Here is a 56,480-nt window from a genome sequence, read left to right on the forward strand (position 1 = left end):
ATACCGAGCCATTTGGTTCTCCGCTCCCTTTGGAATCCAACTCAATTGATTGCTGCCCCGGCGGTCTGTACAGATGACTTCAGGCCGTCAAGCACCTGTCAGCGCCCCATGCACCAGTATGTGAGGGTCGATACCGCCTTCACCTCAACGCCCCCTTCTTCCCAATCCTCAGTGTGGCCCACAGCTGTGCAACAAAGGTCGTGGCCGTGTTCCCCTCAAGGTGCTCGGCGTTCCAGGTCTGGTTGACGCCGATGTTCCCCTGCACCCGCAGGTGGCCCTGCTGCCCGCGGACGCCCACGGCGACCCGTGCCGTCTTGGCTACCACGCCGCTCAGGAAACCGTCCAGTCCGTTCAGGCTCGGCGGAAAGGAGTCGGTGATCTGCGCCGCTCCCTGCCGCAGGAACGTCAACTCAGGCGTCACCACCCAATTCTCCCGCACCGGCCACGCCGTGGTCAAGGTCAATTGATCACCATCCACAAACTGGCGTCCAAGCCCGACGCCGATGTTGATATAGTCCTGTTCCGACTCGAACGTGCGGAATGCATAGGTGCTGACCTGGGTGTACAGGGCGCGCCAGCTGGCGCGCGAGCCTAGCGGGCCCATCGCACTCATGGTGAAGGCGTACCGGCTGGGGTAGGAGGCGGTGTCGCCCTGGTCGAACCACTTGAAGTCATCGATGGCCACCTGCCCTTCCAGCGCCACGCCACTGTTGAAGACGATCTTTCCGTCGCCCCCGATCATCACGTTCGATTCGTCGCCGGCCGAGAAGGTATTGCCGAGCAGGAATATCCCCACCGGCGTGATCCACTTGGCGTTCAGGTTCTCGTCCACCCCGGCGATGATGGCCGTCTGCCAGAGCGCCAGGTTGATCTTCGGCGTGACCTGGAAGCCAAGCCGCTGCGCCACCTGGTACCGGTGGATAACCTGGCCCGCCGTGTCGGACACGTCCTCCAGCTGGGCCACGATTCCCTGGAGCCGCAGGTCCCGGGTGCCGACGTTGAAGGCGCCGTGCGCAACGGGATAGCCCCAGCTGCTGGTCGGGATGCCCGGCACCCCCCGCGGCCCCCACTCCCGCGACAACGTGCCCAGAAAGAGCTCCGCCGGCTTCCACTGCGCCCCGATGTACGCCACCGGATAGCGATAGACCAGCTTGGTGGGCAGGGTGGCCCCCGTGATGTTGGCCGGCCAGTAGGGGTCGTCCCTGAGGCGGTTCTCCCCGTACAGCTCCGCGTGCGCCACCACCGGCCCGAACACCCCGAGAAATTCCAGGCTGCCGAATGGCCAGGCGCCGCCGTCACCCGCCGGGTGGACCGGATCCCGTGCGGCGTGGGTATAGGCCTGCGCGCCGAGTGCAAAGTCGACCCGCCCCCAGTACATGGTATCGGGGGGCGTCCAGAGCTTGAGCAGGCTGGCGGCCTGCGCGGAGTCTGACGCGCTCGCCTTCGGCGAAAGTGCCCGGAGCGCCGCGACCGCCTGCGCCTCGGTGAAGGGCCGCACCAGCGGCGTGGGGTCAGGAATGACTCCCCGGTCCACCAGCAGCTCGAACCGTGCGAGCCGCGGATCGTCGAGCTGGATGTACGGACTCCCCTGGGCCGCGGCGTTCGACGGCCTCCCGGCGAATGCACCCAGCGTGGCCGCCAGCACCACGAGGGTGTGATTGGGTCGCTTGCCGATCATGCGCAAGAATATCAGCGCCACCCCGGCCCCGGCGACCCCAGCGACAAAATCGGTCCACTGGGCGCTGCGGTACGGCAGGGCCCACTGCACCAGCTCGGTGCCTCCCGCCACCAGGACAGCCACCACCAGCACCCGCGCCGCCGCCGGGCCGCGATCGCGCTGGTACAGCAGGGCAAAGACCAGGAAGATCAGGAAATGGGCGACCGTGTCGTACTGCCGCGCCACCGACTCCACGCCTCGTGGCACCGGCAGGAGGAAGAGCAACGGCATCGCGAGAAGGTAGAGCACGAACAGCGCGTGCAGGCGGACGTCCCGCCGAGGGCTCGAGGGTGCCGACGGAGGCGGCGGGCTCTGTGTCGGGAGGCTCATCGATGTTCAAGATACTCGGAACCCGGATGCATGGCCTAGCGACCTGGGCCCCGGGATTCCACGAGCTCGTCTCTCCTTGACGCCCCCTCGGCGGCCCCTAAGTTCCCTCCATGCCTAAGTCACCGTCCCGGAACTGGTTGGCCCTCCTTGCCCTCCTGATCCTTGCCGCACCCCTCGCCGCCCAGCAGCCCACTCCGGAACAGGCCAAGGCCCTCATGGCCCAGCCCGGGGGCGCCGACTCGATCCGGGCACTGATCAAGAACTCCGGCCTCTCGCCCGACCAGATTCGCATCCGGCTGCAGGCCGCCGGCTACGACCCCGCACTGATCGACCCCTTCCTGAGTGACAAGCCGGGCTCCGACACCGTTTCCGTCACGGCCACGCAGCAGGCCGCCCTGACCGCGCTCGGGATCCGGCCCGACTCGGTGGTCAGTCAACCGGTGGACACCGGCCTCCGCGTCGTCGACTCGGTACCGCCGATCGGCGTGTTCGGCGTGGATGTGTTCCGCCGGTCCACCACGCAGTTCCTGCCGCTGCTTTCGGGACCGGTGCCGCCGGACTACCGGCTGGGGCCCGGCGACATGCTGGTCCTGATCCTGACCGGCGACGTGGAACTGACCTACCAGCTCGGCATCACCCGCGAGGGGTTCGTGGTCATCCCACAGGTGGGCCAGGTGTACCTCGCCAACCTGACCCTGGAGCAGGCCCGGAACACCCTCTATGACCGCCTGGGACGCGTCTACTCCGGGGTGAAGCGGGGCGCCAGTGCCACGACTCAGTTCGACCTCTCAGTGGCCAATGTGCGCGCCGCCCAGGTCTATGTGGTCGGCGAGGTGACCCAACCCGGCGCCTACCAGATCAGCGCCCTCGGCACCGTGCTGACCGCCCTCTACACCGCGGGTGGGGTGACGGAGCGGGCCAATCCGCGTGCGGTGGAGGTGCGCCGCGGCGGCAAGACCGTCGCCACCTTCGACCTCTACGACTACCTCCTCAAGGGCGACACCCGCGAGGACATCCGGATCGAGAACGGCGATGTGGTCTTCGTCGGGGTCCGGTCCCGGCGGGTGACGGTGACCGGCAACGTGCAGCGCCCCGCCATGTACGACCTGGCACCGACGGAAACACTGGCCCAGCTGATTGCCGCCGCCGGGGGCCTGGATGCGGAGGCCTCCCGCACCCGCATTTCGATCGACCGCATCGTGCCGCCAGCCGAGCGACGCTCGGGTGGACCGCACCGCGTGACCCTCGACGTGCCCCTCCCCGCCGGGTCCACCGAGATTCCGCCGGTGCCGATGGCGGACGGCGACAGCGTGACGGTATTCGGCGTGGCCCCCGCACAGCGGAACTTCGTGTCCATCACCGGCAACGTGTACAACCCCGGCCGCTTCGGAATGGAGCAGGGACTGACGCTCTCCCGGCTGGTCACACTGGCCGGCGGCTTCCAGCCGGCCACCTATTCGGGCCGTGCCCTGATTTCCCGGCTCAACGAAGAAGATCAGACCCGGCGGCTCTTCCCGGTTTCACTTCCAAAGGACAGCCTGACTCCCTGGACCGACGACCCGATGCTGCAGGACAGGGACTCGGTGGTAATCTTCGGTCTCCTCGAGACCCGGCCGGTGCGCACGACCACCATTGCCGGAGCGGTGAACACGCCCGGCCGGAAGCCCTGGGAAGCGGGAATGACCCTCCGCGACCTGATCCTGCAGTCCGGTGGATTGGCGCCGGGCGCCTCGCTGGCATACGCGGAAATCGCCCGCCTGCCGGAGCATCGCGGCAATGGGCAGCTCGCGACCACAATCAGAGTACCGCTCGACTCGACCTACCTCTTCGACCGGGATAGCGCGGGGCAGTACATCGGACCTCCTGGCCGTGCGTTCCCGGCCTCCGGCGCCCCCGAGGTGCCGCTGGAGCCGTGGGACAACGTGCTGATTTTCCGGCAGCCCGACTTCGAGTTCCAGCAGACGGTCAGCATCGGCGGCGAGGTGGTGTACCCCGGCACATATGCCCTCGAGAGCCGGAGCGAGCGGCTCTCCGATCTCGTCAAGCGGGCGGGCGGGCTCACCGCCCTGGCCTACCCCGATGGCGTCTGGTTTGTGCGGGACACCGGCGGTGTCGGCCGGCTGAACGTGAATCTGCCGATGGCGATGGCCAAGCCGGGCTCGAAGGAGGACCTGCTCCTCCGCGGCGGGGACCAGATCTGGGTCACCCAGTACCAGCCGAGCGTCCGGATCGAGGGCGCGGTGGTGTCTCCGGGGAGCGTGCTCTGGGAAAAGGGCAAGAGCCTCAACTACTACATCGACGCCGCAGGTGGCGCCCTGCCGGAAGGCAACGCGGGCCGCGCCGCGGTCCGGCAATCGAATGGGCAGACGCTCGCCAAGCGCGGCGGGTTCCTCTTCTTCGGCGGGACCAACCCCAAGCCGAATCCCGGCGCGACGGTCTTTGTACCGCTCAAGGAAGTGAAGCCCCCGCACGACAACACCGGGATGTGGCTGGCCATCGCCTCCATCATTGCGAGCACCGCCACCATCATCATTGCGCTGCAGCCGTAGGGATGCGCGTGCGGCGAGGCAGGCGTCCCCGTCGCTTCAGCGACACCAGCCGAGCCGCGGATTTACCCGCGAGCTCGCGCGGTGGCCATCACCTGCTGAATCAGACATATTTGACCATTCTCTCTCCAGGTGGACCGCCTGACTGATTTCCAGCGCCAGGTGCAGGACGCAATCGGCCCCAGCTACCGGATCCTGAGCGAGCTCGGCGGGGGCGGGATGAGTCGCGTCTTCCTCGCCGAGGAGGTACAGGTTGAGCGCAAGGTGGTGGTCAAGGTCCTCCCGCCCGAGACCTCGGCCGCCGTCAGCATCGAGCGCTTCGAGCGCGAGGTGCGCCTGGCCGCCCGGCTGCAGCACCCGCACATCGTCCCCTTCCTGACCACCGGCGGCAAGGGCGACCTCCTCTTCTACATCATGCCCTTCATCGAGGGGGAATCGCTCCGCGCCAAGCTGGCGCGCGAGGGCGAGCTCCCCGTGCCCGAGGCGGTGCGCATCATCCGCGATGTGGCCGACGCCCTGGCCATGGCGCACAAGCAGGGGATCGTCCACCGCGACATCAAGCCCGATAACATCCTCCTCTCGGGCCGCCATGCCCTCGTGACCGACTTCGGAGTCGCCAAGGCCGTCGAGAAGAGCTCCGGCTCCGGCAAGCTGACCTCCATGGGCGTCGCCCTCGGCACGCCGGCCTACATGTCGCCGGAACAAGCGACAGCAGATCCACATACTGACCACCGAGCCGATATATATGCCCTGGGCATCGTGGCCTACGAGATGCTCTGCGGCCGCCAGCCCTTCGAGGCCTCCTCGGCGCAGGGGATCATCGCCGCGCATGTGACGCAGCAGCCCCAGCCGATGGAGCGCTTCCGCGCCAACGTGCCCCCGGCGCTGGCGATGCTCATCATGCGGTGCCTCGAGAAGAAACCGGCCGACCGGCCGCAGACCGCCGAGGAGCTGGTCCAGATTGTCGAGGCGATGAGCACGCCATCCCTCAGCACCCCGGGCGGCATGACCCCAACGGCCACGGCGCCCTACACCGCGGCGATGCCGTCAGCGGCGCCGTCCGGCGAGCAGGGCCACCCGGTGCGGGTGGCGGTGCTCTTCGGCCTGGCCTCGGCGGTGGTGCTGGCAATCGCCTGGTTCATGACGGTCAAGGTCGGCTTGCCGACGTGGGTCGTCCCTGGCGTGGCGTTACTCCTGGCTCTGGGCTTCCCCATCATGGTGGCCACCGGCATGGCGGAGCGGCGCCGGGCCAAGGCACGCGTCAACATGACGCACACGCCGAAGCCGGAAGGTGGCGTTCGGCAGTTGCTGACCTGGCGGAAGGCGCTGATGGGGGGCGGGCTGGCGTTCGGTGCCCTGGCCGTGCTGGCCGGCGGCTACATGGCGATGCGTGTCCTCGGCATCGGCTCGGTGGGCACCCTCATGGCCACCGGGGCGCTGGAGTCGAAGAGCCCCCTGGTGCTGGCCGATTTTGCCAACCGCACCGGCGACGCCTCGCTCGGGCCCTCCGTGACCGACGCCTTCCGGGTGGATCTGTCGCAGTCGCCGGTCATTCGCCTCCTCGACGCCTCCGCCGTCCGCGCGGCCCTGACCCGCATGGGGAGGTCGCCGGACACGCCGCTGGACGACGCCACCGCGCAGGAACTGGCCCAGCGGGAGAACGCCAAGGCCTTCATTACCGGCGAAATTGGCTCGGTAGGGAGCGGCTACGTCCTCTCGACGCGCATCGTGGCCACCGCCGACGGCCACGAACTGGTGGCGCTCCGCGAGACGGCCGCGGACGAGACCGAGGTCATTCCCGCCATCGACCGACTCAGCAAGCGGCTGCGTGAACGGGTGGGCGAGTCGCTCAAGTCGCTCAACAACACCGAGAAGCTGGAGCTGGTCAGCACGTCCTCCCTGGACGCGCTGAAGAAATACAGCCAGGCGGTTCGCCTCGACGACAGCGGGGGGGACCCGGCGCTTGCCGCGCAATTGCTGCAGGAGGCGGTGGCCGCCGACTCGAACTTCGCGATGGCATGGCGAAAGCTCTCAGTGGTGGCCGGACGCGCCGGGATGCCGTTCAGCGTCACGTTCAACGCGGGCCAGAAGGCGTACGACCTCCGCGACCGTCTCACGCCACTGGAACGGCAATTGGCCATCAGCACATACTTCAGCTTCGTGGAACCAGACATCGACAAGGAGATCGCGGCCCACAAGGCGGCGCTCGAGATCGATCCCTACGACCGGACGTCGCTCAACAACCTGGCGCTGGCCTATCGGGACCTTGGCCGCTGGGAGGACGCCGAAGCGATGGCCCGCCGAGCCGCCGAGGTGGACAAGAGCTGGTTTTCGTACGGACACCTGGCCTTCGCGCTGGCCGCACAGGGTCGGTTTGCGGAGGCAGATTCCGCACTCCAGGAGCTGGACCGCATCACGCCGGGACAACCCCGCGGCCTGATGATGCAGGCCGAGCAGCACTCCAGCGAGGGAGATTATGCCGGGGCGGACAGCATCTACCGCACCGTGCTCAAGGCCCGCAGCGAGCTGGCCTACCGGAGCCAGGCCATCGTCGGCCGGGCGCAGCTGGATGTGACCCAGGGACAGATGGCGGCCGCCTCGGCGCTCGCCTCGGACCTCTTCGAGGATGCGAAGCGGCAGGGTGACGTCCGCCTGATGTACGGGGTTGCCATCGGCCAGGCGACCAGCAACCTCGTCGCGCGCCCGCGGCCGCGGCTGGATCTGTCCCAGGTGGATGCGCTGCTCGCTCAATATCCGCTCGACAGCATGCCGCCGGATGATCGCCCCTACGTCGGGCTCGCACGGCTCTACGCCGCGGCGGGGCAGACCCAGCAGGCCCGGAAGTACCTGACCCTGAGCCAGAAGCTGCAGGGCCGGTGGTGGAACCCGCCCAACGGGATCGCCCGGTACTCTGAGGGGGTGGTCCTGGAGGCGGAAGGAAAGCTGGACGAGGCGCTCGCGGCATACCAGGACTGGGTGCGGCTCCCGACGGTCGGACAGGACTGCCGGCAGTGCGGAGATTTCTACGTGGGCCGGGTGTTCGATCAGATGAACCAGCCCGATTCGGCGCTCGCCGCCTATGACCGGGCGATGAGCACCACGGTGCCGGTCCGGAACGCCGGGGAGGCGCGCGTCCTCGGCCCGACGCTCCGGCGAATGGGCGAGCTCTACGAGGCCCGCGGCGACCGGGAGCAGGCCAAGGAGTACTACAGCAGGTTCGTGGCGCTCTGGCGCGACGCCGACAGCGACTTCCAGCCGGCGGTGCAGGAGATCAAGGCCCGGCTCGCCAAGCTGGCGGCCGAGCCCAAGTCATGAGCCGTTGCTAGCTGGCCGCGTGCCTCTTGCAGGTGCTGATGCCGAGGATGGTGTAGAGCGGACAGGTCCCGGCCAGCCCGGTCACCAGGGGGATGATGCCGAGGTAGCCCCACGGCGTCTTGGGACCCACGAACACCAGCGCCAGGAGCCCGATGCCGACGAGCACCCGGAGGACACGCTCGACACTGTGCTCGTTCTGGGGAAATAGCTTGCTGGCCATGGAAGTGCTCCGACGTTAAGGAAATGCTCAGACTTTCGCCGCACTCGACTCCATATCAAGATACACGCTGACTCGCGCGCCGGTTCCCTTCCCTTCCACGCACCCGCCGGCGCGCCCCCTCACCTCCCCGAGTCGTTCCATGCCGTTCGACACGATCATCGAGCCGTTCCGGATCCACTCCACCCAGCGAATTCGGCACACCACGCCCGCAGAACGCGAGGCGGCACTCGCGCGCGCCGGGTACAATCTCTTCGGGCTCCGCGGCGAGGAGGTCCTGATCGATCTCCTCACCGACTCCGGTACCGGGGCGATGTCCTCCCGGCAGTGGGCCGCGATGATGGACGGTGACGAATCGTATGCCGGCAGCAGTTCATTCGAGCGATTTCGGGACACCGTCATGCGTCTGACCGGTCTGGCCGAGATCATTCCGACCCACCAGGGCCGCGCCGCCGAGCATATCCTCTTCTCGGTCACGGCCCGGAAGGGTCAGGTCGTCCCCAACAACACCCATTTCGACACCACCCGCGCCAACGTGGAGTTCGTCGGCGCCGAGGCGCGCGACCTGGTCATTCCGGAGGGGCGGGTGCCGTCGTCGGAGCATCCCTTCAAGGGGAACATGGACCTGGAGGCGCTCGAGGCCACGATCCGCGAGGTCGGCGTCGAACGGATTCCCTTGGTGATGATGACGGTCACCAACAACTCCGGCGGCGGGCAGCCCGTCTCGCTCCAAAACCTTCGTGACGTCCGGAAGATTTGCGACAAGTACAACCTGCCGTTCTTCCTCGACGCCTGCCGCTTTGCGGAGAACGCCTGGTTCATCAAGCTGCGGGAGCCGGGGCAGGCCGACCGTACGCCGCGCGAGATTGCACAGGAGATGTTCTCGCTGGTGGACGGCTGCACCATGTCGGCCAAGAAGGACGGGATGGCCAACATCGGCGGCTTCCTGGCCGTCAACGACCAGGAAATCGCCCGGAAGGCGCGCAACCTCCTGATCCTGACGGAAGGCTTCACCACCTACGGGGGGCTGGCCGGCTACGACATGGATGCGATTGCTGTGGGGCTCGAAGAGGTATTGGACGAGGACTACCTGCGGTACCGGATCCGCTCGACGGCCTACCTGGCCGAAAAGGCGGAGGCGGCCGGGGTACCCACGGTGCGGCCTCCCGGCGGCCACGCGGTGTACCTCGACGCCAAGGCGCTCCTGACCCACATCCCCGCCTCGCAGTATCCGGCGCAGGCGTTGGCGGTCGAGCTCTATCGGGTGGGGGGCGTGCGAGGGGTGGAAATCGGGTCAGTCATGTTCGGCACCCGGCACGACGACGGCACCGAGACGCCGTCGGCGATGGAACTGGTGCGGCTGGCCATTCCCCGCCGCACCTACACCCAGAGCCACGTGGACTACGTCGGCGAAGTCATCCGGGAAGTCGCGGGACAGCGGGAGCAGATCCGCGGGCTCCGCATTGTGGAACAGGCGCCGTGGCTGCGGCACTTCACGGCGAGGTTCGCCGCAGCGTAGAGCCCCTCACCCCCCGACCCCCTCTCCCTCCGGAAGAGGGGCAATTACGCGTCGGCCCGGTGGGCAAGCTGCTTTCGCACCACCTTGAGCGCCACCTCACGCTCCTCCGGCGGCAGCTGCAGCCGCGGCGCACGAACTCGCTCATTGCCCATGCCGACCTCCGCCTGCACCAGCTTGATGAGCTGGACGAACTTGGGCACGGTGTCGAACCGGAGGAGCGGCAGGAACCAGGCGTAGAGCTTGAGCGCCTCCTCGATCCGGCCCGCCTTCGCCAGGTTCACCAGCGTCACCGATTCTGACGGCAGCGCATTGACCAGCCCGGCCACCCACCCGTCGGCGCCCACCGCCAGCGCCTCCACGATCATGTCATCCAGCCCCGCGAAGAGCGCCAGCTTCGATCCCAGGAGTGACCGGACTGCGGTAATCCGCCGCACATCTCCGCTCGATTCCTTGACGGCGTGCACGTTGCGGTGCTTGTGCGCGAGTTCGCCGATCTGTTCCGCGGAGAGATCGGTGCCGTACGCGATGGGGTTGTTGTAGAGCATGCAGGACAGTGGCGTGGCATCGAGCACGGAGGAGTAATGCGCCTCGGTCTCGCGCCAGTCGCCCAGGTAGACGTAGGGCGGCAGCACCATGAGGCCGTCGCAGCCGACGCGCGCCGCCTCCTTTGCCAGCGACACGCATTCCGCCGTCGAGAGCCCGCTGATGGAGGCGACGAGCGGCACCCGACCCTTGGTCACCGTCCCGCAGACCTCGAGGATGCGGACCTTTTCAGCTGCGGTCAGCGTGGCCCCCTCGCCGAGCGACCCGAGCGCCACCACACCCGTGCAGCCGGCGTCCAGCAGCCAGGCCACGTGCTTGGTGAGGAACGCCTCGTCCACTGCCCCATCGGCGGTGAACGGAGTGGTGATGGCGGGGAAGACGCCGGACCAGTCGGCCTTCTGCATCAGGGTGCTCCTTGCGATTCATCCACGGGAGAAGAAAGGTCGGCGAGAACGCCGACGGCGGTCGGGGCGACCGGCATCCGCACGGTGTCCCGCCCGGTTCCAATGAGGTACTCGAGCGCCGGGCCACAGACCCGCCCCTGGCAGCTCCCCATCCCCGCACGGGTAACGAGCTTCGCCTGCCGGGCGCTCCAGCCGGCGTCGAGGGCCGACATCGGCACATCCTCGCAGCGGCAGACGATGGTACCGGGTTCCACGCGATCGCGCAATTCCGGCCGGAGACGAAACGCCGCAGCGGCGCGTGCCGCGAAGCGGCGATGCTTCGCGCGTTCGGCTCGCAACTGCCCTACCGCCCCCCTGCCCCCCCGCCCCGCCGCCGCGAGCCCCGCGAGCGCGCCCTCCACCACCGCCGCCTCCATCCCTGTGTTGCCGGTCGGTTCGCCTGCGGCGTACACCGCTGGCACGGACGTCTGCTGCTCGTCATCCACCACGACGCAGCCATCCCGCACGGCACAGCCGAGGAGCCGCGCGAGCTCCGTCGATGGAACGAGTCCCGCCGCCGTGCAGAGAATATCGACCGGCTCGGCCCAGGTGCTTCGCCCGTTGGTGTAGGTCACGTGGAGTTCGCCATTCACATTGACGACCCGCCTGACCCAGGTCCCCCACCGATAGCGCACCGTGAGGAATGCGGCGCGGTACGCCGCCGCCTGCATCAGGCGCCGGGGGGTCCGCCACAGTGACCAGGCGAAGGCACGCACCTGCTCCGGCGGGGCCTGCTCTGCCACCATCCGGAGATCGGCGCCAGCCTTCGCCAGCGCCGCCGCCACCGGCAGGAGCAGCGGTCCGGTCCCCGCAATGGCCACCCGCTTGCCCCGCACATCCCAGCCGGCCTTGAGGAGCGCCTGCGCCCCGCCCACGCCGACCACTCCCACGTGGGTCCAGCCCGGGAAGGGGAGGAAGAGCTCCTGCGCGCCAGTCGCGAGAATCACCGCCCTCGAGTGGAGAGACAGAGCGCGCCCCTCACGCGGGACACCCCGGCGACCCGGGGTCGCGTCCACGACCTGGGCACCGGTGAGCACCTTCACACCCGAGCGGTCGAGCCGGTCGAGCCACATCCGGGCCACCGGCGTCAGTTCGCTCCGCTCGCGGTGCCGCCAGATCTGCCCGCCCACTCGCGGCGAGGAATCCAGGAGCACCACCGAGCAGCCTGCGCCCGCGGCCTCGACCGCGGCGGCGATTCCGGCGGGGCCGCCACCCACCACCGCCACATCGGCGCGAATCACTTCACCGACATGGTCAGGCATCGAGGACCACCTGCATGCCTTCGCGCACCGGTTCGAGACAGGCGCGCTGCCCGACCACCCCGTCGAGGGTGACGCGACACTCGAAGCAGATCCCCATCCCGCAGATGGGCGCGCGCGCTTCGCCACCGACCGACGTCCGGAAGCTGGAATACCCGGCGTTGAGCAGCGCCGCCGCGAGGCTGACGCCCTCGGGCACCTCGAGCGGGGCGCCGTTGACCGAGATGCGGACGGTGGCCGCCACGCTAGTGCGCCTCCGCCATCACGCGGTCCGGTGCGAACGGCGTGGGATCGATGGCGGGGGTCTTCTGCAGCACCAGGTCGGCCAGCATCGAACCGGTGCCGAGGGCGGTGGTGATGCCAAGCCCCTCGTGGCCGGCCGCGATCCAGAGCCCGTCGACCGCAGGCCACGCGCCAATAAGTGGAAGCTTGTCTGGGGTGGCGGGCCGAAATCCGGTCCAGCTGCGCACCACGGGCACCTGCGAGAGCCCCGGCATGAAGTCCACGGCCCGGTGAAGCATTCTGCTGAGCACTTCGCGGTTGATCGCGGCGTCCCATCCAACCAGCTCGCGCGAGGAGCCGATGAGCAGCTGACCCGTGGCCCGTGGCTGCACATTGAACGCGACGGAAGCGGCATTCATCGTGTGGGCGCTCTGGAGGTACCCGAGCTCAATTACCTGGTGGTGACAGGCGCCGGGCACCCGCTCCGTGATGGCGAGGTGCCCCTTTCTCGGCACGATCGGCAGGCCGGGCGTGAGGCGCGCCGCGGCCGCGCCGGCGGCGTTGACGATGACATCCGCCTCGAGCCTCCCACCCGCGGTGGTCACCCCCCGTGCCTGGAGCGCCTCAACCTCCACCCCCTCGGAGAGCACGGCACCGCTCGCGACGGCCTCATTCGCCAGCCAGCGCGCCACGGCCGGCGGATACACCACGCCGTCGCCCGGGACGCGGAGCCCGCCGGCCAAGCCGGACCGAAGCATCGGCTCCGCGGCCGCCAGCTCGCTCGACCCGAAGAGTTCGGCGTGAATTCCCCGCTCGCGGTAGAACCCCAGCTTGGACCGCGCCGACTCGAGCTGTGCCTCGTCCTCGGCGACCCAGAGGGTGCCGCGTCGCTCAAACTCCGCTGACGGGGAAAGCTGTGGCAGGAGATCGTCGAGGAGTCGCTGGGACCACGCACTCAGCGCGAACTGCGCCTCGCTGTCGTCCATCACGACGATGTGCCCCATGCCGGCGGCCGTGGCACCGCTGCCGGCAAATGCGGCATCGAGCATCGTCACCCGCATCCCCTGACGACTCAGGTAGTAGGCGCACGCCGCGCCGACGATGCCGGCACCGACAATGATCGCGTCTGGCCGACTGGTCATCCGGCGGTGGTAAAGCCGGCTCGGAAGGGATCGGTGGGATCGAATCGGAGGGTAGCTTCACCGGTGATGAACGCGGTGCCGCGCACATGAGGAATGAGCTGGCCGCCCTGATCCTCGAGCCACCCGGTGAAGAGGCTGCCGGTAATGCTCTCCTGGCGCCAGTGCGCCCCCACGGCGAGCGTTCCACGCGCGTGCCGTGCGGCCATCACGGCGGAGGTACCGGTGCCGCAGGGCGAGCGATCGTAAGCGCCACCGGGGCAAAGGACAAAATTCCGGGCGTCGGCGTCCGGCCGAGTCGCCGCCGCGGACAGTTCCACGTGGTCAATCTCGGCGCCCCCCTTCCCGGTCACGCCCTGCGCGCGCAGCGCTGCCATGATATCTCGCGTGATACGGGTGAGGTGGTCGACCTCGGTCAGGGCAAGCGGTGTCCGATCCCAGTGGACAAGGAAGAACCAGTTGCCGCCGTACGCGACGTCGCCCACAACGCGACCCAATTCCGGCACCTCCACCGCGACATCCCGCGCGTGGCAGTACGACGGGACATTCCGGATGGTGACCGACCCGTCCGTGCCGAGCTCCGCGGCCACCGAACCGACGGGGGTGTCGAGGTGCACCAGGCCGGTGGTGATCCGGCCGAGATGCTCCAGCGTCCGCACCACGCCGATGGTGCCGTGGCCGCACATCCCGAGATAGCCGACATTGTTGAAGAAGATGACGCCGGCCACTGACTCCTTGGATACAGGCGGCGTGAGGAGGGCGCCCACCATCGCGTCGTGGCCTCGTGGTTCGCAGACGACCGCGCTGCGCAGGTGATCCCAGTTCGCGGCCAGGTCGTCGCGCCGGGCGGCCATGGTGGAACCGGCCGGCTGACGCCAGCCGTCCACCACCACCCGGGTTGGTTCACCCTCTGTGTGCGAATCCACCACCTGGATCATCGCGGGGAACGCCGGCGGCCTCATACCGGGTTGACCTGGACCGTCTTGGTTTCGGTGTAGAACTCGCGGGCGGCAGATCCCTGCTCCCGGCTGCCGGAACTGGAGCCCTTCATCCCGCCGAACGGTGCATGCGGGTCCACACCGGTGGTGTCGCCGTTGATTCGGACCAGCCCGACATCAATCCGGTGGATGTACTGGAGCGCGGCTCCAATGTCCCGCGTGAAGAGCGAGGCACTCAGCCCATAGCGCGAATTGTTGGCAATGGTGAGGGCATCGTCCAGGGTGTTTGCGCTCGAGACGGCGAGGACCGGGCCGAAGAGCTCTTCCTGGGCCAGCGGAGCCCCCGGATCGACCCCCCGCACGACGGTCGGCGTCACGAAGAACCCCTGCTTGAATACGACCCCGGTGACTTCGACCCCGCCGCACACCACCTCCGCCCTGGTGGCGCCGAGCGCGTCCCAGATCCGCTGCCGGGAGCCGGCGTTGATGACAGGACCGATCGCGCAGGCTGCATCGGTCACCGGCCCGATGGTGAACCCCTCGACCTGCTCCCGCACCTTCTCGAGAAAGGCGCTCTCGACTTCCGGGAAGACGACTGCCCGGCTGGTGGCGGTGCACTTCTGCCCGGCGAAGCGCATGGCGCCGGCGGCGGTCAGCTTCGCGGCCAGGTCGAGGTCGGCGTCGGGCATCACGATGACGACGTTCTTGCCCCCCATCTCAGTCTGGTACCGGACGTTGCGCTCGGCCGCAATCGCTGCCACCCTGGCGCCGACGGCGGCCGAGCCGGTGAAGCTGATGCCCCGGACCTGCGGGGCACGGAGCAACGGCTCGCCGACCCCGGCCCCGGTGCCGAGCAGCACGTTGAATACACCGGCCGGCAAGCCGGCGGCCTGCGCCGTTTCCGCGAGGAGGAGGGCCATGACCGGCGACTGTTCGGAGGGTTTGAGCACCACGGTGTTGCCGAACGCCAGCGCCGGGGCCGCCTTCCAGAGTGGAATCGCCACCGGAAAGTTCCACGGCGTAATCAGGGCGACCACGCCCAGGGGTTCACGCAGCGTGAACTGCAACGCGCCGGCCGCCTGCGCGGGGACCACCTCGCCGATGGCGCGCACGGCGTCGCTGGCGTAGTACCGGAGGATCACGATACAGCGGCCCACCTCACCGCGTGCCTCGCCGATTGGCTTGCCAACCTCGCGCGCCATGGCCTGGGCAATCTCCTCGGCGCGGGCCTGGATGGCCGCGGCCCACTTGTGCAGGTACTCGGCGCGCGCCGGACCTGTCAGGCTCCGCCAGGCAGGGAGGGCCGCGCTGGCCGCCGCCACGGCCGCCGCCGCGTCGGCCGCGGTACCGACCGGGACTTCGGCCACCACGTCCTGCTCATTCGATGGGTTGAGGTCGAGGAGCAGGTCGGTGCCGGTAGAGCCGACAGAGGCCCCGGCAATGAAATGAGAGAGGGGTTTTGTCATGGGCGTAAGTTGGCTGAAATCGGGGGAGCCGCAAGGCGTCGAGCGACGCTCCTGATATGACATCGGGGCCCCCGCTGGGAGCCCCGAGGGGTGCCACGACCCTGAATCTGGCCCTAGAGGCGGGTCACCGTGTACGTGCCACAGGCGGTGAACTCGACCTGGACGGTCACCGTCGAGTCACTCCGGGTAACGGCATGCAGGAGGATACCGCTGTCGAACCGCGGTGCCACCGTGCAGGCCGGGTTGAAGTGCAGCGGCGTCGGGGTGGAGGCGACGAGGTCCCAGGTCAGACCGGACCGCTCCCACGTCGAGGTGCCGGCGACGACGAGTTCGCCGGCCGGCAGCGGCTCCCCAAGCACGATCGAGCCGGGCGTGTCCGCGGTGAACTTGACCACCCAGTTCTTCAGGTGCGAGGCGCTGGTGCCGTTCGGATAGGTGAACGCGGTCAGGAAGTTCGTCATCGTCATGCCCAGCGTGTCGGTCGTCGCCGACCATTCACGGGTGCCGTCGAACAACGCGCTGTGGGTGCGCCCCGTCACGCTGTTGGCCAGCGTCCGGGAGAACGACGTGAAGACCGTCCGGATGTCGAAATCGGTGAGGCTCGGCGTCGGGTCGATCACGTCGACGATACCGTCGAGCGTGTGGGTCATGGCGCCGCGGGTGAAGGTACAATCCGTGAACTCGAACCGGACCGAATCCGGAACGGCGTCTTCATCGCTGTTGATCGGCGGGAAGGGCGTGATCGTCGGCACGCAGACCGTGACCGGGTCGGCCACGCCGAGGGCCATCGGCATGCCGGTGCCGGCGTCGAAGCTCCCGGTTTCAATGATCTCGTCGACATCCACGGTGACGACTTCGGCCAACAGGTCCGCCTGGGCGGCGGTCAGGGTCTCCGTGGTGGTGGGGCCACTGCTATCACTGCACGCCACGGCACCCAGCAGAAGCAGGGCGGCCGTGAACGCGCCGAGTTGTGTGCGTGAGGTGAACATTGCTGCCTCCTGAGGAGAACGCTACTACGCGTGCGTGGCAGCAATCTGCTCGGGAGGTCCTGAGGCAACCCTGAATCACCAGTGATGAGTTGCTTAGGATCAGGGAAGCGGCGCAGCAGCTCTCGCCTCAGGCAAACTTCTCTTCGACGATTTTCAGGATCTCCGCCTCCAGCCGCGCGGCCGCCGCATCCAGCTTGATCCCATCGGCCAGGACGTTGGCAATGGCCGACTTGTCCTTCATGCTGCTGGCGTTGGTGCGCACATTCAGCCAGGCACCGCGCACGGCCGCGCGGGCGCAAAGCGCGCCGACCCCGGCATCCGACGCGGACGCGGGATTGCCCTTCTCCGCCATCGTGCGGATGAGGTCAAACGAGTGATAGGCGGTCTGCATCACCTGCCACGGCACCTGCAGCGCCCCCAGGTTGGCGGCGGCCAGCGCCGCGCTTCGCGCAGCCTTCTCGGCGTTGGTCCCCTTGGGCATGCCGAGCGCTTCCATGACGCGCTCGAAGGCGCGCGTGTCCGCGTCCACCAGTCGCAGCAGCTCGTCCTTGGTGTGCTGCCCGTCCTCCGCCCACTTCGAGAACTCTTCCCACCGCTCGTCCCATCCCCGCTTGTGGGCCGAGAGGTTGGCCACCATGGTGCCGAGCGCGGCGCCAAGCGCGCCGACCGCTGCGGCGACCGAGCCGCCGCCGGGCGCCACCGACTCCGAGGCCGTTACATCGGTGAATTCCTCGAGCGTCATCCGCACCAGCCGGCGATCTGCGTCGTTTCGGAGCCGATACTCGATGATCCGCTCTTCCGGCTTGAACGGAGCCAGTTCATCGAGCCCGAGCGACTTGACGGCGATCTTGATCAACTCGCCCTCGGATACGCCGACCGAGCGCTGCTGCTTGCGCAGGTAGTGGCGGCCCGCATCGAGGAGGGCGGCCAGCGGCACCAGCCCGACCAACTCGCTCCCCGTCACCCGAACGCCCCGCGCCTCGGCGGCCCGACACACCTCGTCGAAGGCGACGTGGATCGGGGTGGTGGTCAGGTCGACCAGGTTCATCGACACCTGGGCGACGCCGTACTCGGGAATGAACCACCCGATGGCCTTCACGGCCTTGAGCGACCCGGGAATCATGACCGGCTGGCCCGATTCGTCGTTCACGATCTTGCCCGTCAGCGGATGGCCTTCGCGCTTCGGGCGGCCCGCCTCGCGCACGTCGAAGGCGATGGCGTTGGCGCGCCGGGTCGAGGTGGTGTTGAGATTGACGTTGAAGGCCACGAGGAAGTCGCGGGCGCCGATGACAGTGGCGCCGCTTTTCGCATTGAATGTGGCCGGCCCAAAGTCCGGCGTCCACGCCGGCTGCTTCATCTTCTGTTCAAATCCTTCGTACTCCCCGGCACGAATGACCGAGAGATTCTTGCGCAGGGGATCAGGCTGCGCGGCTTCATAGGCGTAGACCGGAATCCGGAGTTCACGACCGACCCGCTCCGCAAGCTTCCGGGCCAGGTCCGCCGTCTCCTTCATGGTGATGCCGGAGATGGGGACCAGCGGGCAGACGTCCGTGGCCCCCATCCGCGGGTGCTCGCCTGTGTGCCGGCGCATGTCGATCAACTCCGCCGCCTCGGCGATGCCCCGAAAAGCGGCCTCAACCACCGCTTCGGGCGCCCCCGCGATGGTCATGACGGTGCGATTGGTGGCCTTACCCGGGTCGACGTTCAGGAGGGCGGCGCCATCCACCGACCCGAGGCGGGCCGCGATGCGCCGGATGACCTCGGAGTCGCGTCCTTCGGAGAAGTTGGGCACGCATTCAATCAGGGCAGGCATGAAGATCCCATGGTAGAAGTCAGGCCTCCAATCTACCCAACGCGGGCCCGAGGCGCCCCCCGATTTCCACCCCTTGAATTTCTAGGGAAGAGGCCATACCGTATACCTAGAACTTCTATGGAGAGTCCCAAATGGCCGATACCGTAACCCTCCTGCGCGGGGCGCTCGATGCCTTGGTCCTCAAGGCCCTGACCTGGGGGCCCACCCACGGCTACGGGGTGGCGCGGTGGATTGAGTCTGTGACCGACGACGCCCTCCGCATCGAGGAGGGCTCCCTCTACCCTGCCCTGTACCGCATCGAGCGGCGGGGCTGGATCGAGAGCGAATGGGGCGTCTCCGACTCGGGACGCAAGGCGAAGTTCTACCGCCTGACCCCGGCTGGGCGCGCCCAGTTGCAGGCCGAGACCCACAATTTCACCAGGTTTGCGCGCGCCATCTTCAAGGCCTTCGACGCGACTCCTGATGCGGCCTGACGCACCGGAGTTCCGCGGCGCCGGCGGGAAGGTCTGGCGGCGCCTCCGCCGGCTCTTCGGCAAGGACCCGCTTGCCGACGTCGACGCGGAACTTGCGTTTCACCTCGACATGCGGGCCGCCGAACTGGTCGACCGCGGACTCGCCCCCGATGCCGCCCGCCGCGCCGCCCTGGAGCGCTTCGGCGATCTTCCACGCATTCAACATGAGTGTGGCCGCCTCGCCTCCCGGCGGGAGCGCACCCTTGAACGGATGGAACGCATGCTCGACTTCGCACAGGACCTCCGACTCGCCACCCGGTCACTCCTCCGCCGCCCGCTCTTCGCGGCGACGGCGGCATTGGCGCTGGCCCTGGGCATCGCGGCCACCCTGTCGATCTGGGCGATGGTCGACACCTACCTCTTCCGGCCGCTGCCCTTCCCGAACGCCGAGCGCCTGGTCGTGGTCGGCCAGGGAGAGTACTCCTCGGTCTCCTACCCGAACTACCTGGACATCCAGGCCCGCCGCGATCTCTTCGACGACGCCATGATCTTCGACAATGCGGCGCTGAGCGTCCGCATCGGGGACGCCGAGCCCACTGTGCTGATGTTCGAGGCCACCTCCGGCAACTACTTCTCCTCCTTCGGGATTCCCCTCCTCATGGGACGTGGGTACACCGAGCAGGAATTCACCGAGCGGGCCCCGGTCGTCGTGCTCACCCATGCGGCCTGGATGACACGGTTCAACGGCGCACCGGACATTCTCGGCACGGTGGTCCGGTTCAACGGCTCGCCGTTCACGGTCATCGGGGTCACGGCCGAGGGATACGACGGAATGCGGCAGTACCTGCTGCCGGTGCAGGGCTTCCTTCCGCTGACCTCTGGCATGTCGCTCGACTCCCGCGGCACGGCGCCGATGCAGGAACGCGACCAGAGTTCGTACCGTGTGGCGGCGCTGCTGCAGCCCGGGGTGACCCTCGCGGCCGCCCGCGCCGGGCTGACTGTGCTGGCGGACCAGATCAAGCGCGAGCACCCGGAACTCCCCGACGACCTCCGGTTCCATACCGATTGGGAGACGCGGGCCCGGCCGGACCTCTCGATTGCCGGGGTTGTCCCCTGGGCGGCCGCCGTCTTCCTGCTGCTGACCGGCCTCGTGCTGATGATCGGGTGCACCAACGTCGCCGGATTGCTGCTGGCGCGCGCGTCGGCGCGCCGGAACGAGATCGCCGTGCGGCGGGCGCTCGGCGCGACGCCGGGCCGGATGGCGCGCCTGATCTTCACCGAGAGCATGGTCCTGGCCCTGCTGGGGGCCGTGTTCGCCGTTCCGCTCGTCGTGGTGATGCTCCGCTGGTTCACCGGCATCCGGATGGCCACCGACTTCCCTGTGCGCTTCAGTGCCAGCGGGGGGTGGAACCTGGTCCCGCTCGCGCTCGGACTCGCGGTGATCGCCGCCCTCTTCACCTCGATCGGGCCGGTGCTCCATGCCCACCGACTGCCCGTGCAGGAGACGTTGAAGGACGGCGGCCGCGGTGGGAGCGGGGGCCGGCGGCGCCGCAACGCGCGCACCCTGCTGGTCGGTGCGCAGGTGGCGGTGTCCTTCGTGCTCCTCGTCTGCGCCGCGCTCTTCGCCCGCAGCGTCAAGGCTGCCCAGCGCATGGACCTTGGATTCCAACCGGCCGGGCTGGCCATGGCGGCGACCGACGTCGAGATGCTGCGCTACGACCGGGCACACGGTCAGCGCACCTACGGGGAACTGCTCGACCGAGCCCGGGCGCTGCCGGGCGCGGAGTCGGCGGCCCTGGTCCGCGATCTCCCGCTGGGCTACAACACCAGCTCGCGCGACGTCTTCTTCGACCACGACATCGGGGTGAAGGACAACCGCGTCGACATCATCTACAACGTGGTGAGCCCGGGCTACTTCACGACCATCGGCTATCGACTGCTGGAGGGGCGCGACTTCACCGAGCGCGACGACAGCAGTGCCGCGCCGGGTGTCGTGATCAACTCGACCATGGCCGAGCGCTACTGGCCGGGCGAATCGGCGGTGGGCCGGCGCATCCGCCTCTCGCCCGATGGGGAGTGGCTCACGGTGCTCGGCGTCGTCGGGAGCGGCCCCTACGTCTTCACCAACGAGACCTCCCGCGACTACATCTACCTCCCGATGGCCCAGCGTTACAGTGAGCGGATGACGCTCCTGGTCCGTGCGCCCGGGCAGACGGACGCCATGCTGCCTGCCATCCGGCGCCTGATGCACGACCTGGATCCGGACCTGCCGATTTCGGACGTGCGGACCATGGAGGCCCACCTGCAGGGCGGCCTGGCCTTCCTCTTTCCCCGGCTCGCCGCCCAGATCGCGATCGTGCTCGGCCTCCTCGGCCTGCTGCAGGCGGTGGTTGGCCTGTATGGCGTGATTGCGTTCAGCGTAGCGGAGCGGACCCAGGAGATCGGCATCCGGATGGCCATCGGCGCGCAGCCGGGGAGCGTCATTCGCAGCGTGCTGGGAGACGGCCTGCGCCTGACGTTGGCGGGGATGGTGGTCGGGGTGCTCGGGGCAGTGGGGGTGGCGCAACTGATGCGCGCCGTGCTGGTGGGCATCGGCGCCACTGACGTCGTGTCTTACCTCGTCGCGGCCGCGCTGCTGCTCGGGGTGACCATGCTGGCCGCGTGGATTCCGGCCCGGCGGGCGGCGCGGCTGGATGTGGTGGCGGCGCTGCGGGGGGGGGAGTAAGCAGGGGGACTTGCGGCAGGGGGTATAATATGGAATGTTATCCTTACATGACACCTCCGACACTGCTCCGACCCCTTCTCCTGGCCCTGCTCCTCTGGGCCTGCTCCGAGCGTCCGGTTCGCTGGAACATCGAGTCCGCGCCGATCATCTACACCCGGCGCGACGGCGGAGCTCCGCATCTCCATCGCCTCGATCCGACGACCGGCGCCACGTCTCCGCTCGTGGCCGATTCCGCCCCGTCCTGGAACCCGAGCCCCTCCCCCGACGGGACCCGTCTGGCCTACCTCTCCCGCCGGGACGGCAACTACGAGATCTACGTTTGGGGTATCTCCGACTCCGGCGTCGGCCGGAACATCACCAACGACGCTGATTATGACGTCCTCCCCGCCTGGTCGCCGGATGGCCGGCAGTTGGCGTTCATGTCCACACGCGGGTTTGAACTCGGCAGCATCGGCCCATTCCCGGGCCAGATCTATATTGCAAACCTCGATGACGGCACCCTCCGACAGGTCACCACGGAGCCACTGACCTCCTCGCTCGGGCCGGGGTCGTGGTCGCCCGACGGCCGGTATCTCACCCTGAGTCGTGAGGTGGATGGACAGCTCGACCTCTTCCTGCTCAACCTGACCGACAGCACCGAACGCCAGATCACACACGCACCGGAGAGTGAGTACTCCGTCGAGTTCTCTCACGATGGCCAGTGGGTCGCCTTCCATGCCGAGTCCGACTCGTCGTCCCAGATTGTCGTGGCGCGGATCGACGGGACCGACCGTCGTGTCGTGACGCAGGGCCCCGGGTTCCGGTATACCCCGCACTGGTCTCCCGACGACGCGTGGCTGCTCTATTCCGCCAGCGGGCCGGATGGCAACGGATACGACCTCCGGGCGGTCCGGGTGGGTGACGGCCAGGAGATCTCCCTGCTGGCTACCCCCGCCGACGAAACGGAGGGGGTGTGGCTTCAGCCGGAGGCGCGATGACGACGGTCATGGACGACATGGCGGCGGTCTTCGATGCCCTGGGCAATTCGACGCGCCGGAAGATTCTGGACCTTGTGAAGGCCGACCCCGGCTGCGGCGTCGGCGAGTTGGCGGCGCACTTCGACACCTCGCGCATCGCGGTCATGCATCATCTCCGACAACTGGAGGAGTGCGACCTCATCGTGTCGCGCAAGGATGGCCGGACCCGCCGGCTCTATCACAACCCGGTGCCGATCCAGCTGATCCACGATCGGTGGACCACCGAATACAGTGAGTTCTGGGCCAGCAAGATGGCGGACATCAAGTACGCGGTCGAACAGGGATCAACGAGGAGGTCGAAACATGGCAGACACGGTACGGCTGGTGTCAAAGATCCACATTCAGGGTCGGATCGAGGACGTGTGGCGTGAAATCACCAAGACCGATGAGCCGCAGCTCGCCTTCTTCGGCGCACAGATGTACCGGCTGACCCTTGGCCCTGGCTCGCCGGTGCAGATGCGGACGCCGGACAACAAGTTCACCTCCGTCGTCGGGGAGATTCTCGAGGTGTCGCCGCCGCACCGGTTCTCTCATACCATGAAGTTCACCGCGTACGAGGATCCCTACTGCAAGGTGACCTATGATCTCAAGGAAGTAGGCGATGGCGTGGAGTTCACGCTGACCTCCGAGGACATCCCCGCCGGTACCAAGACCGAGAAGGACATGCGGCGTGGGGGCGATTTCATCGTCAAGACGCTCAAGCAGATCGTGGAAACTGGGAAGCCGGCACTCGGGACTCGCATCCTGTACGGGCTCTTCGGGCTGCTCGGCTTCATGACCCCCGCCAGGTGCAAGGTCGAGCACTGGCCCCTGAAGGAGGTGTCCCATGGCTGACAACGCCAAGGCCGTCGAGACAATGATCAAGAACATCGAGGCCAAGACCGGCAAGACCATCGCCCAGCTCGGCGCTGTCGTCGCCAAGAGCGGCCTCACCAAGCATGGCGAGATCCGCACCATGCTGATGGAAAAGTTCGACCTCGGCCACGGCCAGGCCAACACCGTCGCACACCTCGCCCTCAAGAGCGATGGGGAAAGTGCGGCGGCGGCACGCGGCCTGTCGGCCGGCGACGTCCTTGCCGAGATCTACAGCGGCAAGAAGGCCGACCTCCGGCCGATCCACGACAAGGTGCTCGGCATCCTGAAAGGACTGGGCGACTACGAGGCGGCGCCGAAGAAGGGGTACGTCAGCTATCGGAAGAAGAAGCAGTTTGTGATGGTGGGGCCGAAGACCAACACGGCCGTCGAGCTCGGCTTCGGTGCCAAGAACCTGCCCGCGCATCCCCGGCTCAAGGAGATGCCCCCCAACAGCATGTGCAAGTACACCACACGTGTGAACTCCGCCGGCGAGGTCGACGCCCAGGTCGCGAAGTGGATCGAGATATCGTACGCAAACGCGGGGTGAGGTGCGCCACCCCCGCCTACGCCTTCGTCGCCGTGATCGTGACCGGCGTCCCGCCGATATCGCCGTTCATGGTGAGCGTGGTGCCCGCAATCGTATAGTCGAAGACCACCTCATCGACCGTACCCGGATCGAGTGTCACCGCCGTGGCGGTGGCCGTGTAGTCGCCCCCCTCCACGCAGTTGGGGCCCGGGTTGCAGATGCCTACCAGGTCGTTTGTCACCGTCAGCGTGTAAGTGCCGTCGCTCTTGTAGGTAATGACGAGCACCATCCCCTGCGCAATGAAGTCATCGGCCGCGGTCGCAAAGGCTGTCACGTTCCAGGAGGTATGGAGCGCGGCGCCTGGCGCGGGCGTCGGCCCATTGGCGTCGTCCGAGGAACAGGAGGCGATGGCAACCGGGAGCAGGACAGCGAGATGCAACAAGCGCAGGCGGGTAAGCCGAAACGCAGACACGTAGGCCTCCAGCGGGACGGGAAACGGGGGGGGGGCATCAGATCAAGACACCGGCCCGAGCAGTACAGGCGCGCACTCGCCCGGTATATGCAACCGATACCGTGCCCCGTGCCATCACATGACCATGCGATGGTCGCGATGAGTTGCGCCGGATACGTTGGTGCCACGAGCAACGGATAGGCCGACGCAACGAGGTGTCAGCATGCGAGGACGAGCGGTAGCCATGAGTGTGCTCACCGCCTGCGTGATGGCCAGTCCCGTCAAGGCGCAGCAGCACATGGTGGACCGACTGAGCGTGCGGGTCCGGAGCGGCGCCGACGATCTCAGGAAGGGCAGCAAGCTGCGTGTCTGGCTATTGCTCAGGAATGGAGACGTCCTCAACCGGAGTCCGGTTCCCAGCAAGAAGATCAGCGCACCGCTGCCGCTGAACTGCCGCACCGACGGCTACTGCGCCACCGTCCCGTCCTATACAAGTCGCTCGTATGAGCTCGTGCTCGACCGCCAGGTGCCGCGCTCCGAGATCGACCGGGTGGTGCTCTCCTTTCAGGGGGGCAAGGAGTCGGTCTTTGACTCTCCGGACAACTGGGATCTTGCGGAGCTCGAGGTTCGGGCTCGCGTGCGGCAGCCCGACGGCCGCCAGGAGATGGTGACCCTGGTCCGTCTCAATGGATCACCTCTCTACCGCTTCCGCGACAACGAAAGCCACGAGTGGCCGGTCACGCGCGCCACGGTCCGGCCATGAACGTCGGCGGGGTCCTCCTCCACCACATCGCAACCAAGAGTGCTATGATGCGACGCTCCATCCACCTCTGCATCGGCTTGGGCTTGTTGGCCGTAGCCCATCTCTCGGCCCAATCCACGCCGACCACAAAGAAACCGACCAAGTCACCGGACCTTACGGTGAGTGCCGACGTGGCAAGCGCCATTCAGGCCAATGAGGCGCTCGCCCGGAAGATCGGCACGATCAGCGCGCCTCCCCCGATCACCAGTACCAACGCGCTGCGAGGCCTCGACGTGACACCCTCCCAGCTCAAGGCGGGGCGGTCGGTCCGGTTCACGCCAGAGGCGCTGCAAAGTCGGGACGGCTACCTCACCCTCTGGGACGTCACCTTGATTCGTGGCAGGTCGAACAAGTACGTCGGGTACGCGGCCGCCAATAGCCCCGGGCGCCGAGGAGGGGCCACCATCGACTTCGAGGCCCCGCCGGGCCATCGCTACCTGGTCGACTTCGCGGTGGAAGGGGAGCACGCAGGGTACCCGGATGTGTTCAATATGCAGTTGTCCATCTGTGGTTCCAGAACTCAACAGGTGGAGAGTGACGCTGGACACATTGCGATCCTCGTGAGCCAGCCAACGGCCCGGCGCTGCCAGGTTTCCCTGAGCCGCCGACCATACGACCCGACCCGCCGAGCGTATGATGGCTGGACCTTCTTCTATGTCGAGGTGACGCCGTTGCCGTGAGCCAGACGGAGCATTGGCCGATTCTCCGCCCGAGTGCTATGGTTTGGTGACGGACGGCCGCGAGGGGTCCATTCAACTCAGGCAAGATCCAGTCTCTCCCATGCGCCCCCACACCCGCCTTCCACCTGGGCGGGTGCGGTGGATCCGTAGTGCCCTCCTTCTCCCAACGGTCCTCGCACTCTGCACACACGTCCTTCCGGCGCAGTCTCGGCTTGTGCGCCGCATCGACGCCGCCGACGGCCTCCTCACCGGGGGCGTGCGTTCCATTGCTCAGGACAGCGTCGGCTTCATCTGGCTCGGCACGGTTGGCGGCCTGCACCGGTGGGACGGAAACCGGCTGGTCCACTGGGCACCGCATCAACTTCGTGGATGGGTCAACCAGATCGTGGCCTGTCCCGACGGGCAGCTTTTTGCCCTCGAGGAGCCGGGCCGCGTCTGGCAAATCACCACCGACAGCGCAGTCGGCGTTCCGGCACCGGCGGACCACATCGAGACGGGGCCCGTGACCTTCGGCTGCGACGCCACGAGCCACCTCTGGCTCGCCAACTGGGACCAGGTCTGGCAACGCACCACCACGGCCGGATGGGTGGAGATGCTGCCTGGGACCATGCGCGGTCAGCTGGTCGAGGTGCTGAGCGATCCCACACAGGATGGCGCATGGCTGGGCACGCGCAGCGCCGTCTGGCATCTGGATGGCGATGGCACCGTCCACCGGGTCGCCCAGGTGCCGCGCGCTGTAGTGGTCTCGGTATCTGCCGAGGGCGACACCCTGATCCTGTCGAGGACGGGGGCACTCTGGCGCGTCAGCGGGAACGCGCTGACCAAGGTGTATGAGGTTCCCGGAAGAGGCATCGGTCTCGTCCGCCGCGGCGCCTCCGTCTACGCATCCCATGATCGGTATCTGGTCCGGGTCGGGGCTTCTGAGCCGCCGATCGTGGTGGGCCCGGACGAGATTCCGGAGGGCGGCGGCCCCCTGCTGCTCGACCGGGAGGGCAGTCTCTGGCTCGCGACGCCGAACGGGGTACTGCAGTTCTCCGAACCGGAGACACTGCTCTGGACCGGACGACACGGCCTGCCCTCCGCCTTCACCCGGTACCTCGCGCGCCAGGACGAGCGAATCTGGGTGACGACCTGGCAGGGTACCGGATTCGTGGAACGCTCAGGGCAAGGCTGGCGGGCAACGACCGCCGACCAGTGGCCTTCAAGTTCGGGGCTCGCGGTCGACGGACAGGGGACGCTCTGGATTGCCACTGCCACCGGAGTGCATGAGGTACGCAATGGCCGGGCAGAGGCGACCCACCCTTGGGGCGTCCCCACGATGCAGTTCCAATCCGAGCCGCTGCCTGCCGGCGGCGTCTGGATGGCGACGAATCGAGGGCTCGTCACCGCGCACTCCTCGGATGGCAACGGGCCGGTTCGTCTCGTGGAGACACCGATTGGCGGCACACTTCTCCGCGTGAAACGCATGCGCAGCGGGGTCGTGTGGCTGGTGGGCGGCGAGCGCGTCTGCCACACCCGCGCGCCGGTGGAGAGCTGGGTATCAGTCGAGTGGATCTGCGAAGACGTGCCCGGTGCCGTGGAACTGCGAGGTATCGCCGAGCTACCCGATGGCGGGGTCTGGCTGGCGTCGTCCCGCAGCGGAGTGCACGCCCGGCGAGGTGGCGCGTGGGTGCCCCTGCCAGGCAACGCGGATCTTCCATCCCGGTCGGTGCTCGGCCTCGAGCCCGCGCCCTCAGGCGGCATCTGGGTCTATGGTCATGGGATGGCGCTCCGGGTCCGTCCCGACAGCACCCGCCCCGAGGGCTGGGAGGTGCTCGAATCGGTCACGGCGTGGCAGGGGGTGCCGGCCAACGTCTTTTCCGATCTCCTGGAGGAAGCCGACGGTACGCTCTGGCTGGCCACCGCCATGGGCGTGGCGCGGGTTCCCGCCGCGGCCCGCACCATTCCCGAGCTCGCGCCCCGGGTCGCCCTGGTGGAGGCGAGGGTGGACGCCGACCTCGTCTCACCCGACAGCGAACCGGTGCTCCCCTTTCGTCACCACCGGCTCGAGGTCCGATTTGCGGCGATGAGCTATCGTGCGCCGTCGTTGCTGCGCTACCAGGTGCGCCTCCTCCCAGATGAGACCTGGACCGATGTACGCGGCGAACCATCCTTTCGCTGGATCGACTTGCCGCGGGGCGACTATCGTGCCGAGGTGCGCGCCTCCCTCGACGGCCGGATCTGGTCGGCAGAGACCGGGGGCTTCGCCTTTTCGGTGCGCGGGCCGTGGTACCTCGAACCGTGGAGCCTCCTGCTTGGGGCCCTGCTCCTCCTTGGAGCAGCTGGCGCTGCGTATCGGGCTCGTGTAGGAGTTCTGCTGGAAATGGAGCGCCAGCGCACCCGGATCGCCATGGACTTGCACGACGAACTGGGTTCTGGGCTGGGAGGCGTGGGAATCCTCGCGGGTGTATTGGCGGAGGGAACACCCGATGAGCCGGAGCGTCGACGACTGGCGCGGCAGGTCATGCACATCAGCGAGGAGCTTGGCACTGCCCTCTCAGACATCGTCTGGTCGCTCGACCCTCGCGACGGCACACTCAGCGAGCTCGGGGCGCGGCTGCGGGAGCACGGAACGCGACTCTTCGCAACGGGTGAGGCACAGTTTCGAGTCGACTTGCCGGACCCGTGGCCCCAGCTCCAGCTCAATTCGACCGTGCGCCGAAGCCTGCTGTTGGTGGGCCTCGAAGCGCTGCACAACGTTTCTCGTCATGCCTCGGCCTCGGAGGTGTCGCTCGCGCTCCGGCTCACGGACGACCAGCTGGAGCTCATCGTCGAAGACAACGGGAGCGGACTGCCGAACGGCGGAGCCCCATCCTCGACGGCCGGGCGCGGACTGACCAGCATGGCGAGGCGGGCGACGGAGGCCGGAGGCCGACTCGACCTCGACTCCCGGCCCGGTGGAGGCACCATCGTCCGGTTCGTGGTGCCCCGACGCTCACTGTCCCGTTCCTAGGCGTGCCAACCGCCCATCACACGATCATGCGAGGGCGCAACCGCCCCCTGTGCCGTAGACTCCCTGCATGCTATCCACCATCCCTGTTGCGCACGAGCGACTGCCCATGACGGTCCGGGTTGCCACGGTCGAAGACGACCGCCACTACCGCTCCAGTCTGGAGACGCTCTTTGCCCATGCACGGGGGTTCGTGTTCGGGAGCGCCTTTCGCACGGCGGACGAGGCGCTGCTCTCAGCGTCCCAGTCTCACACACTCGCCGGCGGTCCGCCGTGGGACCTCCTCCTCATGGACCTTGCCCTCCCGGGCACTGACGGCATCACCGCCACCCGCCTGATGAAGGAGATGCTGCCCGACGTCCCCGTCGTGGTGCTGACGGCCTTCGAAGACCCGCGCCGGGTCCTCGACGCCATCTGCAGCGGAGCCGACGGGTACCTGGTCAAGCGGGCGCCCGCGACAGAGATCCTCGGGGAGCTGCGCAGTATTCTCGCGGGTGGCGCCCCGCTCTCGTCGGGTGTGGCCAAGACGGTGCTGGAGTTACTCCGGGTGCAGGCCACTGCCCCGCCAAACCGTACCCTGCTCCCCATCGACAATGCCCAGCTTTCGCTGACCGAGCGGGAGCACGACGTGCTGCGCGGCCTCGGCAGCGGGCTGTCGTACAAGGAGATCGCCTCCGACCTCGATATCAGCATCGACACCGTCCGTACTCACGTGCGCCACCTCTACAGCAAGCTGCACGTCCGCAGCGTCGCACTCGCGGTACGCGTGGCACTGGAGCGCGGGTTGATCTGAATGCTCGCGGAGGTGCTGTTGACACCGCCTCCGAAACCCAAGGAGACAACGATGCGATTCCCCTGCGGCGCCATGGCGATGGCGTTGATCCTCGCCCAGCCCGCGGCGGCCCAAGTCAAGGTAGCCGGCCCGCCGGCCCAGACAGTCGATCAATCCTGGGAGGGAGCCACGGTTCAAAAGGTCAGAATCGTGGTCCAGACCGGAAGCGACGACCTGCGCGATGGTAGCTCCTTCGGGATCTTTCTCCAGTTGCGCGACGGGCGCCGTTTGCTGAAAGAGCGCCTCAACTGCCATCGCCAGGGCGGTGACTCGAAATGGCGGTGCAGAGGAATGGGAAACAACGTTCAGAGGTCCTTTGAATGGGTGCTGGTGGATTCTCTCCCGAAGGTCCGTGACATCCAGAGCGTTGGGGTCGGCTATTGGTCCGGTGGTGGCAACGCCTTTGATTCACCCGACAACTGGAACATGCAGCGCCTCCAAGTCCAGGTGACTGCCCGGAAGGGCAACGGCCAGTTCGAGACCCGGGTGCTCTACAGCTGCACCAAGAACCCCCTCTATCGCTTCAAGGATTCGGGTGAATGGGAGAGTCCTCAGCTTGACCCAGGGACGCCCAACGCAGGAGCGTGTCGATGACGAAGTCGATCCGACGGTGCAAGTCGCGCCGTGCTTCGCTGCATGTTTGCGCAACGGTTGGGCTGAGCATGCTCCTCTCCCTCCCCGCCCAGGCACAGCAACCGGGCCGCGCTACTGCCGCACTGAGCGGCGGACCGCACCGCCCGGACACCGACACCCCCGAGGCCAACGCCACCGTGTATGTCATGGCAACCGGCGCCTGTACCGGCACGCTGGTGGCACCGCGCATCGTGCTCACCGCCGCGCACTGCGTGGATCATTCACCCGCGTCGGGGGCGCGCGTCACCCTTGACCAGTTCGGCAACTGGGAGACTCCCGGCACCTGGTATCCGCTCGTCCAGTTCCCACGCGGGATCACCATTCATGTGGGTGCGGACCGGATGGCACCCCTCGAAATCGTCACGGCCAGTCGCTACAACGTGGCCGGGTACGCCGATGTCATCCTCCTGGGGCTCGACCAGGCGGTGCCCCCCGCTTCCGCCCGACCGGCACCAGTCTTGACCCGGACCGTCCCCCCCAACAACCCGGCGGGATTCCTGCGCGGCAAGGCATTCTCGATGGTGGGCTGGGGTCAGATGGAGGGCGGCGCAATTCCCAGCCGCCGGCGAACCAATGAAGCCACCTTCGCGAAGTATCCGAACACAAGCTTTTTTCCCGCCCCCCGGGGCAACCCCTTGCAGGCCGACGTGCTCGGCGTCGGCGGAACCGAGTTCAGCCCTGGCGACTCGGGTGGACCGCTGTACTGGCTGGATGATGAGGACGGGATCCGCTTCGTGATCGGTGTCGGCCAGGGCACCGAGCCCGGCGGCGGCCGATACTTTCTTACCTTTGCGCGCGGTGGCCTCGACGGGAAGGGAGATCCACGCCCCGACCTGGCCGCGTGGCTCGAGCGGGTGCTCCGGCCCTCAATGCACTGGGGTGGAGTGGGGAGAGCCCCGGCGCGGAGCGTGAGCCTCACCGCCTGCGCCGACCGACAGCTCTATATCCTGACCGCGGACGGGCACGTTCATTACAGCGCCGATGGCGTCACCTGGGCCGACCAGGGGGCCCTCCCGGTCGACGGAGCCCATTCGCTCGCCTGCCAGGACGGTCAGATCTACCTCCTCGACCGGACCCGCCAGTTGATTCGGGTTCGGCGAGACAGCCGAGGACTCTGGCAGGCCGATCGCATCGGCCGGCCCGCGGCCGCGGCGTCGGTCGCGGCCCCCGCCGCGGGGCGCGCCGACGTCTTCTGGGCCTTGAACGACGACAAGACCCTCTGGAAGAACCTGCACGGTGGCGCGGACAGCAAGTGGGTTCGCGTCGGGAAGCCGCAGAATGCGCGGCTCATCGCAGCCACCCGCGGGGTGGTGTATGCCCTCAACACCGACAACAGCATCTGGATAAATCAGGCCGATGGGCACGACGGTCAGTGGCTTCGAGTGGGGCAACTCGGCAACGTGGCCGCCTGGAGTATCGTGGAGGCCGACGGCACCGGCGTGATTGCACCATTCGCGCTGCTTCGGGACGGCAACGTGGTCCGCGGCAACCTGGCGGCGGCGGTGCCCAGGTGAGGGCCGTCCGCGAAGTGCCCTTGGTGGCCGTTTTCTTGGGCAGTCTCGTCACCCTGCCCCTCGCGGGGCAAGCTGGCCCCCCGCTCCAACAGTCCACCGATCGCGTACCGGTCTGGGGCATCGACCAGCTGCGGGTGACGGTACACACGGGCGACGACAACTTGCGCAGTGGTGCCGGTTTCCGCCTGGTACTTGAGATGAAGAACGGGACGCGCCTGGTCAGCCCGTACTTGAACTGCGGCGAGTACGCCCCCCGTTCGAAGCATTGTGAGCAGCTCCGGGACCGGACGACGGCATCATTCGACTGGAACGTCAACGGACGGGCTTTGCTGGAGGATGTCTGGCGTATCGTCGTGGAGTTTCGGGGCCCCGGCCAGCCCCCGTTCGAGTCCGGGGACAACTGGAACCTCAATCGCCTCGAAATCGCGGCCGTCTACCGCCCGGCGCGGGGAGGACGTGATGTGCACGTCGTGTACGACTCCACGGCTCGCCCCCTGTACCGATTCAAGGAAGTGGATTCCTGGACCATTGCCCGTTTGCGGCCGTTCACCGCCCCGGACTCCGTCCGCGCCGCTCCCAAGACTGTTACCGGCAAGGTGAGCGTCCCGGTGCAAACCAAGACGCGCACACCGAAGCCCAAGCCACCTCCGGGGCCCACTCCCTGAACGGGCGGGGGCACAGTCAGCGCCCCCGCCACTCCCGTGTCTCACGCCAGATGACCGTGGGGTCGGTCGCGGTCGAGTAGAAATCAGGACAGCGCCCGTCGCCCCTGCCCGTGATGCCGCCGCTTGGCGCACAGATCCGAACCTGGGATGCGCTATAGACGTATCCGAACTGGTCACAGCAGGGACTCGGCACGGAATAGACGGGCTCCCCCTTGTACATGTATCGCATGATGGTCCCCGGCGGGTTCTGGACCGGTGCGCGCTGCAGCCGGGCAATGAGGCTGTCGATCCACGCCGGATTGCCCGAGTCGCTCGCGGGCGTCGAAAGGGGCGGCGGCGGGGCCGGGGAATCCACCACCTGGTCTGCGACCGTGTCCTGCTGTGCCGATACACAGGCAGCGCACGCGGACCAGACGAGCCCACCGATCAGGACAGCCACGGCCCGCATCACTAGCGCGGCCGAAAACTGGGAAGCGTCCCGGAGGTCCACCGGGCGGTAGTGGCCTGCGGCATGAAGCGCTGCAACGGCTCCCCTGACCGGGAGAGGAGCGTGCCATGAGCCGGCTCTCCCTTCGGTCCATGGCCGGACCAGGTGACGATGATTTGCATGACGTCCCATCCGTCGCCGGCCATCGAGGGACCGACAACGCCCGCCATGGAAGGTCCCACCACGGAGGCCGTCAGATTCACGTGGCGGAGATCACTCAAACGGAGTTGAACCGCCGGCTGTGTCGCGGTGGGTTGCTGGATTAACGGCACCTTGATCGTCAGCACTTGCTTGGAGCGCGGTGTCAGGGCAATCGGCGCATTCCGCACCACGATGGTTGCCCCGCTCCGATCTTTGGTGGGGCGCACGTTCAGTTGGCGCGACAGCGTACGCATGATGTTCTTCAAGGGGTCGTGATACACCACCTCGATGCCAGCCTTGCTGTCCGCTCCGAGGCCACCGGACCCGGTGACCACCTTGACCTGCAACTGCTCGACCGTCGTGCCGGATGGCACCTGTTCAAGCGCCACCGAATCGCTGCCCGGCCTCGGCCTGGCCCAACCGAGCAGTACCAATCCCCCCAATGCAAGCAAGGCAAACCGGGGCGAAAGCAGTGTCCTGGGCATGTGCTGCCTCCGAGGATGTGCGCAGGGAGTTCATCGGCGAGAGATGCCCCGGAATGGTGTGCCCTAGCGCGGGCGCAGGCAATCACATGAACATGCGATTGGGCGCGTCGGCCTGGTGGTCCATCTTCTGGCAGACAGCTTCCTGGACAGGGGTGCCCCGTGACCACTCAAGCGAGGGGAGTCGGCCATCTGCCCTGCCGATCTCCCGTCTTTCTCGCACTGCTGCTCCCCGCAATCGTCGGGCCAGCCATGGCACAGCGTCCGGCAGCGCTGCCGTGGCCCGACGTCGACACCGTGATGTTCAGCCTGACCCAGGGCAGTACGCGAGCCGAGATCGGCTACTGGGACGTGGGTGGACCACAGCGCCGGGCGCGACTCGGAACCGCGATCTTGCAGGATCCGGATGACGACGGCGTGGCGGGCACGTTCGACACCCGCGTCAGCGCCGTCGCAGTCGATCGCGACCGCGTGCTGCTCCACCTCCAGTCCTATGAGATCATGGGGGAAGGTTCGGCGGCCGGAGCCGTTGGCCGAGACGTCTTTCTCGTGCTCAGCCTGGCGACCGGGAGGATCACGAGACTCGACGCTGGGCCCGCCCTCACGCACGGCAGGAATCGCGGCGCCGGATGCTGGACCGCGTGGGATACATCCTATCGCGTGGCTGACGTAAACGGCGACGGCGTCCGCGACCTCGGTGTGATTCGACGGGAGCTGACCTGCACGCCGCCTGACGACGAGGCGGTATCCCCTCCGACCTGTCGCGTTCACCCGGTGGAGTGGTGGGTCTCCAGCGGCAACGGCGGCTGGACCCGGCAGCCCGCGTTCGACGGGATGCTGCCGTCGGATCTGCTCGTGCTTCCCTCTCACCTGACAGTGCAACCAGTCGATTTTGTCCTCGCGTTGCCGGGGCAGGCGGCATCCCTCCAGCACGGTTGCCTTCGAGCCACCCCGCCCTGACGGGGGGTGTGGCTGCCGGGCGCTACTTCACCACCACCCAGATCGTATCCGTCCCCACATTCGGCATCGGTACGTGGTTGCCATACGCAAACCGGGCGATGATCCGATGCGTCCCAGGAGCCAGCCCCTGAAGGAGGAGCGAGTCGGCGCCGCTGCCGATGTGGTGGACGCCTTCGGTCTTGGGAATGACCGAGTCAGCAGGGGTGAGGTCGGCGTCCACGAAGAGGTGGTGGTGCCCCTCGCCGTCCACGCGTATCCCCGTCGCCGGAACGACCTGGGCGCCGGTCACCCCCAGACGGACCACGAAGTCCGCCGGAACGGTGTCGCCGTCGGCCGGGGTCAGGATGTGCACCGCGGCGGACGCAACCGGAGGGGCCGGCCGGTCGGCGCAGGCGGAGACGACGACGACGACGGCTGCCAGGCAAGAGAGGTATCGCCTGCGAGGAGCATGGGACGCCCCAGTGGCGATCGCCATCGTCGGGGCGGGTGCTTCTCCCATGACAAGGCTCCTTAGCGTACGAACACCAGCGTGTCCGGGACAGAACGGACGATGGACAGACATCCGGCATCCTGCACCGGGATCTCGGCCGGGGACACCGTGATCTGTTGCAGCGTGCTTGAATAGGTACCGCTGTTGGAGAAGAACAGCGGGCCGCAGCCGTCGGGGCTCCAGTTCATTTGCAGCGAGGGATTCTTTCCGGCTGCCAGGGTGCCGCTGTTCACCGCGCCAAGCAGGGTGACCGGTCCGACGGCCCCGTTGTCGTCGAGGGTCCCGACGATCTCGTAGGTGCCAACAAATGTGCTGTCGCTCTGGGTCAGCGTCATCACCATCGTCCCGGCGAGTGCCACGTCGGGGCCCACCGCGGTCACGTCGGCGGAGTAAACCCCGGAAATATCCTCATAGTCAGGCGTGGACCCGGAAACGCCGCTGATCCCGCTGCCGTCGCCGCAGCCGACCAGTCCAAGACAGACTGCCGCAATCCCCACTCCGATCGTGCGCATGGAAAGCCTCACCAAGACGTGAAGTAGATGGATGCCGCAATATAGCGACGGGTACCCTCCCCAAACACATCGGCCGTGTGTATCCATCCAGTCATGCCATTCCCCACTCAGCCGGCCCGCCGGCGCCTGCTTCTCGGCCTCCTGGTCGCCCTTGCGACCGTGGTCGTGGGCGCCGCCCTCTGGTGGGCCGCCGACCAGATCCGCCCCCTCCCCCCGAGCCGCCTCGTGATGACGACGGGCCCGGAGGGGAGTGCCTATCGTGTGCTTGGCCTCCAGTACCAGCGAATCCTCGCCACCCACGGCATCGACCTGGAGCTCCGCCCGTCGGAAGGCGACGTGGAGAATCTCAGCCGCCTGCAGGATTCGTCGTCCGGTGTGGATGTGGGATTCGTGCAGGGTGGACTGACGGACGGGACACGCTCGCCCGGGCTGTCGTCGCTGGGCACGGTCATGATCGAGCCGCTCTGGATCTTCTATCGCCCCGACGCCGTGCGCCCGACCGGCTATCTCGCCGACTTTCGGACGGCCCGGCTTTCGGTGGGCCCGGTGGGGAGCGGCAGCCGCGCCCTGACCATGATGCTCATTGCCCGCGCGGGCATCGACACCGATTCTGCGCTCCTGGCGGGCCTCCCCCCCGATTCGGCGGCCGCCGCCCTGCTCGCCGGCCAAATCGACGCTGCTGCCATCCTGACGGGGTGGGAGGCGCCGGCCATCCAGCGACTGCTCAATGCCCCGGGGATTGAGCTCCTGCCGCTGAAGCGAGTGGAGGCGTTCGCGGCCCTCTATCCCTTCCTCGAAATGGTGGTGCTGCCCGAAGGCATCGGCGATCTCGCCACCGACAACCCGCCCACCGACGTCCCGATGCTGGCCGACCAGGCTAGCCTGGTGGTGCGCAGGGACATGCATCCGGCCGTCCAGCACGTCCTGCTCGACGCCGCCGAGCAGATTCATGCCCGACCCGGCGTGTTCAACCGCGCGGGCCAATACCCCGCCGCGGCCGCCGTCGACCTCGCGCTCAGCGCCGAGGCGCGGCACTACTACAAGTCAGGACGGCCGTTCCTGCAGCGGCACCTCCCGTTCTGGGCGGCCGCGGTGCTGGAGCGGATGCTGCTGCTGCTCCTGCCGCTCCTCGGGATCGTGATTCCGCTGGTCCGCCTGACCCCGGTGGCGGTCGCCGCGGTGGTGAGGCGCCGCGTCCTTGGCCTCTACAACGAGCTCCGGGCGCTGGAAAGAGAGCTGCGCGCCATCGGGGCGGAGGTGCCACCCCAGGCCCTGGTGGAGCGGCTGGACCGACTGGATCAGCGGGCGCACGCGATGTGGCTGCCGATGTCGTTCATGCCAATGATCTACACGCTGCGCCATCACATCGCGCTGGTGCGGGAGCAGATGAACGTCAGATAATCGTCACCGTGGATCCTCGTTACCCGGATTACTTCGACTCCCGGGAAATGGTCAGCTTGAATCCGTCCGGGTCCGTCACGGCAAACCCCCGACCGCCCCAGGGATAGTCCTGTAGTTCGGCGTCGAGGGTGACCCCGGCCGCCTTCGCGCGCGCCGCGATTTCGTCAATGTCCTGCTCGGTGCTGATCCAGGTTCGCATCCCGATCCCCTTGACGCGATCCTTGCCCTTGGCAAAGTCATCCTGTGTCAATCCGAACATGCATGTCCCGGCGTGAAGCATGACACCCATCAACTTGCCGCCGTCCTCCCAGCGCTCGCCGACCGCAAAGCCGAGCCCTTCGTAGAACTTGATGCTCTTGCCGAGATCGTTCACGGTGATGCCGGGCGCCATGATGGTGGCCTGCAGGTAGGACGGTGGTGGGGTCTTGGTCATCGGAGCCTCCGGAGATGTGATTGCCCTGGGCGTGGTTCCTTCCCGAGGGATTTACAGGAGACGTCATCCGGATTCAAGGGGTCACGTCGGAGGCTTGGAAGCGGCTGTCCGCGCGCAGTATGTTGGGTGCAGCCAGCGGGGCGAGGTCACTCCCCACCGCCAACCGTTGCGAAGGAATATCGTGTCGCACACTTCCCTCCCTGCCGACGTCGGAACGCTAGCCCTCCTCTGGCTCGCCGGCTGGGGCGTGTCCTTCGGCCTGATCAGACATCGCGTCACGTACCTGACGCACCCGCTGTTGACCTCCTGTTCGTTTCTTCTGTTCGCCCTCCTCGTGGTGACCCGGTTTCGACCGTGGCTCGAGCCGCTGGGGCAAACGGTCACGGCGTCTTCAGTCACCGTCGTCCTCGCCGCCGTCGCCCTGACCGTGGCCGTCTATGCGCTGGCGCCACGGTGGCTCCCGAAGCCGGACGACCTCATTGCGCGACACCCCGAAGAATTCTACCTGCCGATGCAGTACCGCTATCTCGTGCCGAAGTCGTTCGAGATCCTCTTTCAGCAACTCATCATCGTGGTGCTGACCCTCCGCCTCGCCGCCACCGGCCTGCCGCTGCCCGCGGTCGTCCTTGCCTTCCTGGGGTGCTTTGCCCTGCTGCACCTGCCGATGCTCCTGCTGGTGCAGCGGCAGGTTGGCATCGCCTATAATCTCGCGTCCCTCACCCTCGCCGCCATCTTCCCCATCTTGATCCTCCGTGTCCCATCCGGCGTGGTGTACAGTTATGCCGCCCATTGGTTCTTCTACACTCTCGCTGCACTCGCGGCGTGGATCTACGCGGGGAGATCACGGGCGCGCTTCTTGCCAAAATAAGAACGCAACCGCGACCAGGCAGGGGAAGATGTTGTCAGTCAAGCAGTTGGTCATGCGTCCAATTCTCCGGCTTCTGCCCGCTCTTTCAGTGATTGTGGCACTCTCCGGTTGTTCCTCGCATTATGTCCAGATGCCCCCCCGGCTGGACCTCGGGGCCTACAGCCGCCTCGCCCTTGTGACCTTCTCCACCGACCCCTCGAAAAACTCCCTCGGCGTCCAGGCAACCCACCAGTTCGCGGAGGATCTCCTCGCCAGCCAGACCGGATTCGAGCTCCTCGAGCTGGGCCCCGCCGATTCGCTGGTGGCGCGCCTGCTTGCGGACGGGAACGCCCCGGAAGCCGCGAAGCAGGTCGGCCGCGAGAAAGACGTTGCGGCGGTGTTCTTCGGGGAGCTGGTGGTATCCGGGACGAAGGCGAGCGGGAGCGTCAATGCGGGGGGCAACCTGAGTGTCAGCGGGACCGTCTCCGCTGAGCTGCACGTTCGACTGCTGTCCACGAGCTCCGGCGGCACGGCCTGGCGCTCGAGCGCCACGACGAGCCGGAACGTCGGACAGGTCTCCATGAGCGGCGGCAAACTTCCCAGCATCTCCGCCACCGACCCCAACGCTGCTTATGCGAAGATGGTGGACGACCTCGTGACGCAGGTGACACGCGACGCCCGGCCGACCTGGGTCAAGCAATAGTAAAGAGCCCCCGCTCGCTCAGAGGCGGCGGGCAGAGGGGCCTAGCCTCCCAGTGCCGAGGCGGCACCGCCATCGAGAATCCACGCTGCCTCGCCGGCAATCGGTGCGATGAGCTGCGCCGGAATGTCATGGGGAGCTCGGGGGCCTTGAAGGACTCGGGCAACCATATCCGCCTTGTCCGCACCCGACACCAGGAACACGACCTCGGCGGCTGCGTTGATCAGGCGAGGTGTGAGCGTGATCCTCCATTGCGCGTGTGCCTCCGAGAATGCGGGCGCTACCCACTGCGTGCTGTCGTGTACTGCGTCGGCCCCCGGGAAGAGCGAGGCGGTATGGCCATCCGTGCCGAGCCCGAGGAGCACCAGGTCCAACCGCGAGCCAGAGCCTCCCAACAGCCTCTGCATCATCTCGTCGTAGCGGTGAGCCTCCTGATCGGGATCGTCTTCACCTCGCATCCGATGCACGTTGCCAGCTGGCAACGGGACATGAGAGAGGAGTGCCTCTCGTGCCATGCGGTAGTTGCTCTCCGCAGTGTCCGGCGGGACGCACCGCTCGTCGCCCCAGCATACCTGAACCCGTGACCAATCCACCTGCGCCGCAATGTGAGGCGTCGCGAGGAGTTCATAGAGGCGCTGCGGTGTATGGCCACCGGAGAGCGCGACGATGAAGGTGCCGCGCGAGCGGATCGCGTCCGCGGCCGCTGCCACGAACTGACCTGCGGCCGCGTCGGCGGCCAACTCGGCGCTCGGGAGGACCGCGACCTTTGCCGGCAACCGCTTGCCCGTCACGCTTCGGCCCGCCGGAGCACCTCGACACGCCCGTCCGGATGCCCCACGAGCACCTGGTCGGCCGTGCCGAGGAAGAGGCCGGTGTCCACGACACCGGGGATGGCGAGGACCGCATGCTCCATCTGGCGAGCCGCACGTCCGTCGGGCATTGGCGCAGACGGGGCGCAGTCGAGGATCAGGTTGTCGTTCTCCGTCGTGAACGGCTGCAGGTCACCTTCCACCATCCGGAGAGCCGGCACCATCCCAAGCGCCCGGATACGGCGCTCGACAAGCGCGCGTCCAAATGGTACCACTTCGACCGGGACCTTTCCCCGCGCACCCAGCGCCTGGACCAGTTTCTCGGTGCCGACCACAATCACCTGGCGCTTCGAGGCGGTGGCGACGATCCGCTCGCGCACCAGGGCCCCGCCCCACCCCTTGATGAGGTCGAGATTCGGCGCGACTTCATCCGCTCCGTCAACGGTCAGGTCCAGTTGATCGACGGCGTCAAGCGTGAGGAGCGGAATCCCCGACGCACGCGCAATGTCGGCGGATGCCTGAGACGTGGCCACGCCGCGGACGGAGAGACCGCCTCGGCAGCGTGCGCCGAGGAGTTGGATAAACAGGGAGGCCGCCCGGCCGGAACCAAGCCCGACGCACATGCCATCGGCCACGAGCGCGAGCGCCCGTTCGGCCGCCGCCCGGACAGCCGGATCGTGAAGCCCACCGGGGGGCGCGACGGTGCTCACCGTGCCGACCTAACCGAGCACCACCCGAACCTGGTGGCGTTGATGGTCATCGGTGAGCGGGACCCCGTCCTGGACGTCCAGCGACACGCCATCGAGTTCGAGCGTTGTAACGCCGCGCCCGGCGCCGCGCGGATTCTCCACGACGATGTCATAGTGGGTGGTACCGCGGCGGTACGTCATGGAGTACGTCGGCCAGACGGCAGGAATACACGGGTCGAGCAGCAGGCGGTCGGCGTGCAGGCGGAAGCCAAGGAGCCACTCGAGACCGGCCCGGTACACCCACCCCGCCGACCCGCTGTACCAGGTCCACCCGCCGCGCCCGATGTGCGGGGTCTCCGCATATACGTCGCCGGCCAGCACGTAGGGCTCGACCTGGTAGCGATCGACGCCGGCTGGCGTGGCGGTGTGGTTGATGGGGTTGAGGATCGCCAGCAGTTCCGCGGCCTTGTCCCCGTCACCCTGCATCGCGAACGCGATGACGGCCCAGGCCGCGGCATGGGTGTACTGCCCGCCGTTCTCGCGCACTCCCGGCAGGTAGCCCTTGATGTAGCCAGGCTCCATCGGGCCGTCGTCGAACGGTGGCTCCAGGAGCAGCAAGATCGCGTCCTTGCGCCGCACCAGCCTCTCGTCGAGCGAGGCCATCGCCTGGCGGGCCTGTGCCGGGTCGGCCACGCCCGATATGACGCTCCATGACTGGGCGATCGAGTCGATGCGGCATTCGTCATTGGTGCTTGAGCCCAGCGGTGTCCCATCATCGAAGTACGCCCGCCGGAACCATTGACCGTCCCAGCCAGCCTCTCGCACCGCCTCCGTGAGGGACGCCAGACGCTGGCTCCACGCCTGAACACGCGTGGATTCACCCTGCGCTCTCGCAAGGGGAATCCAGGTCTTGAGAACCGAGGCCAGGAACCAGGCCAGCCAGACGCTCTCCCCCTTACCGCCCGCACCGACGCGGTTCATCCCGTCGTTCCAGTCGCCGGTACCCATCAGCGGCAGGCCGTGCTGTCCCACCTCCAGGCTCCGGTCGATGGCGCGGGCGCAGTGTTCGTACAACGTGCCCTCCTCCTCCGACACGCGAGGCTCGAAGTAGGACTCCAGCTGCCCGTCCGCCAGCACCTGTCCCGCCAGGAAGGGAATGCGCTCTTCCAGGACCCCGCGGTCGGCGGTAACCTCGAGGTAGTGTCCCACCACGTAGGGGAGCCACAGAAGGTCATCGGTCATCCGGGTCCGGATTCCCCGCCCGCTTGGCTCGTGCCACCAATGCTGGACATCTCCCTCAACGAACTGCCGCCCCGCGCTCTTGAGGAGGTGCGCCCGCGCCAGATCGCTCCTCGACACCATGAGTGCCATGACGTCCTGCAGCTGATCGCGGAAGCCATAGGCGCCGCTCGATTGATAGAGGGCAGTCCGCCCCCAGACGCGGCAGGCCAGCGTCTGGTAGAGCAACCAGCCGTTGAGCAGGAGGTCCAGCGACCGGTCGGGCGTCTTGACCTGCACCGTGGACAGGATGTCGTCCCACTGGCCGGTCACCGCGTTCAGGCTGGCGTCCAGGTCGGCGGTCCGGTAGCGGGCAATCAGTTCGCGGGCCTGCTCACGCGTCTCGGTCTCCCCCAGGAGCAGGACCACTTCCGCGCGTTCGCCCGGTGCCAGCACCACCTCCTGTTGCAGCACGCAGCAGGGATCGAGGGCAGCGCCGCTCCGGCCAGAAAGCGCCTCCCGCCGCACGAGCGCGGCCGGTCGGGCCGGCGTGCCGTTCCGGCCGAGGAACTCGGTACGATCCGCCGTCCACCGGACCTGTTTCCCCGCCAGGTCGGCGAAGGCGATGCGGGTGCTGAAGTCGCCGTTCCAGGGGTTGCGGGCGAACATCGCTCCGGTGGTGCCGTCCATTTCCGTGATGATATATGGGGCGGCGTCGCCCCGCGTGGTCCCCAGCACCCAGTCGAGATAGGCCGTGGCCGAGAGCCGCCGGGTGTCTTGCGAATTGTTCACCAGGACCAGGCGCGCCACCTTGAGCGGATCGTGTTGCGGTACGAAGTGCACCAGTTCCATCTTCACATCGTGAGCTTCGCACGCGAACCGGGTGAACCCCCTGCCATGGCGGACGTCGAACGCGCTGCCCGGCTCACGCATCGGCAACGGCGTCGGGCTCCACACGTCGCCCGACTCCTCGTCCCGGATATAGAACATCTCGCTCGGCGGGTCGCTGACCGGGTCATTTGCCCAGGGGGTGATTCGGTTCGCCTGGCTGTTGACCGACCAGCTGCACCCGGCACCCGCCTCCGAGACCAGGCATCCGAATTCTGCGTTGGCGAGCACATTGACCCACGGCGCCGGGGTCCATCGCCCGGGCCGCAACACCGTCCGGTACTCGCGTCCGTCCTTGTCGAAGCCGCCGAGTCCGTTGAAATACTCCAGCGCCGTTTCGTCGATCACCCCGTCGGCCTCGACGGCGGGCGCCTCCGTGAGGCGCGGAGGGGGAATCATCGCCGAGGCGTCGGGCAACAGCACCCGCGCCACCTGCGCGGCGAGGGTGCCGTCTTGGCTGGACAGGAAGACGCGGGCCACACTCTCCAGCACGTCGCGTTGCCCCGGCGTGACGTGGTCTGCCCGGAGGGTATACACGCGCCCCAGCGCCTCCTGGCCGTCCTTGCGTGGCATCGTCGAGGCGACGCGCACGAGGGTGTCGAGCAGGGTCTGCAGATCCTGCACGTACGACGGCGCACGATCGTTCAGGATGACGAGATCGACCGCGAGTCCCTTCATCCGCCAGTACTCATGGGCGCGCAGCAACTGCCGGACGATGCCGACGTCGTCGGCCTCGTCGATCTGTACCAGCACAATCGGGAGGTCGCCCGAAATTCCGTGGGTCCAGAGGGCACCCACCCCCTCGCATTGCCGCGCGATCACTTCGCTGGGGGCGCGGGAGGCACGGTCGACATAGAGAAGCGCGCTCGCCACCGACTGGAAGAGCTGCGCCTCGTCGGGCCCGATGCCGAGATGGTGCAGCTGCACCATTGCCCGCGTCCAGGCCATGGTCGCCGCCCGCTCGAAGATGGTGACGTCGTTGTACTTCTCGGCGAGTTCCAGCACACCCTCGCGGGTGGCGTCCACCAGCGTCGAGAAGACCAGTCGCACCGTCTTGCCTGGGGGCAGCCGAACCCGGCGGCGCAGACTCACGATCGGATCGAGCACCGGCCCGGTGGTGTCCGACAGCGGGGAGGCCTCCCATTCCACCAACGGCGCGTGCACGCCGCGCCCCCGGCCGAGGAACTGTCGCCGGTCGGTTTCCCATTCCACCTTGCCGACCGTCTCCCCTTCCACCGCGAGCACGTGGGCCAGCCAGACGGTCGGGTCCTCGGGCGCCCGGGGTCGGCGGGTCGCGAGGAGGGTATTCCGTTCCGGGACGCACTCGGTCTGGACGAAGAGATTCGAGAAGGCAGGGTGACCGGCGTCCGCCGCCGGAGGCGCGAGGACGACCTCGGCGTAGGAGGTCACCTCGATCTCCCGCGCGCGCGCTGCGTGGTTCGTGATCGACACCCGGCGCACTTCGGCGTCATCTTCGGATGACACGATGACCTCGAGCCGCGTCTCGAGGGTCCCGTCCCGGCGGACGAACTCGGCACGGTCCTCCGCGAACGACACGTCGTAACTGTCCGGCTCCTCCCCGCTCGGCTGGTATCCCGCCGACCACCGCTCCCCACTGTTCACGTCGCGGAGGTAGAAGTACGCCCCCGTGTCGTCGCTGGTGACGTCCTCGCGCCACCGGGTGATCGCCAGGTCGTGCCACCGGCTGAAGCCTGAGCCGGCCGCGGTCAGCATCACGGCGTAGCGCCCGTTGGACAGCAGGTGCACCCGCGGCGTGGCGCCGTGCGGGGTGGTGAAGTGGCGGGTGTTGGGCGGCACCAGCTCACGGATGTCGCCGAGGGCCGCGGCCGGGGCCACCTGGGGCCGCACCACCGCCACGTCCCGCGGCATCCGTTCCTGGAGCAGCAGCTCGCTCGCCTGCACCATGGGCTCGGTGTGGAAGCGGGTGCGCATCCCGCCGTGGTGCAGCAGGTTCCCGATGGCGACGATCAGCATCCCCTGGTGATGCGCCATGTACATCGTGACCACGCCCTTGGTCGTGTCAGCCGGGAGACGCGCGGGCGTGTAGTCCAGCGCCTCAACGAACCCGTACCGCCCGCCCGCGCCGGCGTCGAGGAGCGCCCGGAAGTTCCGCGCCGCCGCGATCGGGTCGATCATCGTGGCCAGCCCGGTGGCGTACGGCGCAATGACAAGATCATCCGCCAGCCCGCGCCGAAGCCCCAGCCCGGGCACCCCGAAGTTGGAATACTGGAAGGTCATCCCCAGGTCGCGGGCGAAGTAGCCGGATTCTGAGACCCCCCAGGGGACGCCACGCTCTGCGCCGTACGCGATTTGGCGCTGGAGCATGAGGGTGGCGGTCTGATCCAGGAGGCTTTCCGGTGGCGCACGCATAAGCAGGCGCGGCATCAGGTACTCGAACATTGAGCCCGACCATGACAGCAGGACAGCATTCTTGCCGACCGGTGCCAGGGGACGCCCCAATCGAAACCAGTGCTTGACCGGCACCTCGCCCTTGGCGATGGCGACGAAACTCAGCAGGCGCGCCTCGGACGCGAGGAGATCGTAGCGGCCCGAATCAAGGCTGCCATCCGACATCCGGTAGCCGATCGAGAACAGCATCCGGACGGGGTCGAAAAGGAAGCCAAACTCCATCTCGGTGACGAGCCGCCGCGCCTCCTCCGCCAGCCGGGCGAGGCGCTGCGCCAGCGCGGAGCCAGCCGCCGCCGAGCGTTCGAGGGTGCCCAGCAGGGCATCGGCGGCCCGCTGGGCCGCGGCGGGCTCTCCCCCCTCGGGGACCTGAGTCTGCCGCGCCACGAGATCGTGGACCACCCCCTCGCACCGCTTCGGCAGCTCCCGCAGCGTCATTGGCGTGCCCAACGTCGCCATGATCGGCGCCAGCGCCGGGGGCGGCCGGAGCCGAGCCCAGGGCATCAGCCCGTCGAGGTCCCGGGCCAGGGTCTCGACCGCCCGCCGCAGGGCCTCCGCCCCCGAGTGGAGGGTGGACGCCGAGGGCTCAGTCGCCTTGCTCCCCGCGTCCCGGGCCAGGCTGGCCGCCGAGGTCGACGCCGCGTCGAGCTCCGCCAGCCGCGCCGCCCATTCCGTCGGCGTGGCCGGCCGCTGGGCGGCGAGGCGCACCACCACGTCGAGCGCCTCCAGCATCCGTTCGCGGTTGGCCGCGTCATTCGCGCCCCCCCTTGCCGAAGCCAGCACCGCTTCCCGCAGCAGGTCGGCTGCGTCCTCGACGCCTTCCATCCCGGCGTGGAGGAGAATCGGCTGATCAAGGATCTCCCAGCAGGCCTGACTCAACGTGAGCAGGGCACCGGCCAGGTTGCCGCTGTCCACCGAGGACACGTACCGCGGCTCCAGCGGCTGCCCGTTGCTGGTGTCGTACCAGTTGAAAAGGTGGCCGCGGAATTTCTCCAAGCCGGCCACCGTCCGGAGTGTGGCCTCGAGGCGGTCGGCCAGGTCGAGGGTGCCGATCCACCCGAAGTCCCGCGCCGACACGGCGGTGAGGAGGTAGAGGCCGACATTGGTCGGCGAGGTTCGCTCCGCGATCACCGGGTCCGGGTCTTCCTGGAAATTGTCAGGCGGGAGGGCGCGACTCTCCGGCGTCACGAACGTCGTGAAGTAGCTCCAGGTGCGCCTGGCAATCCGGCGGAGCAGCCGTACGTCCTCCGGCGGGAGCGCGGCGGTGCGACTGCTGGGGATCGGACGGCTGACGGCGAAGGCGATGGAGGGGGCCAGGGCCCAGAGCGCGATGACGGGGGTCGCCACGAGCCAGGCGGCGGGGTGTGTGGCCACGGCAACGGCTGCGACGGCGGCCAGCACCAGCCCGCCCGCCATCGCCCGATGGAACGCCGGTCTCGTCACCGGGGTTCGCGGAGCAACCGTGGCCATCGCCTTCCATTCGAGCAGGTGCCGGCCGGTGATGTAGAGCCGCACGAGCGTCCGCACAATGGCATCGGTCATCACCCACGCCTGATGCGCGATCATCGTGACGGTAAAGGCAAACTGTGCGACGGCCGACCGGATGTCCCGGCCCACGGCCCGGAGGTGCATCCGCTTGGAGATGCCCGGCACCCTGGGCAGCAGACCACCAAAGACCGGAAGAAAGGTGGGGATGGCGAGCACGGCGAGGATGAAGCCCGTCCAGACGTCCGGCCGGGACGCGGGCCATCCCCACGCGGCCAGGAGCGTCAGGAACGCCAGGGGCATGGAGAGCGTGCGCCGGAGATTGTCGAGCATCTTCCAGCGCCCGACCTTGGAGAAGGGATGGCGCAGGATCCACGGAAGGAGTTGCCAGTCTCCCCGGGCCCAGCGATGTTGCCGTCCGGTCGCGGTGAGGTAGTTGGAAGGCGCCGCCTCGAAGAGCTCGATGTCGGTGACCAGGCCCGCTCGAGCGAAGAGACCTTCGAACAGGTCGTGGCTCAGCAGGGCGTTCTCCGGCACGCGCCCCGCGAGGGCCGCTTCGAACGCGTCAACGTCGTAGATCCCCTTGCCGGTGTAGGAGCCCTCCCCGAACAGGTCCTGATACACGTCCGACACCGCCGCCGAGTACGGGTCGATCCCGGCCGAGACCGACGACATCCGCTGGAACAGGGATCCAGCCCGGCCCGGCAGCGTCGGGGTCACGCGTGGTTGCAGGACACCGTATCCCTCGACGACGCACCTGGTGACCGGGTCGAGTCGGGGCCGGTTGAGCGGATGCGCCATGGTACCGACCAGGCGCCGGACGCTGCCGCCGGGAAGCCGGGTGTCGGAGTCGAGGGTCAGGACGTAGCGCACTCCCGTGGGCACCTCCACACCTTCCGGCAGCGCAAAGAAACTGGTGTCGACCGCCCCGCGCAGGAGCCGGTTCAGTTCGTGCAGCTTCCCTCGCTTCCGTTCCCATCCCATCCAGACGCCTTCGCTCTCATTCCATTGGCGCGCACGATGGAAGACGAAGAAGCGCGCCCCGCCGCCGACCGCCGGCCCGTGCCGCTTGTTCAGGGCCGCCACACCGGCGAGGGCCGCCGCCAGGATAGGCTCGTCGTCGGGACGATGCTCGGTCGGTGCATCCGACCAGTCGGAGAGCAGGGCAAATCGCACGTCGCCGTCGGCGTTGCCGAGGAAGTGGACTTCGAGCCGCTCGACCTGTTCCTCGACGTCGTCGAGCCCGGTCAGGAGGGTCGGCACCACCACCATCGTGCGGCAGTCCGCCGGCACGCCGGCCGGCCACTCGAATCGGGGCAGGAGCCGCGGTGTGACGACGGTCGTGATCTCGCGATTGAGCAGCGCGACCGCGAGATCCGAGGCGGGGATGAGCGCCAGCAATCCGAGCACGAGCAAGCCGGTGGGTGACAGCCCGGCCATGGCGTCGAGTGCGATGGGGCCGGCCAACACAAGCGCGGTGAACAACAGCAGTGTTCCAAAGAACCCCAGCGTCGCCGCGTTGATGAACCTGCGGCCGAGGCGAAGTCGAAGGCTGGGGCGGAATCCGATACTCTGTTCAAACGCAATCCGCCCTCGCCCGATCAGGTAGTAGCCGGCATCCCGAATCCGGGCCTCCGAACCATCGGCCGGGTCGGCTGAATCACCGTGCGCCGCCTCGGCGTGCTGCAGCGCCGCCTGGGCAACTTCGAGTTCTGGCCGCTCCGAGCCGCGTGCGAGCGCTTCAATCGCATGCCGATAGTCGTCCCGGCTCGCAAAATCCATCGCGGCGTAGTCACTGCTGGCCCGCAGCGCCCGATCGACGAGACTGACGCTCTCGAAGAACTCGGTCCAGTCGAGCGCGGCAATCAACCGCATGCTCGTGATGACGTTGCGCACCGTGACGGTGGTGGCCGCCTCCCGCTGGTGCTCCTGCAGGGTGATCTCCGCCGGGGTTGTGCCCTGGGCCGCCAGGCGCCGCTGCAGAAAGGCGAGCCCCGGCGTGAGCCCGGGGTCGTAGTTCCGCAACCGCTGGAGCAGCTCGACCACGAAGCTCGGCGACAATCGGCGACGGTCAGCGGTCATGCGCTTCAGCGCGAGCGCCGCCTCGTCACTCTCCTCCGGACTGAGCAGCGCCTCGGCGAGTTGTTGCGCCTGCTGCTGGGCGGCCCGGCTGCTGCTCATGGCATCCGAGAGTCGTCGCAGGTTTTCGATCAGGACCACGCGCAACACGATCGGGACCGCCCACAGCTCGCCAATGGTCAGGGGCTGGACCCGCTGGTAGGCCAGCACGAAGCGGCGGAGCATTTCCGGATCCATCCGGCTGTCGGTGTGCGCCACAAAGGCCCACGCCACGCCATAGACGCGGGGATAGCCGGCAAACGGGCCGTCCGCCAACTTGGGCAATCCGCGATAGAAGCCGACGGAGAGGTCGCTCCGGATCTGGCGGAGCTGCTCGGCGGTGACGTAGAAGTTGTCCACCAGCCATTCGGCGGCGGGCGTGATCCACTTGTCCGCCTTGAGGGCTGCCGCGATGGCACGGTTCGATTCGCGCAGCACGCGCGCATTGTCATCCACGCGGGAGAGCAACGACCGCCCGGACGCCACACCCTTGATGACGCCCTGCGCCGCCGCAAGGCTCTCCGCATGCTGCTCCAGCCGTTCAATGCCGAACAGATCGGCGCGGATCGGGGGTTCGACCGCGTCGCGCCGCCTCGTCGTGAAGGGGAGTGCGATATTCACCGGTCAGCTGCCCCCACCGGCGCCCAGCAGGCGCCGAACGATGTCAGCCGCATCCGCCTGGATACGCGCCAGATGATCCGGCCCGGCGAAGCTCTCGGCATACAGCTTGTAGACATCCTCCGTGCCCGACGGGCGAACGGCGAACCACCCCCGCGCGGTGACCACCTTGACCCCGCCGATCGGCGCACCGTTGCCCGGCGCGGTCGTCAGCCTGGCGGTGATCGCGTCGTCCGCGAGGGTCGTGTCGGTGAGCTGCTCTGTAGTCAGCTTTCGCAACGTGCTCCGTTCCGCCGCCGTGGCCGGGGCATCGATCCGCTGGTAGGCAAAGTCGCCGAAGTCGCGGGTCAGTTCCTCGTAGAGCGCACCGGGGTCCCGTCCGGTGACGGCGGTCATCTCCGCGGCCAGAAGCCCGAGCGCGATGCCATCCTTGTCCGTCGTCCATACCGACCCGTCGCGGCGCAGCAGCGACGCGCCGGCGCTTTCCTCTCCGCCGAACGCGAGCGTACCGTCCGTCAGTCCCGGAACAAACCACTTGAACCCGACCGGAACCTCGACCAGGGGCCGGCCAAGTCGCGTCGCCACGCGGTCGATCATGCTGGTACTCACCAGCGTCTTGCCAATCCCGGCCGACGCCGGCCACGACGGCCGGTGCGCGAACAGGTATGCGATGGCGGCGGACAGGTAGTGGTTGGGGTTCAGCAGCCCCGCCGAGGCGGTGACAATGCCGTGCCGATCGTGGTCGGTGTCGCACGCCCACGCCACGTCGAACCGGTCCTTCATGTGGAGGAGGCGCTGCATGGCATAGGACGAGGAGGGATCCATGCGGATCTGCCCGTCCCAGTCCACCGTCATGAAGCGGAAGGTTGGATCCACCTCATCGCTCACCACGGTCAGCGGCAAGCCGAAGTGTTCCGCGATCCGGCCCCAGTACGCGACACCGGCACCGCCCAGTGGATCGACGCCGAGGCGGAGACCGGAATGCGTCACCGCCTCCATGTCCACCACATTGGCCAGGTCCGGCACATAGGCAGCCATAAAGTCATGCAGCCGGGTGGTGCTGGCGTGTTGCGCCCGGGCGAACGGCACGCGCTTGACTTGCGCGTTCCTGTCCGCCAGCAGGGCGTTGGCGCGATCCTCGATCCAGCCGGTGATGGCGGTCTCGGCTGGCCCGCCATGGGGAGGGTTGTACTTGAAGCCACCGTCGCGCGGGGGATTGTGTGACGGTGTGATGACGATCCCGTCCGCCCGCGCGGCGGGCCGGGCGCGATTGTGCACCAGGACTGCGTGCGAGACCACGGGCGTCGGGGTGTAACCGTGCTGCGCGTCGATCCGCACCTCGACCCCGTTGGCGGCCAGCACCTCGAGGGCACTCGCCCACGCCGACGCCGACAGCGCATGCGTATCGGCCCCCAGGACCAGTGGGCCGTCGATCCCCTGCCCCCGGCGGTAGTCACAGATGGCCTGGGTGATCGCCAGGATGTGCGACTCGTTGAACGCCGTGTCGAGCGACGAACCGCGGTGCCCCGACGTCCCAAACGCCACGCGCTCTGTGGGGATGTCCAGATCAGGTTGGCGCGTGTAATAGGCCGTCATCAGCCGCGGCACGTCGACCAGCATGGCCGCCGTGGCCGGCTTCCCGGCGCGCGGATCAATGGTCATGGTGCGGGGTCTCCCGAGATAGCCACCCCCCGGTGAATGCGGCCCGTCGCAAGCCGGACACCAGGTAGGGCGACGCGCGCATCAGTTGCCAGATCAAGCCGGACCGATGGTTTTCGATCATCATCACGATCGGTCCCTGGTTGATGCCATAGTGGTACGGCGACACCCAACCGCCAGAGGAGCCACCGGGGTCGGGAAAGGTCGGATTGAAGGTGGCCCGGAAGCCGTACCGCGGATGCCCCAGGCGAGGATGGCGCGTGAACGCTTCAATGGTCGGCAGCACGATCTCCGGGGCAAAGGGGAGTGAAGCCACCGCCGCCCAGGGCGCGATGGTGCCATCGTCGGGTCCGAACGGCGCGCCCCGGGCGGCGTAGTCAAGGAACCGCCGCGTGCTGCCACCGACCTGGCGAACGGTGGGCCCCGGGCCGTCGCTGGCGCTCAGCCCCCAACAGAACTCGCCATACCCCTCGAAGTTTCGCGGATTGCGCATGGCGTACGCCTGTTGCACCAGCGTTGCCCTGCGGCTGTTTTCGAAATAGTCGATCCCGTGCGACCGCATGAATTCGTCCTGGACGCCGCGGCTATCGATCCAGCAATACGACATCTGGTGGATGAAGAGCGGCCCGGCGAACAGGTGCTCCACGCCATAGAGCCGCTTCCACCGGTAGGTGGGTGTCCAGGCGGGATAGCTCTCGGTCGGCAACGGATGGGTGGGGGATCCGAGCCCGAGGAGGTAGAGCACCAGCCCCTCGTTGTAGCCCGTCCACCGGCTTCGAAGGAACCCTCGTTCGGGAGTCCATCCTTGACTGAGGGTTGAGCCTCCGTCAAGAGCCCAGGTCCAGTCCACCCGCGCATAGAGCTCCTCGGCGAGCGCCCTGATCTCCCGCTCCGGCGCCGACGGGCCATCAAAATACGCCGCTGCCGTCAGGATGCCGGCAAGCAGCAGCGCGGTGTCCATGGTGGAGAGTTCGCACTTCCATGCCCGGGCGCCGGTCTGCATCTGGAGGAAATGGTAGTAGAAACCCTTGTAGCCGGTCGCCTCGGGCGACACACCCTGCTTGCTGTTCCGAAAGAACCGAAGGGTGGCGAGCGTGAGATCGACCGCCGCAGCCCGGCTGATCCATCCCCGCTCCACCCCGACCGGGTGCGAGGCGAGGCCAAACCCGACCGCGGCGATACTGGCCGGCCAGTTTGCGGCGGTGCGGTCAACGACCAGACCGTTGACGGGATTCGTCTCATGAAGAAAATAGTTGTATGCCGCCCGCTGCACCGACTCCAACATCGTGTCGTGCGCGGGCGGGGGCCTACTCGGCAGGGTCATGCCACCCCCCGACATCCTCGGCGAGCGACATGGCCGCCGCGGGCCCCCAACTGCCAGGCTCATATTGGTGGGCCGGCGTCACATCCCCGAGCACATTCTCGACCACCGCCCAGGCCGCCTCCACGCTGTCTTCGCGCGCGAAGAGCATCGGGTCGCCGTCCATCGCGTCGTCGAGCAGACGCTCGTACGGGCTCAGGTCGTCCTTGGAGGCGTGGGTGACCACCAGTTCCGTCGGCTCCGTGACCAGCGCCTCACCCGGCGCCTTCACGCGAGCCCCGATGGCGATGACCACCTCGGGGCTCAGGCGAAAGCGCACGTAGTTGGTGTCGCCGTCCGCGAGCATCAGTAGCGGCGGCCGCTTGAACGAGACCCGAACCTCGGTGGCGGTGGCAGCGAGTCGCTTGCCGGCCCGGATCAGGAACGGCACCCCTTCCCACCGCCACGAGTCGACCCGGAGCCGGAGCGCGGCAAACGTCTCGACGTTTGAGTCCGGCGCCACATTCGCCTCGTTGCGATACCCACGGTATTGGCCTCGCACCAGGCAGTCGGGCGCCAGCGGACGAATCTGTCGGAACACCTTGACCTGTTCGTCCCGAATGCCTTCGTCCCGTGACAGGTCCGGTGGCTCCATGGCCAGGAACCCCACCACCTGCAGCATATGGTTCTGCACGACGTCCCGAATGGCCCCCGCCTCTTCGTAGAAGCGGCCGCGTCCCTCGACGCCGAATTCCTCGGCCATCGTGATCTGCACGCTGTCGATGTAATTGCGGTTCCAGACCGGTTCCAGGAAGGTGTTGGCGAACCGGAAGAGCAGCAGGTTCTGGACCGAGCCCTTGCCCAGGTAGTGGTCGATGCGAAAGATGTCCCGTTCGGCGAAGACGGTGTGAATCGTCGCATTGAGTTCCCGGGCGCTCGCCAGGTCGCGTCCGAACGGCTTTTCGACGACAATGCGCGCGTTCGTGCCGCACCCGGAGGCGCCCAGGCCGCGCGCGACCGCCTCGAACATCGCCGGCGGGATGGCAAGATAGTGCAGCGGTCGTTGCGCCGACCCGAGGGCCTCCTTCATCGCCGTGAAGGTGGCGGCATCCTGATAGTCGCCGTCGACATACCGCAGACGGGCCGCAAGACTGGCAAACACCTCGTCGTCCACCGGTCCGTGCTGCTCCAGGCTGCGGCGCGCATGGGCCTTGAACTCGTCCAGCGTCCAACCGGAGCGCGCCACACCGATGACCGGCATGTCGAGCCGCCCGCGGCGCGCGAGTGCGTAGAGCGCAGGAAAGATCTTCTTCTTCGCCAGGTCGCCGGATGCCCCGAAGAAGACCAGCGCGTCCGATCGATTCGTGCTCACGAGTCGGCGCCCTTTTCGACATGGCCCCCGAACTCGAAGCGCATCGCCGACAGCACCCGGTCCTGGAAATCGGCCTGCCCGCGCGAGCTGAACCGCTCGAAGAGCGCCGCCGCCAGGACGTGCGCCGGGACCGCCTCGTCGATGGCGGCCTCCAGCGTCCAGCGACCCTCGCCGGAGTCGGACACCCGCCCGGTGAACTTGGCAAGTGCCGGATCGGCCGCGAGCGCCGCCGCGGTCAAGTCCAGCAACCACGATGCGATGACACTGCCGCGGCGCCACACCTCCGCGATCTCGGGCAAGTCGAGGTCGTACTGGTACACACTCGGGTCCCGCAGCGGCGTCGTCTCGGCGTCGGTGGTGACCGTCCGCTTGCCCACGTTGGCATGCTTCAGGATGTTGAGCCCTTCCGCATAGGCCGCCATCACGCCGTATTCAATGCCGTTGTGGACCATCTTCACGAAGTGACCCGCCCCGTTGGGGCCGCAGTGGAGGTAGCCCTGGTCGGCCGTCCCGGCTCCCTCGGAGCGACCCGGCGTCGGCGCAATGGTCCCCTTCCCCGGGGCCAGCGTTGCAAAAATCGGGTCGAGCCGGCGCACCACCTCCGGTTCGCCTCCGATCATCAGGCAGTAGCCCCGGTCCAGTCCGAGGACCCCGCCGCTGGTGCCGCAATCGACATGGTGCAGGCCCTTCTCACCGAGCCGCTTGGCGCGGACCAGGTCGTCGCGATAATAGGAGTTACCTCCGTCAATCACGATATCGCCGCGTGAGAGCTTCGGCAGCAGCGTATCCAAGGTGGCGTCTACTGCCCCCGCCGGCACCATCAGCCAGATGGCACGCGGCGTGGCCAGCTGCGAGATCAAGTCGTCGAGTTGTTCCGCGCCGATGGCCCCTTCCTTTGCCAGCGCCCGCACCGGCTCCGGCGCCACATCGTGGACCACGCACTCGTGCCCGCCGCGCATCAGGCGGCGCACCATGTTGGCGCCCATGCGCCCGAGCCCGATCATCCCAATCTGCATGCCGTCCTCCTATGGACGCGGCGCGTCGGCGAGCACCGCCTGGGCGGCCGCCACAACGTGCTCGACTGTGAATCCATACTTGGCCATGACCACCGGGCCCGGGGCGGAAGCGCCGAACTGACGTACGGCAACCATGGCACCGTGCGGGCCCACGTACCGCTCCCATCCAAACGGGGAGGCGGCCTCCACACTCACCCGCGCCGTCACCGCGGCGGGCAGCACCGATTCCCGGTACGCGGGTGACTGGGCTTCGAACAACTCCCATGACGGCATGGAAACTACCCGACTCCGCACCCCTTCGGATATCAACTGCTGATGTGCCTCCAAGGCGAGCGACACCTCGGACCCCGTCGCGATCAGAATCAGTTGCAGCGGCGGCCCCGGTTCCGACTCGGCCAGCACATACGCGCCCCGCGCCACCCCAGATCGCGCCAGGGCTGCGGTCCGCTCAAGGACCGGGAGCTTCTGCCTGGTCAGGATGAGGCCGACCGGGCCGTCCCGGTGTTGTACCGCCAGCCGCCACGCCGCGACGGTCTCGTTCGCATCGGCCGGCCGAAACAGCAGCAGGTTTGGCATCGCCCGCAGGCTGGCAATCTGTTCCACCGGCTGGTGCGTCGGGCCGTCCTCCCCGAGCGCGATGCTATCGTGGGTCCAGACATAGATGGCATGCGCCCGGCTCAGCGCCGCGAGCCGGATGCTCGGCCGCATGTAGTCGGCGAAGGTGAGGAAGGTTGCCCCGTACGGCAGCACGCCGCCGTGGTGAGCCATGCCGGTGAGGATGGCGGTCATGGCGTGTTCCCGGATGCCGAAATGGACGTTGCGGCCGGCGTAGCTCCAGACGCCGCCGGCAGACCCCTGCGTCGGCGGTGTCTGCCCTGCCTCCGGCGTGTCGGGACACTGAAAATCGCCCATGCCCGCAAGCATGGTCCGGGTGGAGGGATCGAGATCGGCGGATCCGCCGATCAGGTTGGGGATGGCGGCGGCGAGCGCCGTGATGGCCTTGCCCCCGGCGTCGCGAGTGGCCATCGGCCCGTCGGCCGGCGCAAACACCGGCAGGTCCGCGTCGAAGCCCGAAGGCAGGGCGCCTGCCATCGCCCGGTCGAGCTCCTCCGCGGCATCCGGGTGAGCGCCGCGAAAGCGCTCCATCGAGGCCTCCCACGCCGCCCGGGCTTCGGCTCCGCGTGCCTTCACCCCGGAGAACGCTCGCGCTGCCTCATCCGGCACGAAAAAGGCCGGTTCCGGGGGCCAGCCATAGGCCTCCTTGGTCAGCCGAACCTCCTCCACTCCGAGCGGCTCCCCGTGGGCGTGAAAGGTGTCCTGCTTGTGTGGACTCCCGAAGCCGATATGCGTCCGCGCGACGATGAGGGAGGGGCGAGCTTCATCGGCGCGGGCGGCAGCCAGCGCCGCGTCCACGGCGGCCACATCCATCCCGTCGATGTGCTGCACCTGCCAGCCACAGGCCTCGAACCGCGCGCCCACATCCTCACGGAAGGTGACATTGGTCGTGGCCGAGAGCGTGATCCGGTTGGCGTCGTAGAGCACGATCAGCCGGCCAAGGCGGAGATCCCCGGCAAGCGAGGCGGCCTCCGCGGCGACTCCCTCCATCAGGTCGCCGTCGCTCGCCAGCACGTACGTGTGATGATCGACCAGCGGGTGATCCGGGCGGTTGTAGGTGGCGGCGAGCCAGCGCTCCGTCATCGCCAGCCCGACGGCATTCGCGAAGCCCTGACCGAGCGGTCCGGTGGTCACCTCGACACCGGCGGTGTGGCCCCGTTCGGGGTGGCCCGGCGTTCGGCTGCCCCACCGACGGAACTGTTTCAGGTCCTCGATGG

The 56,480-nt window shown here is 67.8% G+C and carries 44 protein-coding genes; 20 read left to right on the forward strand and 24 right to left on the reverse strand.

Annotated elements, in window-relative coordinates:
• Positions 1–139 precede the first annotated feature (139 nt).
• Positions 140–2,047, reverse strand: coding sequence for a hypothetical protein (locus R2910_12825; GenBank protein MEZ4413864.1), 1,908 nt, complete (start codon positions 2,045–2,047; stop codon positions 140–142).
• A 110-nt stretch (positions 2,048–2,157) separates the two neighbouring features.
• Here R2910_12825 and R2910_12830 point away from each other — a divergent pair, with 110 nt between their 5' ends.
• Together R2910_12830 and R2910_12835 are read left to right on the forward strand one after the other, a co-directional pair.
• Positions 2,158–4,596: an SLBB domain-containing protein gene (locus tag R2910_12830; protein MEZ4413865.1), complete on the forward strand. Its 2,439-nt coding sequence runs from the start codon at positions 2,158–2,160 to the stop codon at positions 4,594–4,596.
• A gap of 129 nt (positions 4,597–4,725) precedes the next feature.
• Entirely contained in the window at positions 4,726–7,908 is a 3,183-nt protein-coding gene (locus R2910_12835; GenBank protein MEZ4413866.1) for a protein kinase, read from the forward strand.
• A gap of 7 nt (positions 7,909–7,915) precedes the next feature.
• Here the strand turns inward: R2910_12835 and R2910_12840 are convergent, their stop codons facing one another.
• Positions 7,916–8,128 (reverse strand): DUF2892 domain-containing protein, encoded by a 213-nt coding sequence (locus R2910_12840; protein MEZ4413867.1) that lies wholly within the window; start codon positions 8,126–8,128, stop codon positions 7,916–7,918.
• Positions 8,129–8,267: 139 nt separating this feature from the next.
• On the opposite strand from R2910_12840, the gene R2910_12845 reads away from it, so the two are divergent.
• Positions 8,268–9,644, forward strand: a complete 1,377-nt coding sequence (locus R2910_12845; GenBank protein ID MEZ4413868.1) for a tryptophanase — start codon at positions 8,268–8,270, stop codon at positions 9,642–9,644.
• A 44-nt stretch (positions 9,645–9,688) separates the two neighbouring features.
• Here R2910_12845 and R2910_12850 read toward each other — a convergent pair whose 3' ends face one another.
• The 8 genes from R2910_12850 to ftcD all read right to left on the reverse strand — a co-directional run bounded on the left by R2910_12850 (position 9,689) and on the right by ftcD (position 18,456).
• The gene (locus R2910_12850; GenBank protein ID MEZ4413869.1) at positions 9,689–10,591 is read right to left on the reverse strand and encodes a dihydrodipicolinate synthase family protein; all 903 of its coding nucleotides are present in this window, start codon (positions 10,589–10,591) and stop codon (positions 9,689–9,691) included.
• Positions 10,591–11,892: an FAD-dependent oxidoreductase gene (locus R2910_12855; protein ID MEZ4413870.1), complete on the reverse strand. Its 1,302-nt coding sequence runs from the start codon at positions 11,890–11,892 to the stop codon at positions 10,591–10,593. Before R2910_12855 ends, R2910_12850 begins: the two co-directional genes overlap by 1 nt.
• Positions 11,885–12,133 carry a (2Fe-2S)-binding protein gene (locus tag R2910_12860; protein ID MEZ4413871.1) on the reverse strand — a complete coding sequence of 83 codons (249 nt, stop codon included), beginning with the start codon at positions 12,131–12,133 and terminating at the stop codon, positions 11,885–11,887. Before R2910_12860 ends, R2910_12855 begins: the two co-directional genes overlap by 8 nt.
• Before the next feature lies 1 nt (position 12,134).
• Positions 12,135–13,253, reverse strand: coding sequence for an FAD-dependent oxidoreductase (locus R2910_12865; GenBank protein MEZ4413872.1), 1,119 nt, complete (start codon positions 13,251–13,253; stop codon positions 12,135–12,137).
• A complete protein-coding gene (locus tag R2910_12870; GenBank protein ID MEZ4413873.1) occupies positions 13,250–14,176 on the reverse strand; it encodes a proline racemase family protein in 927 nt (308 codons plus the stop codon). Before R2910_12870 ends, R2910_12865 begins: the two co-directional genes overlap by 4 nt.
• Before the next feature lie 32 nt (positions 14,177–14,208).
• Entirely contained in the window at positions 14,209–15,654 is a 1,446-nt protein-coding gene (locus tag R2910_12875) for an aldehyde dehydrogenase family protein (GenBank protein MEZ4413874.1), read from the reverse strand.
• 113 nt (positions 15,655–15,767) lie between these two features.
• Entirely contained in the window at positions 15,768–16,643 is an 876-nt protein-coding gene (locus R2910_12880) for a hypothetical protein (GenBank protein MEZ4413875.1), read from the reverse strand.
• A gap of 127 nt (positions 16,644–16,770) precedes the next feature.
• Entirely contained in the window at positions 16,771–18,456 is a 1,686-nt protein-coding gene (ftcD, locus tag R2910_12885; protein MEZ4413876.1) for a glutamate formimidoyltransferase, read from the reverse strand.
• A 131-nt stretch (positions 18,457–18,587) separates the two neighbouring features.
• On the opposite strand from ftcD, the gene R2910_12890 reads away from it, so the two are divergent.
• Genes R2910_12890 through R2910_12915 form a run of 6 tightly spaced genes read left to right on the forward strand, consistent with a single transcriptional unit; the run spans position 18,588 to position 24,051 of the window.
• Positions 18,588–18,929, forward strand: a complete 342-nt coding sequence (locus R2910_12890) for a PadR family transcriptional regulator (GenBank protein MEZ4413877.1) — start codon at positions 18,588–18,590, stop codon at positions 18,927–18,929.
• Positions 18,919–21,633, forward strand: coding sequence for an ABC transporter permease (locus R2910_12895; protein MEZ4413878.1), 2,715 nt, complete (start codon positions 18,919–18,921; stop codon positions 21,631–21,633). The genes R2910_12890 and R2910_12895 overlap by 11 nt, the downstream gene beginning before the upstream one ends.
• Positions 21,634–21,680: 47 nt before the next feature.
• Complete coding sequence (locus R2910_12900; protein MEZ4413879.1) at positions 21,681–22,610, forward strand: hypothetical protein; 930 nt, start codon at positions 21,681–21,683, stop codon at positions 22,608–22,610.
• A complete protein-coding gene (locus R2910_12905) occupies positions 22,607–23,020 on the forward strand; it encodes a helix-turn-helix transcriptional regulator (protein ID MEZ4413880.1) in 414 nt (137 codons plus the stop codon). The genes R2910_12900 and R2910_12905 overlap by 4 nt, the downstream gene beginning before the upstream one ends.
• Positions 22,953–23,483 carry an SRPBCC domain-containing protein gene (locus R2910_12910; protein MEZ4413881.1) on the forward strand — a complete coding sequence of 177 codons (531 nt, stop codon included), beginning with the start codon at positions 22,953–22,955 and terminating at the stop codon, positions 23,481–23,483. Before R2910_12905 ends, R2910_12910 begins: the two co-directional genes overlap by 68 nt.
• On the forward strand, positions 23,476–24,051 hold the full coding sequence (locus R2910_12915) for a DUF4287 domain-containing protein (protein MEZ4413882.1): 576 nt from the start codon (positions 23,476–23,478) through the stop codon (positions 24,049–24,051). Before R2910_12910 ends, R2910_12915 begins: the two co-directional genes overlap by 8 nt.
• A 16-nt stretch (positions 24,052–24,067) precedes the next feature.
• Here R2910_12915 and R2910_12920 read toward each other — a convergent pair whose 3' ends face one another.
• Positions 24,068–24,502, reverse strand: a complete 435-nt coding sequence (locus R2910_12920; GenBank protein MEZ4413883.1) for a hypothetical protein — start codon at positions 24,500–24,502, stop codon at positions 24,068–24,070.
• Between the two features lie 223 nt (positions 24,503–24,725).
• Between R2910_12920 and R2910_12925 the strand changes: the two genes are divergently transcribed.
• The 7 genes from R2910_12925 to R2910_12955 all read left to right on the forward strand — a co-directional run bounded on the left by R2910_12925 (position 24,726) and on the right by R2910_12955 (position 32,596).
• Entirely contained in the window at positions 24,726–25,244 is a 519-nt protein-coding gene (locus tag R2910_12925; protein MEZ4413884.1) for a hypothetical protein, read from the forward strand.
• Between the two features lie 47 nt (positions 25,245–25,291).
• Entirely contained in the window at positions 25,292–25,963 is a 672-nt protein-coding gene (locus R2910_12930; GenBank protein MEZ4413885.1) for a hypothetical protein, read from the forward strand.
• 214 nt (positions 25,964–26,177) lie between these two features.
• Complete coding sequence (locus R2910_12935; protein ID MEZ4413886.1) at positions 26,178–28,955, forward strand: ATP-binding protein; 2,778 nt, start codon at positions 26,178–26,180, stop codon at positions 28,953–28,955.
• 106 nt (positions 28,956–29,061) lie between these two features.
• Positions 29,062–29,745: a response regulator transcription factor gene (locus R2910_12940; protein MEZ4413887.1), complete on the forward strand. Its 684-nt coding sequence runs from the start codon at positions 29,062–29,064 to the stop codon at positions 29,743–29,745.
• Positions 29,746–30,378 carry a hypothetical protein gene (locus R2910_12945; protein MEZ4413888.1) on the forward strand — a complete coding sequence of 211 codons (633 nt, stop codon included), beginning with the start codon at positions 29,746–29,748 and terminating at the stop codon, positions 30,376–30,378.
• A 68-nt stretch (positions 30,379–30,446) separates the two neighbouring features.
• Positions 30,447–31,931, forward strand: coding sequence for a trypsin-like serine protease (locus R2910_12950; GenBank protein ID MEZ4413889.1), 1,485 nt, complete (start codon positions 30,447–30,449; stop codon positions 31,929–31,931).
• Positions 31,932–31,954: 23 nt separating this feature from the next.
• Positions 31,955–32,596 (forward strand): hypothetical protein, encoded by a 642-nt coding sequence (locus R2910_12955; protein MEZ4413890.1) that lies wholly within the window; start codon positions 31,955–31,957, stop codon positions 32,594–32,596.
• 16 nt (positions 32,597–32,612) lie between these two features.
• Here the strand turns inward: R2910_12955 and R2910_12960 are convergent, their stop codons facing one another.
• Positions 32,613–33,035, reverse strand: a complete 423-nt coding sequence (locus R2910_12960) for a hypothetical protein (protein MEZ4413891.1) — start codon at positions 33,033–33,035, stop codon at positions 32,613–32,615.
• Between the two features lie 11 nt (positions 33,036–33,046).
• Positions 33,047–33,709: a hypothetical protein gene (locus R2910_12965; protein MEZ4413892.1), complete on the reverse strand. Its 663-nt coding sequence runs from the start codon at positions 33,707–33,709 to the stop codon at positions 33,047–33,049.
• Positions 33,710–33,958: 249 nt separating this feature from the next.
• Between R2910_12965 and R2910_12970 the strand changes: the two genes are divergently transcribed.
• Positions 33,959–34,666 (forward strand): hypothetical protein, encoded by a 708-nt coding sequence (locus R2910_12970; protein ID MEZ4413893.1) that lies wholly within the window; start codon positions 33,959–33,961, stop codon positions 34,664–34,666.
• A 22-nt stretch (positions 34,667–34,688) separates the two neighbouring features.
• Here the strand turns inward: R2910_12970 and R2910_12975 are convergent, their stop codons facing one another.
• Positions 34,689–35,165, reverse strand: a complete 477-nt coding sequence (locus R2910_12975; protein ID MEZ4413894.1) for a DUF4399 domain-containing protein — start codon at positions 35,163–35,165, stop codon at positions 34,689–34,691.
• Between the two features lie 11 nt (positions 35,166–35,176).
• The gene (locus R2910_12980; protein MEZ4413895.1) at positions 35,177–35,668 is read right to left on the reverse strand and encodes a hypothetical protein; all 492 of its coding nucleotides are present in this window, start codon (positions 35,666–35,668) and stop codon (positions 35,177–35,179) included.
• Positions 35,669–35,761: 93 nt separating this feature from the next.
• On the opposite strand from R2910_12980, the gene R2910_12985 reads away from it, so the two are divergent.
• The gene (locus R2910_12985) at positions 35,762–37,069 is read left to right on the forward strand and encodes a TAXI family TRAP transporter solute-binding subunit (protein ID MEZ4413896.1); all 1,308 of its coding nucleotides are present in this window, start codon (positions 35,762–35,764) and stop codon (positions 37,067–37,069) included.
• Positions 37,070–37,097: 28 nt separating this feature from the next.
• Here the strand turns inward: R2910_12985 and R2910_12990 are convergent, their stop codons facing one another.
• Entirely contained in the window at positions 37,098–37,502 is a 405-nt protein-coding gene (locus R2910_12990) for a VOC family protein (GenBank protein MEZ4413897.1), read from the reverse strand.
• A gap of 181 nt (positions 37,503–37,683) precedes the next feature.
• On the opposite strand from R2910_12990, the gene R2910_12995 reads away from it, so the two are divergent.
• Together R2910_12995 and R2910_13000 are read left to right on the forward strand one after the other, a co-directional pair.
• Positions 37,684–38,370 carry a hypothetical protein gene (locus R2910_12995; GenBank protein ID MEZ4413898.1) on the forward strand — a complete coding sequence of 229 codons (687 nt, stop codon included), beginning with the start codon at positions 37,684–37,686 and terminating at the stop codon, positions 38,368–38,370.
• A gap of 130 nt (positions 38,371–38,500) precedes the next feature.
• Positions 38,501–39,052 (forward strand): hypothetical protein, encoded by a 552-nt coding sequence (locus R2910_13000; GenBank protein MEZ4413899.1) that lies wholly within the window; start codon positions 38,501–38,503, stop codon positions 39,050–39,052.
• A 41-nt stretch (positions 39,053–39,093) separates the two neighbouring features.
• Here R2910_13000 and pgl read toward each other — a convergent pair whose 3' ends face one another.
• The 8 genes from pgl to tkt all read right to left on the reverse strand — a co-directional run.
• Positions 39,094–39,840 carry a 6-phosphogluconolactonase gene (gene pgl, locus R2910_13005; GenBank protein MEZ4413900.1) on the reverse strand — a complete coding sequence of 249 codons (747 nt, stop codon included), beginning with the start codon at positions 39,838–39,840 and terminating at the stop codon, positions 39,094–39,096.
• Positions 39,837–40,568: a ribose-5-phosphate isomerase RpiA gene (rpiA, locus tag R2910_13010; GenBank protein ID MEZ4413901.1), complete on the reverse strand. Its 732-nt coding sequence runs from the start codon at positions 40,566–40,568 to the stop codon at positions 39,837–39,839. The genes pgl and rpiA overlap by 4 nt, the downstream gene beginning before the upstream one ends.
• A 9-nt stretch (positions 40,569–40,577) precedes the next feature.
• Positions 40,578–49,304, reverse strand: coding sequence for a glucoamylase family protein (locus R2910_13015; GenBank protein MEZ4413902.1), 8,727 nt, complete (start codon positions 49,302–49,304; stop codon positions 40,578–40,580).
• A 3-nt stretch (positions 49,305–49,307) separates the two neighbouring features.
• Positions 49,308–50,963, reverse strand: a complete 1,656-nt coding sequence (gene pgm / locus R2910_13020) for a phosphoglucomutase (alpha-D-glucose-1,6-bisphosphate-dependent) (protein MEZ4413903.1) — start codon at positions 50,961–50,963, stop codon at positions 49,308–49,310.
• Positions 50,953–52,284 (reverse strand): glucoamylase family protein, encoded by a 1,332-nt coding sequence (locus R2910_13025; protein MEZ4413904.1) that lies wholly within the window; start codon positions 52,282–52,284, stop codon positions 50,953–50,955. The genes pgm and R2910_13025 overlap by 11 nt, the downstream gene beginning before the upstream one ends.
• The gene (zwf, locus tag R2910_13030) at positions 52,268–53,632 is read right to left on the reverse strand and encodes a glucose-6-phosphate dehydrogenase (protein ID MEZ4413905.1); all 1,365 of its coding nucleotides are present in this window, start codon (positions 53,630–53,632) and stop codon (positions 52,268–52,270) included. Before zwf ends, R2910_13025 begins: the two co-directional genes overlap by 17 nt.
• Entirely contained in the window at positions 53,629–54,648 is a 1,020-nt protein-coding gene (gnd, locus tag R2910_13035) for a decarboxylating 6-phosphogluconate dehydrogenase (GenBank protein MEZ4413906.1), read from the reverse strand. Before gnd ends, zwf begins: the two co-directional genes overlap by 4 nt.
• A 9-nt stretch (positions 54,649–54,657) precedes the next feature.
• Positions 54,658–56,480 (reverse strand): transketolase (gene tkt, locus R2910_13040; GenBank protein ID MEZ4413907.1); only part of this gene is annotated, 1,823 nt, incomplete at its 5' end.

This window comes from Gemmatimonadales bacterium, assembly GCA_041390145.1.
Lineage (GTDB): Bacteria > Gemmatimonadota > Gemmatimonadetes > Gemmatimonadales > GWC2-71-9 > SPDF01.

Coding starts and splice junctions, on each gene's coding strand:
- R2910_12975 (MEZ4413894.1), bottom strand. CDS start 35,165: ATGGGAGAAGCACCCGCCCCGACGATGGCGATCGCCACTGGGGCGTCC.
- R2910_12900 (MEZ4413879.1), top strand. CDS start 21,681: ATGACACCTCCGACACTGCTCCGACCCCTTCTCCTGGCCCTGCTCCTC.
- ftcD (MEZ4413876.1), bottom strand. CDS start 18,456: ATGCCTGCCCTGATTGAATGCGTGCCCAACTTCTCCGAAGGACGCGAC.
- pgm (MEZ4413903.1), bottom strand. CDS start 50,963: ATGACCATTGATCCGCGCGCCGGGAAGCCGGCCACGGCGGCCATGCTG.
- R2910_12865 (MEZ4413872.1), bottom strand. CDS start 13,253: ATGACCAGTCGGCCAGACGCGATCATTGTCGGTGCCGGCATCGTCGGC.
- R2910_12875 (MEZ4413874.1), bottom strand. CDS start 15,654: ATGACAAAACCCCTCTCTCATTTCATTGCCGGGGCCTCTGTCGGCTCT.
- R2910_12890 (MEZ4413877.1), top strand. CDS start 18,588: ATGGCCGATACCGTAACCCTCCTGCGCGGGGCGCTCGATGCCTTGGTC.
- R2910_12845 (MEZ4413868.1), top strand. CDS start 8,268: ATGCCGTTCGACACGATCATCGAGCCGTTCCGGATCCACTCCACCCAG.
- R2910_12965 (MEZ4413892.1), bottom strand. CDS start 33,709: ATGCCCAGGACACTGCTTTCGCCCCGGTTTGCCTTGCTTGCATTGGGG.
- R2910_12855 (MEZ4413870.1), bottom strand. CDS start 11,892: ATGCCTGACCATGTCGGTGAAGTGATTCGCGCCGATGTGGCGGTGGTG.
- R2910_12985 (MEZ4413896.1), top strand. CDS start 35,762: ATGCCATTCCCCACTCAGCCGGCCCGCCGGCGCCTGCTTCTCGGCCTC.
- R2910_12905 (MEZ4413880.1), top strand. CDS start 22,607: ATGACGACGGTCATGGACGACATGGCGGCGGTCTTCGATGCCCTGGGC.
- R2910_12925 (MEZ4413884.1), top strand. CDS start 24,726: ATGAGTGTGCTCACCGCCTGCGTGATGGCCAGTCCCGTCAAGGCGCAG.
- R2910_12910 (MEZ4413881.1), top strand. CDS start 22,953: ATGGCAGACACGGTACGGCTGGTGTCAAAGATCCACATTCAGGGTCGG.
- R2910_13025 (MEZ4413904.1), bottom strand. CDS start 52,284: ATGACCCTGCCGAGTAGGCCCCCGCCCGCGCACGACACGATGTTGGAG.
- R2910_12880 (MEZ4413875.1), bottom strand. CDS start 16,643: ATGTTCACCTCACGCACACAACTCGGCGCGTTCACGGCCGCCCTGCTT.
- R2910_12930 (MEZ4413885.1), top strand. CDS start 25,292: ATGCGACGCTCCATCCACCTCTGCATCGGCTTGGGCTTGTTGGCCGTA.
- R2910_12830 (MEZ4413865.1), top strand. CDS start 2,158: ATGCCTAAGTCACCGTCCCGGAACTGGTTGGCCCTCCTTGCCCTCCTG.
- R2910_12850 (MEZ4413869.1), bottom strand. CDS start 10,591: ATGCAGAAGGCCGACTGGTCCGGCGTCTTCCCCGCCATCACCACTCCG.
- R2910_12840 (MEZ4413867.1), bottom strand. CDS start 8,128: ATGGCCAGCAAGCTATTTCCCCAGAACGAGCACAGTGTCGAGCGTGTC.
- R2910_12895 (MEZ4413878.1), top strand. CDS start 18,919: ATGCGGCCTGACGCACCGGAGTTCCGCGGCGCCGGCGGGAAGGTCTGG.
- gnd (MEZ4413906.1), bottom strand. CDS start 54,648: ATGCAGATTGGGATGATCGGGCTCGGGCGCATGGGCGCCAACATGGTG.
- R2910_13000 (MEZ4413899.1), top strand. CDS start 38,501: ATGCCCCCCCGGCTGGACCTCGGGGCCTACAGCCGCCTCGCCCTTGTG.
- R2910_12940 (MEZ4413887.1), top strand. CDS start 29,062: ATGACGGTCCGGGTTGCCACGGTCGAAGACGACCGCCACTACCGCTCC.
- R2910_12990 (MEZ4413897.1), bottom strand. CDS start 37,502: ATGACCAAGACCCCACCACCGTCCTACCTGCAGGCCACCATCATGGCG.
- R2910_12970 (MEZ4413893.1), top strand. CDS start 33,959: ATGGCACAGCGTCCGGCAGCGCTGCCGTGGCCCGACGTCGACACCGTG.
- R2910_12980 (MEZ4413895.1), bottom strand. CDS start 35,668: ATGCGCACGATCGGAGTGGGGATTGCGGCAGTCTGTCTTGGACTGGTC.
- R2910_12945 (MEZ4413888.1), top strand. CDS start 29,746: ATGCTCGCGGAGGTGCTGTTGACACCGCCTCCGAAACCCAAGGAGACA.
- R2910_12915 (MEZ4413882.1), top strand. CDS start 23,476: ATGGCTGACAACGCCAAGGCCGTCGAGACAATGATCAAGAACATCGAG.
- R2910_12950 (MEZ4413889.1), top strand. CDS start 30,447: ATGCTCCTCTCCCTCCCCGCCCAGGCACAGCAACCGGGCCGCGCTACT.
- R2910_12825 (MEZ4413864.1), bottom strand. CDS start 2,047: ATGAGCCTCCCGACACAGAGCCCGCCGCCTCCGTCGGCACCCTCGAGC.